Here is a 47184-nt window from a genome sequence, read left to right on the forward strand (position 1 = left end):
CACCTGGGCAACATGGTGGGGTCCATGCTCCCGGCGGACGTGTACGCCAGGTACCTCCGCCAGACCGGTCGCGAGACGCTCTACATCTGCGCCACCGACGAGCACGGGACCCCGGCCGAGCTGGGCGCCAAGGAGCTCGGTCTGCCCGTGGACGAGTTCTGCACGAAGCAGCACGACGCGCAGAAGGCGATCTACGACGGCTTCGGCCTGTCCTTCGACTACTTCGGCCGCAGCTCCTCCCCGGAGAACCGGGAGATCACCCAGCACTTCGCGCGGCAGCTGCAGAAGAACGGGTTCATCGAGGAGCGCTCGATCCGCCAGGTCTACAGCCTCGCCGACGGCCGCTTCCTGCCCGACCGCTACATCGTCGGCACCTGCCCGCACTGCGGCTACGACAAGGCCCGCGGCGACCAGTGCGAGAACTGCACGCGCGTCCTGGACCCGACGGACCTGATCGACGCCCGTTCGGCGATCAGCGGCAGCAGCGAGCTGGAGGTCCGCGAGACCAAGCACCTCTTCCTCCTCCAGTCGAAGCTCCAGGGCGAGGTCGAGGCGTGGATCGACGAGCACGGCAAGGACTGGCCGGTCCTGGCGTCCTCGATCGCCCGCAAGTGGCTGACCGAGGGGCTGAACGACCGCGCGATCACCCGTGACCTGGACTGGGGCGTGCCGGTCCCGGCGGACACGTGGCCGGAGCTGGCGGCCGAGGGCAAGGTCTTCTACGTCTGGTTCGACGCCCCGATCGAGTACATCGGCGCCACCAAGGAGTGGGCGGCCCAGGACCCGGAGAACCGGGACTGGAAGTCCTGGTGGTACGAGGCGACGGACGTCCGCTACACCCAGTTCATGGGCAAGGACAACGTCCCGTTCCACACGGTGATGTTCCCGGCCACCCAGCTCGGCGTCCGCGAGCCGTGGAAGAAGGTCGACTACGTCAAGGCCTTCAACTGGCTCAACTACTACGGCGGCAAGTTCTCCACGTCCCAGAAGCGCGGTGTGTTCACGCACGACGCCCTGGAGCTGCTGCCCGCCGACTACTGGCGCTACTTCATGATGGCGAACGCCCCCGAGTCGGACGACACGTCGTTCACCTGGGAGCTGTTCTCGGCCACCGTGAACAAGGACCTCGCCGACGTCCTGGGCAACTTCGTGAACCGCGTCCTGTCGTTCTCCAAGAAGCGCTTCGGCGACGAGGTCCCGGCCGGCGCCGAGGCGGGCGAGGCCGAGGCCGCCCTGGGCCGCGAGATCGCCCAGCTGCTCCAGGAGTACGAGGAGCACATGGAGGCCATGCAGTTCCGCAAGGCCGCCCAGGCCCTGCGCGCGCTGTGGAGCGCGGGCAACTCGTACCTGGAGACCAAGGCCCCCTGGCTGGAGATCAAGACCGACCCGGAGGCGGCCGCGCTGACGCTCCGTACGGCCATGAACCTCATCCACCTCTACTCCGTCGTGTCGGAGCCGTTCATCCCGGCGTCGGCGGCGGCCATGCGCCTCGCCTTCGAGCTCGGCGACGACACGAAGACGTGGGTCACGGCCGACGAGGCCCGCTCGCTGTCCTTCCTCCCGGCCGGTACGCCGTTCAGCGTCCCGCCGGTGCTCTTCGCGAAGATCACCGAGGACGACCTGGCGGCCTACCGCGAGCGCTTCGGCGGCGGCGAGGAGACGGCGGCCTAGTCTCCCCGCCACAGCAGCCGCAGAGGGCCCGGAACCGTACGGTTCCGGGCCCTCGCCCGTACCCGTTGATGGATCGGTAATCGTCCGTTGAGGCCGGCCGAGCAGGCTGAGCATCGCAGACGTACGGGGGAAGCACGGAGACGAGGAAGAGCAGTGTTCAAGAAGCCGATCACCATCAGCGTGCACGCCACCGACGAGCTGGGGCGGGCCCGGTTCGCCCGCGAGGTACGGGCGATGCTGCCCGAGGTGCGGGTGGTCCGGCGGGACGAGGAGGGGGACGTCGGCTTCGTCCTCATGGGGGCCGACGACCCGGCCGCTGCGGCCACGATGCGGCGGCTGACGCGCACGGGGGCATCGGTGGTGCTGGTCGCGGACGAGCTCGGGGAGAGCGAGCTCATGGCCGTGGCCGAGTACGGCGTGCGGTCCGTGCTGTGGCGCCCCGCGATCACGCGGCGGCAGCTGTCGCGGGCCGTGCACAGCGCGGCGGGATGCTGCCCAAAGCTGCCCATGCTGACCGCGCTCATGTGACACTGCCGTCATGGTGACGACAGAGCGTGCCATCCCACCCCTGACGGCCGATGAGCGCACCACACTGGAGAGTTGGCTGGACTTCCAGCGCGCCACCCTCGCGCGCAAGGTCGCCGGCCTGACCGACGAACAAGCGAGGGACGCGGCAGCACCCCCGTCCACGCTGAGCCTGCTGGGCCTCGTGCAGCACATGGGCGAGGTGGAGCGGCAGTGGTTCCGCAGAGTGCTCCGGAACGAGACGGCGCCGCCGCTGTACGGGCCGGGCGCGGGCAGCGAGGCGAGATCCGCCGAGGATCTGGGCGACGCCAACGCGGGCCTGTCCGTCGCGCCGGACGCGAATCTCGCGGAGGCGGTGGCCGTGTGGCAGGAGGAGATCGCGCGGGCCCGCGCCACGTGCGCGCCCCTGTCGCTGGACGCCGTGGGAAAGGTGAAGGGACAGGAGGTGTCCCTGCGGTGGATCTTCCTGCACATGATCGAGGAGTACGCGCGGCACAACGGCCATGCTGACCTGCTGCGGGAGCGGACGGACGGCGCGACGGGCTACTGAAGCCCTTCACCGGACCTGATCTTGACCTCAAGTCAGGTCGAGCTCTTAGCGTTTTCGTCATGACGACGGAACGCGAAACCCTCGACGGCCCCGACACCGCCCCCGCCACCGACACCCCGCTCGACGTTCCCGCGCTGGCGGCCCAGCCCGTCGCCTACTGGACCTGGGCCGCCACGCAGGCGCTGCTCGACCACATCCGCGGCGCGATGGCCCGCGAGGACATCACCCAGCAGCAGTGGTGGACGCTCAACCACGTCGACGGCGCGGAGAACGGACTCACCCGCGCCGAGGTCTGCGAGCGGCTGGAGCCCTACCTCAACGGCGTGACGCCCGGCTCGATGGGCCACGCCGTCGACAGCCTCCTGCACCGCGGATGGCTCGTCGCCGGCGACGCCGGACGCCTGACCCTCACCGGCACCGGGCGGGACGCCAAGGCCAGGATCAAGAAGCTCGTCACGCGGCTGCGCGCGGAGATCCACGAGGGCATCACGGACGAGGAGTACGCGGCCGCGCTCTCCGTCCTCCAGCGGATGATCAGCAACGTGGGCGGCACGGCCACGCCGCGTTGAAGCCGGGCACCTGGCACTTCGGCCGGCACGCACACGTGAGCCCCCGCGCCGAGAACGGCGCGGGGGCTCAGCACGTAAAGGTGCGTAAAGGCGCGTACTACTTGACGACCGGCTTGCGGATCGACAGGTGGAGCTCCTTCAGGCGGGCCTCGTCGACCTCGCTCGGGGCGCCCATCAGCAGGTCCTGCGCGTTGCCGTTGAGCGGGAAGGCGATCGTCTCGCGGATGTTCGGCTCGTCGGCCAGGAGCATCACGATGCGGTCGACGCCCGGGGCGATGCCACCGTGCGGCGGGGCGCCGAACTTGAAGGCGCGCAGCATGCCGCCGAACTCGCGCTCCACGTCCTCGTTGGAGTAGCCCGCGATCTCGAACGCGCGGTACATGACCTCGGGCTCGTGGTTGCGGATGGCGCCGGAGGACAGCTCGATGCCGTTGCAGACGATGTCGTACTGCCAGGCCAGGATGTCCAGCGGGTCCATCGTGTTCAGCGCCTCCAGGCCGCCCTGCGGCATGGAGAACGGGTTGTGCGAGAACTCGATCTGGCCGGTGTCCTCGTTCTTCTCGAACATCGGGAAGTCGACGATCCAGCAGAAGCGGAAGACGTCCTCGACGAACTGGCCGGCGCGCTTGGCGGCCTCGACGCGCACGGCGCCCATGATCTTGGAGACCTCGTCGAACTCGCCCGCGCCGAAGAAGATCGCGTGGCCGGGCTCCAGGCCGAGGCGCTCCACGAGCGCCTTGACGTTCTCCTCGGTGAGGAACTTGGCGATCGGGCCGGTCAGCGCGTTCTCCTCGCCGACACGCACCCAGGCAAGGCCCTTCGCGCCCTGCTCGACCGCGTAGTCGCCGAGGCCGTCGAAGAACTTGCGCGGCTGGTCACCGGTGTCCGGGACGGCCAGCGCGCGGACGTGCTTGCCGGCGAAGGCCTTGAACTCCGAGCCCTCGAAGACGTCGGAGACGTCGACGAGCTCCAGCTCGGCGCGCAGGTCCGGCTTGTCGGAGCCGTACTTGAGCATGGCCTCGCGGAAGGGGATCCGCAGGAACGGCGAGGTGACGTGGCGGCCGTTGCCGAACTCCTCGAAGAGGTCGGTCATGACCTTCTCGATGACCTGGAAGACGTCCTCCTGCTCGACGAAGGACATCTCCACGTCGAGCTGGTAGAACTCGCCCGGCGAGCGGTCGGCGCGGGCGTCCTCGTCGCGGAAGCAGGGCGCGATCTGGAAGTAGCGGTCGAAGCCCGCGATCATCAGCAGCTGCTTGAACTGCTGCGGGGCCTGCGGCAGGGCGTAGAACTTGCCGGCGTGCAGACGGGACGGCACCAGGAAGTCGCGCGCGCCCTCGGGGGAGGTGGCGGACAGGATCGGGGTGGCCATCTCGTTGAAGCCGAGGGCGGTCATCTTCTCGCGCATGGAGGCGATGACGGCGGAGCGCAGCATGATGTTGCTGTGCATGCGCTCGCGGCGCAGGTCGAGGAAGCGGTACTCCAGGCGGCGCTCCTCGTTCACCCCGTCCTCGGTGTTGATGGTGAAGGGCAGCGGCTCGGCGGCGCCCAGCACCTCGACCGCGTTGACCTCGACCTCGATCTCACCGGTGGGGAGCTCGGGGTTGATGTTGTCGGCGCCGCGGCTGACGACCTTGCCGTCGACGCGGACGACGGTCTCCTTGGTGAGGTGGCTCAGGGCCTCGTTCGCGGGGGTGCCGGGACGGGCCACGAGCTGCACCAGGCCGTGGTGGTCGCGGAGGTCGATGAAGAGGATGCCGCCCAGGTCACGCCGATTGTGCAGCCAGCCGCTCAGTCGCACGTCGGTGTCGACGTCAGCCGCACGGAGCTCGCCGCAGGTGTGGGACCGGTACCGATGCATCGTTCATCCAAGTCGTGATCGAGGGCGTGGGCCAGCCCGCCTGCGGCACAGGGCTCGTACCGCGGCACAGGGCTAGCGTGCATACAACACGGGAGCAAGCGTACTGCGCGCTTGTGAAGATCCGCCCACCGTACCTTCGGTGGTACCCCTTGCGCAGACCTGCATAAAGTAGGGCAATGCGCACCGAGGACGTACTGGCCGCCACGGCGACCGGCCTGTGGCACTGGGACAACGCCACGCGCATCGCCACCTTCGACGCCGAGGCCTCCCGGCTGCTGGGCCTCCCCGCCACCCGTACGGAGCTGACCGAATCCGCGACGAGGGCGCGCTTCCACGCCGTGGACTGGGTGGAGGTCCAGGGGGTGATCAGCCTGGCCGTGGCCGAGGGCACGCTCACCGAGGCGCGGCTGCGGGTCGTCGACGAGAAGGGCCGGGCACTGCGGACGGTGCGCTGCCGGATGCGGCCGCAGCTGCGGGCCGCGGCCAAGGGCCGGGTGGACTTCGTGCTCGTCGGCACGCTGCAGGAGGTGCCGGAGCCGCAGCCGGGCACGTCCACGGCCCGTGCGCCGATGGTCACGGGCGACTGGCGGCGCAACAGGGAAGCGTTTCTGCTGGATGCGGGGCGGGCGCTCGCGGAGGCCCGCTCCACGGCCGAGGTGCTGCGGGTGGCGGCCGGGCTGTCGATGCCCGGCTTCGAGCCGTCCGGGCTCGCGGTCTTCAGCTCCGAGGGCGGCCGGGTGCGCGTGATCGGGCACCACGGCTACACCCCCGGAAGCGCGGACCCGTTCCTCGACCTGCCCATGGACGCGGCCTACCCGGCGGCCGAGGTCATCCGCACCGGCCGGGGCATCTACCTGCCGTCGCCCGCCGACTACGAGCGCCGCTTCCCCGCCGCCTGGCAGGACGTCGCCCACTTCGGGCGGCAGTCGTGGGCGTTCCTGCCGCTGATCAACGCGGGGCAGGTCATCGGGGCGTGGATGGCCGGATTCAGCGTGCCGGTGTCCTTCACGCCCGACGAACGGTCCGTGCTCACGACGGTGGCCCGCATGCTCGCGCAGGCCCTGGGCCGGGCCAGCGTGCACGAGTCCGAGCGGGAACTCACCGTGGGCCTGCAGCGCTCCATGATGCCCACGCTGCAGCAGGACATCCCCGGCATGGCCGTCGCCGCGCGCTACGTGCCGACCGGCGGCGGGCTGGAGGTCGGCGGCGACTGGTACGACATGATCCCCCTCCCCCTCGGCCGGATCGCCCTCGTCATCGGCGACGTGCAGGGCCACGACGTACGGGCCGCCGGGCTCATGGGCCAGCTGCGGATCGCCCTGCGCGCGTACGCCTCCGAAGGCCACCACCCCGACGCCGTCCTCTCCCGCGCCTCCCACTTCCTCGCCGGCATCAACGCCTCCGAGACCGAGGGCGAGGAGGGCGAACCGCGCTTCGCGACGTGCCTGTACATCGAGGTCGACCCGGAGAGCGGGCGGCTCGTCATCGCCCGGGCCGGCCACCCGAACCCGGCGATCCGGCTGAGCGACGGCACCATGCTCGTCCGCAACACCGCCGGCGGCCTGCCGCTCGGCATCGACCCCGACACCGACTACCCCACCACGCGGCTCGTCCTCGAACCCGGCGAGACGATGCTCGTCTGCACGGACGGGCTGATCGAGACCGGCGGACACGACCTCGACAGCGGCTGGAACCGGCTGCGCGAAGTGATCGAGGGACAGCCGCTCGACCTCGGCGGGAGCTGCGGCGGGCCCGACGGCAGCGACCTGGAAGCGCTCGCGGACGCCCTCGTCCGGGCCGTCCACGGCCCCTCCTCCCACTACACGACCGGGCCGCTGCTGGACCGGCGCGAGGACGACATCGCCGTCCTGCTGCTCGCCCGCGAGGACGGCGCGGCGGGCGCGGGGCCGGCGGCCGTGCCGCGTCCCGTACGGCGCACCGTCCTCAGCATCGCCCAGGCCGAACCGGAACGGATCGCCGAAGCGCGGCAGCAAGTGCGCGACCTGATGCACGACTGGCCCGACGCCGACCAGACCGACTCCGCCGCCCTGATGGTCTCCGAAATGGTCACCAACGTCCTCGTCCACACGGACGGGGACGCGGTGCTGATCGCCCGCATCAGCGGCGAGCCGGGGGATCGGTGCGTCCGCGTCGACGTCTCGGACAGCAGCGACGAACTGCCGCACCGGCGGCATCCCGGCGAGATGGCCTCCTCGGGGCGGGGGCTCGTCCTGATGGAGATCCTGGCCGGGGCGTGGGGGGTGGACCCGCGGGGCGAGGGCAAGAACATCTGGTTCGAGCTGTACGAGAAGGACGGGGGACCTGCGGTCCGCTAGCTGCGACGCCGCGGGCCCCTCTCGAGGGGCGGCAACCTGCTTCCGCCGCGGATCCCCTTCCGGGGCCCGGCAGCCCACTTCCGCCGCGGATCCCCTCTCGGGGCCCGGCAGCCTCCTTCCGCCGCAACGGCGGGCAACCACAGGCGAGGTGACCGGCGGTGCCGAGCCGGCCTGAGGCGCGTACGGCACCGCCGGAAACCGCCGCGGGGGCTGAGCGCCACCGCGGCGGATTCATGGGTGCGCGGCACCCATGAGCCCGGGCACGACCGGTGCGTACGGCACCGCCGAAACCCCCGCGAGGGGCTGAGCACCGCCGCGGCGGATTCATGGGGGGCGGGCCCCCATGAACCCCGGCCCGCCCCCCCCGCAGGGGCTACGCAGGGGCCTACGCGGTCGGGATGACTCCCAGCCGCCCCGCCTGGTAGTCGTCGAACGCCTGGGCCAGTTCGGCGTGGGTGTTCATGACGAACGGCCCGTAGTGCTGCATGGGCTCACGGATCGGCCGCCCGCCCAGCAGCACGACCTCGAACCGCTCGCTGCGCGAGTCCTGCTTCTCCGCGGCCGCGGCCCGGATCGTCAGGGAGTCCCCGTCGCCGAAGACGACCGTCTGCCCGGTACCGAAGGGACGCCCCTCCGCACCGGCCGCGCCGTACCCGGCGAGCCCGTACGCCAGCGCGTTGAAGTCGGACCGCCACGGCAGCGTGACCTCCGCCCCCGGGCTCACGGAGGCGTGGATCATCGTGATCGGGGTGTGCGTCGCGCCGGGCCCGGCGTGGCCCGCCACGTCGCCCGCGATGAGCCGCAGCAGCGCGCCGCCGTCCTGCGACGCCAGCAGCTTCACGCTGCCGCCGCGGATGTCCTGGTACTTCGGCGCGATCATCTTGTCCTCGGCCGGCAGGTTCACCCACAGCTGCAGGCCGTGGAAGAGGCCGCCGCTCATGACGAGCTCCTCCGGCGGGGTCTCGATGTGCAGCAGGCCGGAGCCGGCCGTCATCCACTGCGTGTCGCCGTCGGTGATGACACCGCCGCCGCCGTGCGAGTCGCGGTGCACGAACGTGCCGTCGATGATGTAGGTCACCGTCTCGAACCCGCGGTGCGGGTGCCAGGGGGTCCCCTTGGGCTCGCCGGCCGCGTAGTCCACCTCGCCCATCTGGTCCATCATGATGAACGGGTCCAGGTACTTGTAATTGATCCCCGCGAAGGCCCTGCGCACGGGGAATCCCTCGCCCTCGAACCCGGACGGGGCCGTGCCGACGTACAGCACCGGCCGCTGCGGGGCACCCGCCGCGGCGGTGACGCGCGGCAGGGTCAACGGGTTCTCGACGGTCACTGCTGGCATGACGACCTCCTCGGTTCGTTCACGTTTCAATTTAGTTGAAGGATGAACAACCCGCAAGGACCCCGCATTCCCCGGCACCGGAACCGCGACCCGGATCATGGACACTGGATCAATGCGCCAGAACGCCAGCGGGCCCCGCCCGGCCGCCGTCACCGCCCTCGTCGCCGCGGTCCTGGCGCTGGCCGCCGCCGGTCTGGTCGTGGCGCACCAGGGCCTGGCCACGGACTCCCCCGTGGCCGACGGCGACGCCTCGGGGCACTACGCGCAGCCGAAGGCGCAGGGGGACGAGACGGCGGAGGCGATGCGCGCGGCCGTCCGCAGCGAGAACGGCACGGCGCCCCTCAAGCCCGCGAGCAGCGGCAGGACCGACCCGCTCCCCACCTCGGAGCCCCTGCGCGCCACCGAATCCGCGCCCTCGCCGGCCGTCGGACCGCTGTTCTACACGGGCCAGGGCGCGCCGGGGCACGGCTGCAGCGCGAGCGTCGTGCACAGCCCGAAGGGCGATCTGATCGTCACCGCGGCGCACTGCGTGTATCAGGACGGCTTCCGCACGGACATCGCGTTCGTCCCGGGCTATCACGACGGCGTCGCGCCGTACGGGGTGTGGGTGCCGGCGTCGGTGGACATCGACCCGGAGTGGGCGGCCGACCGCGACCCGGACCACGACGTGGCGTTCCTGCGGGTGCGCCGCCCGGGCGCGGACACGAGGGCGATCGAGCAGGTCACCGGCGCGGAGCGGATCCGCTTCCGGCCGCCGGTGGGGCGGCAGGCGCGGGTGACGGGCTATCCGGTGACCGAGGAGCGCCCGGTCTCCTGCCAGAACGCCACGAAGTCCTTCAGCCCCACCCAGCTGCGGTTCGACTGCGCCAACCTCCCCAACGGCACGAGCGGCGGCCCGTTCCTGACGGACGTCGACCCCGCGACCGGCCTGGGCACGGTCAACGGGGTCGTGGGCGGCCATGACGAGGGCGGCGACGAGGAGACGTCGTACAGCTCGTACTTCGGCGAGGAGGCCGAGGCCCTCTACCGGCGCGCGACGACGGCGGGCTGACCGCCCGCACGCGCCGGCCGGGGTCAGCCGTACAGCCGCCGCATCGTGAAGTCCACCATCTGCTCGACGGCCTTGGCGTCGAACACCATGCGGTGGTCCCCCTCGATGTCGAGCACGAAGCCGTACCCCGTCGGCAGGAGGTCGATCACCTCCGCGCCCGTGATGACGAAGTACTTCGACTCCTTGCCCGCGTACCGCCGCAGCTCCTTCAGCGACGTGAACATGGGGATCACCGGCTGCTGGGTGTTGTGCAGCGCGAGGAAGCCGGGGTTGTCGCCGCGGGGGCAGTAGACCTTCGACGTGGAGAACACCGTCTGGAAGTCCTCCGCGGACATCGAGCCCGTGGTGAAGGCCCGCACCGCGTCCGCAAGCGACGGAGGGGACGGCTCCGGGTAGAGCGGCTGTTCGCCGTAGACACCGGGGCCGCCGTGCTGCTGAGGCGGCGGTGGCGGCGGCGCGTAACCCTGCGTGCCCGCGTTCTGGTCGTAGCCGTACATGCGCCAAAGCGTAAAGGGTCACAGTGGGCCGAACAGGGGTTGCGTCTTATTACCGGTGGGTAGCATCATGCAGATTACTGCCCGGTACGTATTTGAGGGTTCATCCTCCCAGTCCTACGGAGCCGTTGTCATGGGCCACTACAAGTCGAATCTCCGCGACATCGAGTTCAACCTCTTCGAGGTCCTCGGCCGCGACAAGCTGTACGGCACCGGCCCGTTCGCGGAGATGGACGTCGAGACCGCCAAGGACATCCTGTCGGAGATCACGCGCCTCTCGGAGAACGAGCTGGCCGACTCCTTCGCCGACACGGACCGCAACCCGCCGGTCTTCGACCCGGACACCAACACCGCCCCGGTTCCGGACACCTTCAAGAAGAGCTACCAGGCCTACATGGACGCCGAGTGGTGGCGTCTCGGCATCCCGGAGGAGATCGGCGGCACCACCGCGCCCCGCTCGCTGATCTGGGCCTACGCCGAGTCGATCCTGGGCTCCAACCCGGCCATCTGGATGTACTCCTCGGGCCCGGCGTTCGCCGGCATCCTCTTCGAGGAGGGCACCGAGCAGCAGAAGCACATCGCGAAGATCGCGGTGGAGAAGCAGTGGGGCTCCACCATGGTCCTGACCGAGCCGGACGCCGGCTCGGACGTGGGCGCCGGCCGCACCAAGGCCGTGCAGCAGGAGGACGGCTCCTGGCACATCGAGGGCGTGAAGCGCTTCATCACCTCCGGTGAGCACGACATGGCGGAGAACATCCTCCACTACGTCCTCGCCCGCCCCGAGGGTGCCGGCCCCGGCACCAAGGGCCTCTCCCTCTTCCTCGTGCCGAAGTACGAGTTCGACTTCGAGACCGGCGAGCTGGGCGAGCGCAACGGCGTCTACGCGACCAACGTCGAGCACAAGATGGGCCTCAAGGCCTCCAACACCTGCGAGATGACCTTCGGCGACAAGCACCCCGCCAAGGGCTGGCTCATCGGCGAGAAGCACGACGGCATCCGCCAGATGTTCATGATCATCGAGTTCGCCCGGATGATGGTCGGCACGAAGGCCATCGCCACCCTCTCCACCGGCTACCTCAACGCGCTGGAGTACGCCAAGGAGCGCGTGCAGGGCCCGGACCTGGCCAACTTCATGGACAAGACCGCGCCCAAGGTCACCATCACCCACCACCCCGACGTGCGCCGCTCGCTGATGACGCAGAAGGCGTACGCCGAGGGCATGCGCGCCCTCGTCCTCTACACCGCCTCCGTCCAGGACGAGATCATGGTCAAGGAGGCCGCCGGCGAGGACGCCAAGGCGCTGCACGGCCTCAACGACCTGCTCCTGCCGATCGTCAAGGGCTACGGCTCCGAGAAGTCCTACGAGCAGCTCGCCCAGTCCCTGCAGACCTTCGGCGGCTCCGGCTACCTGCAGGAGTACCCGATCGAGCAGTACATCCGCGACTCGAAGATCGACACCCTCTACGAGGGCACCACGGCGATCCAGGGCCAGGACTTCTTCTTCCGGAAGATCGTCCGTGACCAGGGCCAGGCCCTGAACACCCTCTCCGAGGAGATCAAGAAGTTCCTGGCCTCCGAGGCCGGCGGCGAGGACCTGGCCGCCGCCCGCGGCGCGCTCGCCAAGGCCGCCGTGGACCTGGAGGCGATCGTCGGCAAGATGATCACCGACCTCACCGCGACCGGCGAGGACGTCAAGAACATCTACAAGGTCGGCCTGAACACCACCCGCCTGCTGCTCGCCTCCGGCGACGTCGTCATCTCCTACCTGCTCCTCAAGGGTGCGGCCGTGGCCGCCGAGAAGCTGGACGGCGCCTCCGCCAAGGACAAGGCGTTCTACACCGGCAAGATCGCGGCGGCGAAGTTCTTCACCTCCGACGTCCTGCCGCGCGTCTCCGTCGAGCGCGCGCTCGCCGAGGCCGTCGACAACTCCCTCATGGAGCTGGACGAGGCCGCCTTCTAAGGCTGTTGAGGTTCGTGTGACACACGGGGCAAGAGCCCGGGCGTAAACCCCCGCCCGGCTCTTGCCCTGATCCTTATCCTGAGCGCATGAGCTCTGCGCACCGCTTCGACCGCGGCCACACCGACGACCTGATGACGTTCCTCGCCGCCAGCCCCTCGCCCTACCACGCGGTGGCCAACACCGCCGAGCGGCTGGAGAAGGCGGGCTTCCGCCAGGTCGCGGAGACCGACGCGTGGGACGCCACGACCGGCGGCAAGTACGTGACGCGCGGCGGCGCGATCATCGCCTGGTACGTGCCGGAGGGCGCGACGCCCGCCAGCCCCTTCCGGATCGTCGGCGCGCACACCGACTCCCCCAACCTGCGGGTCAAGCCGCTGCCGGACACCGGTTCCGCGGGCTGGCGCCAGGTCGCCGTGGAGCTGTACGGCGGCACGCTCCTGAACACCTGGCTGGACCGCGACCTCGGCCTCTCCGGCCGGGTCACCCTCCGGGACGGCAGCCACCGCCTCGTCAACGTCGACCGCCCGCTGCTGCGCGTCCCCCAGCTGGCGATCCACCTCGACAGAGGCGTCAACCAGGACGGCCTCAAGCTCGACAAGCAGAAGCACATGACCCCGATCTGGGGCCTGGGCAAGCCGGACGAGGGCGACCTGATCCGCTTCGTGGCGGAGGAGATCGAGGTCCCCGCGGAGGAGATCGCCGGCTGGGACCTGATGGTCCACAGCGTGGAGCCGCCCGCCTACCTGGGCCGCGACCAGGAGCTCCTCGCCGGCCCCCGCATGGACAACCTGCTGTCCGTCCACGCCGGCGTGGCCGCCCTGATCGCCGCCACCTCCTCCGAGGGCCTCCCGTACATCCCGGTCCTCGCCGCGTTCGACCACGAGGAGAACGGCAGCCAGTCCGACACGGGCGCGGAGGGCCCCCTCCTGGGCACCGTGCTGGAACGATCCGTCTTCGCCCGCGGCGGCACCTACGAGGACAAGGCCCGCGCCTTCGCCGGCACGATCTGCCTGTCCTCGGACACGGGCCACGCGGTCCACCCCAACTACACGGAGCGCCACGAGCCGGGCCACCACCCGCTGCCGAACGGCGGCCCCATCCTCAAGGTCAACGTCAACCAGCGCTACGCCACGGACGGCAGCGGCCGGGCCGTGTTCGCCGCGGCGTGCGAGCGGGCGGGCGTGCCGTGGCAGCACTTCGTGTCCAACAACTCCATGCCCTGCGGGACGACGATCGGCCCGATCACGGCGGCGCGGCACGGCATCGCCACGGTCGACATCGGCGTGGCCTGCCTGTCGATGCACTCGGCGCGGGAGCTGTGCGGGGCGGACGACCCGTACCTGCTGGCGGCGGCGCTCACGGCGTTCCTGGAAGGCTGAGCACGTTGAGCACGGTGAAGCACCGCATCTGGGCCGCGGCGGCCCTGGCCGTCACGGCGGCCCTCACGCTGACCGCGTGCGGAAGCAAGAACGACGACAAGGCCGGCGCGAAGGACGAGCCGTCGGCCGTGGCCCCCTCGGCCGACGAGGGGGAACCAGGTGAGGAGGAGGCGGACGACAAGCCGCAGGACAAGGGCGACGCCTGCGCACCGTCGGACATGAAGGTCGAGGCCGGGTCGCGGTCCGGCAAGGTCCTGCTCGTGGCGACGAATACCAGCAAGAAGCCGTGCACGGCCTACGGCTTCCCGTACGTCCGCTTCGACCAGGACCAGGCGACGGCGGCCGCGGGCGAGGAGACCAAGCCGAAGGCGCCGGTCAAGGTGGCGCCGGGCAAATCCGCCTATGCGGCCGTCACACCGACGGCACCCGACGGTTCGGGCGGCCCGGGCCGCGACGCGCACAAGCTGTCCCTGACCTTCCAGAGCCCGAACGGCGACCCCTTGCAGGGCGACCCGTCGACGCCGGCCCTCCCCACCGGCACGCTCCACGTGGACGACCAGGCGAAGGCCACGTACTGGCTGCCGGACGAGGCCGCCGCGCTCAAGGGCTGACGTCTTCCCTCCGATTGGCCGTTCCGGTCCGGGGTACGCGATGCGTGCCGGCACCGGAACAGCCAATCGGATACGGAGGCTTCAGCCATGGGCATGGGATGGTGCATCGGTCTGATCGGGATCGGGGCGATCCTCACCTTCGCGGTCGACTGGCACGTCGACGGCATGAACGTCCCGCTGGTGGGACTGATCCTGATGGCGGTCGGCTTCATCGGCACCGCCGCGTACGTCAGCATCTACAAGCGCCGCAGGACGCAGCCCCCGCCGCCGGCAGCGCCGGTGGTGGAGGAGGACCACCGCTTCATCCGCTGAGTCCTCACGGGCCGCGGCCGCCGAAGGGCAGGAGGGCCGGGGGGCTGCCGCCGGCCCGGCCCGCCCGGCCGCGTCAGCCGTCCAGCCCCGCAAGGACCAGCGGCAACCGCTCCGCACCGCCGGCCACGACCCGCACCGGCACCCCCCAGTCGTTCTGGTGCATGTGACACGCGGGGTACTCGTTGGCCGGATCGTCGTCGCACGACGCCGCCATCGCCGAGACGTGCAGGATGCCCTCGGTCACGCCCTCCGCCAGCACCAGATCGCGCCCGAGGTCCGTACCCGTCCCCGCGCCCTCCGCCAGGAGCTCCGGCGGCGTGGAGCTGACGATCAGCCGCGTCGACGGCCCGTACCGCGTGTCGAGCTTCTGCCCCGCCGGCGCGGAGAAGACGACGTCGACCCGCAGCCGGCCGGGCGCCACGTCCGTCGCGGCCCGCTGGGTCCGGTGGGCGACGGCCTCCACCCGTACCGCGGACTCCGGCAGCCGCAGCCGCGTGAGCCGGTGCCGGGCGGACTCGACCACGACGACGTCGTCCCCGGCGAGCACCGCGTCGGACGGCTCCCGCAGGTCCGTGGCGAGCGTCGTCACCTCGCCGCTCGCGGGGTCGTAGCGCCGCAGCGCGTGGTTGTACGTGTCGGCGACGGCGACGGACCCGTCGGGGAGGGCGGTGACGCCGAGGGGGTGCTGGAGCAGCGCCTGCGACGCGTCGCCGTCCCGGTGCCCGAAGTCGAACAGGCCCTTGCCGACGGCCGTGTGCACGAACCCGTCACGGTCGACCCACCGCACGGCGGATCCCTCGGAGTCGGCGACCCACAGCCGCTCTCCGTCGGCCGACGCGGCGAGCCCGGAGGGCTGGGCGAACCAGGCCTCGCGCAGCGGCCCGTCGACGATGCCCTCGTTGGTCGTACCGGCGGTGGCTTCGACGGTCCCGCTCCCGGGGTCGTACGTCCACAGCTGGTGCACTCCGGCCATGGCGATCCACAGCCGCCCGTCGAACCAGGCGACGTCCCAGGGGGAGGACAGCGAGATCTCAAGGGCGGGCCCGGACGTGGGCTGACCCTGCATCCACTGCCGGCCGGTACCGGCGATGGTGGTCACCTCACCGCTCGCCGGGTCGTAGGCCCGCAGCGCGTGGTTGACGGTGTCGGCGACGACGACCTTGCCGTCGGGCAGCAGGGCGAGCCCCTGCGGCTCGTTGAACGAGTCCGCTCCGAAGCCCCGCTCGCCGCTGCCGATCCGCCGCACCACCGTCTCGCCGTCGGCCGCCATCTCCACCAGCTGGTGCCGCGTGGAGTCGGAGACGAGGAACCCGCCGCCGGGCAGCACGAGCGCCTTCCCCGGGAACCGGAGGTCCGTGGCCACGGGCTCGGGCGCCACGTACGGCCCGTCCCCGCGCCGCAGCGTCCCCTTCGCGCCGTGCTCGGCCTCCAGCTCGGCGACGAGGGCCTCCAGGGCGTGGGCGTGGCCCTCGCCGGAGTGCTGGGCGACGACGTATCCCTCGGGGTCGATCACCACGAGCGTGGGCCAGGCCCGCACGGCGTACTGCTTCCACGTGGCGAGCTCGGGGTCGTCGAGCACGGGATGGTGCACGCCGTACCGCTCGACGGCGTCGACGACGGCCTGGTGCTCGGCTTCGTGGACGAACTTCGGCGAGTGCACACCGATGATCACCACGGTGTCGCGGTGCTTCTCCTCCAGCTCGCGCAGCTCGTCGAGGACGTGCAGGCAGTTCACACAGCAGAACGTCCAGAAGTCGAGGATGACGATGCGTCCTCGCAGGTCAGCGAGGGAAAGGTCGACATTGCCGGTGTTCAGCCAGCCGCCCTTGCCGATGAGTTCGGGGGCGCGGACGCGTACTCGTGGGGCCATACAGCCATCAAACAACATCCGCCACAGCGGGCATTCCCCCGTCCGGGGAATGACACACGGCGTTAATCTCCGCGGACGCCGAGGACCCGGTCCTTGAGCGCGGGGAAGTCCTCGCGGATCCGGTCGACCCGAGCGAGGTCGAGCTCCACCGAGAGAACCTCCTCCCCGCCCCCGGCCTCCCCGACCACGTCCCCCCAGGGGTCGACCACGACGCTGTGCCCGGCCTGCTCCACCCCCGCGTGCGTGCCGGCCGTACCGCAGGCCAGCACGTACGCCTGGTTCTCGACGGCTCGCGCGCGGGCGAGCAGCGACCAGTGGGCGCGCCGCCGCTCGGGCCATCCGGCCGGTACGACGAACATCCGGGCGCCGCGGTCGACGAGGTCGCGGAAGAGCTCGGGGAACCGCAGGTCGTAGCAGGTGGCGAGGCCCGCCACGGCGCCCGGCAGGGCCACCGTGACCGGCTCCGTGCCCGCGGCCATGGTCACGGCCTCGCCCTTGTCGAAGCCGAAGCGGTGGATCTTCCGGTACGTGCGCACGAGTTCGCCACCGGGGGAGAACACCAGGGAGGTGTTGTACAAGGCCCCGCCTGCCCTGCCCACCCCGCTTACCCCGCCTGTCCCCTCGGCCTCGTCGGCCCCGTCGGCGTCCCGCTCGACGATCGATCCGGCGTGCAGCCAGACGCCCGCGTCGAGCGCGGCGGCAGACATCGCGCGGACCGTGGGACCGTCCAGCGGTTCCGCCTCGACTGCGAACGATTCGAAGGCGAAAGCACCGACGTGCCACAGCTCGGGCAGGACGACCAGATCGCTGCCGGCCTGCTCGCGCACCAGCGCCGCCGCGCGGTCCCGCCGCTCGGCGACCGGCTCGGCCGGATCGACGTTTATCTGAATCAGGGAAGCACGCACAGTACCCACCACTCTCAGCACACGAAACCTCTGCCGGGTCGCCCGCGCGCAGCGTAACTTAACTAACGCACCCGCATCAGGAACGCCCACGCCCCAACGCACCCGCAACGCACTCACATCAGGAACGCCCACGCACCCGCCGCACCGCCCGAGGGATCACGTGACCGTCCACCCGAATCTTCAGCCGGCCATCGACGCCTGGACCCACTCCATCGAAGCGATCAACGACTTGGTGAAACCGCTCGCCGAGAGCGACTGGAACCGGGCCACCGAGTGTCCCGGGTGGTCGGTGCGCGACGTCGTCTCGCACGTCATCGGCGTGGAGACCGAAATGCTGGGTGAGCCGCGGCCGATCCACACGCTGCCGCGCGACCTCTTCCACGTCACCGACGAGTTCTCCCGCTACAACGAGGTGCAGGTGGACGTGCGGCGCTGCCACACCGCACTGGAGATGACGTCGGAGCTGGAGCTCGTCGTCATCCGCCGCTCCCGCCAGCTGCGCAACGAGACGCGCGGCCCGCAGACGGCGGTCCGCTGGCCGCTCGGCTCCGGCAACGAGCAGCCGCTCGAACGCGCCCTGGTGGTACGCGCCTTCGACGTGTGGACGCACGAGCAGGACCTGCGCCGCGCGCTCGGCATGCCCGGCAACCTGGACTCGCCCGCCGCGGTCATCTGCCGGGACTTCCTGCTCGGCGCGCTGCCGAAGGTCGTGGCCAGGGACGCGGGCGCGCCGCCGGGGTCGGCGGTCGTCTTCGACGTGCACGGGCCGCTGGAGTTCCTGCGGACCGTGCGCGTCGACCAGCAGGGGCGGGGGACGATCGACAGCAGCGTGACGCTGGGCCCGACGGTCACGCTGGGGATGGACTGGGAGACGTACGCCCGGCTGGCGTGCGGCCGGGTGCAGCCGGAGGCGGCGCTGGGGCGGATCAAGGTGGAGGGGGAGCCGGGCCTGGCGGAGGCGATCCTCCGGGAGTTCGCGATCACGCCGTAGAGCCCGAGCTCACACCGCAGTACGAGTGGGCCGGCGATCACGCCGTGGACCCCGGCGAAACCGCCGGCACGTGCACCGTCTCCACCCGCGAGGCCACCACCCGCTCCTGCTCCCGCCGCTGCGCGCGCGTCCGCAGCCGCAGGATCTGGGACAGGCCGAGCGCTTCCAGGACGAAGACGGAGCAGAAGGCGAGGCGGTAGTCGTCCCCGGTGGCGTCGAGCAGGACGCCCACGGCCAGCAGCGTGGTGATGGAGGCGACGAAGCCGCCCATGTTGACGATGCCGGAGGCGGTGCCCTGGCGCTCGGGCGGGTTCGCGGGGCGGGCGAAGTCGAAGCCGATCATCGAGGCGGGGCCGCACGCGCCGAGCACGACGCATTCGGTCACGAGCAGCCACATGGGGGCGTGGGCGCCGGGCCAGCCGGCCACGGCGGCCCACAGCAGCGCGGTCGCGCCGACCGTGCCGAGCGCGAGCGGCAGCCGGGCCGCGTGGTGGCGGGCGATGATCTGCCCGTAGACGAGCCCGACGGCCATGTTGGAGAGCACGATCACGGTGAGCAGCAGGCCCGCGGTCTCCCGTGCGAGGTCCTCCGCCTCGACCAGGAACGGCATGCCCCACAGCAGCAGGAAGACCATGGCCGGGAACTGGGTCGTGAAGTGCACCCACATGCCGAGCCGGGTGCCGGGTTCGCGCCACGCCCGCGTGATCTGCTGCCGGACGGAGCCCCTGCCGCCTGCGTGCGCGGCCGGCGGCGGTTCGTGGCCCGCCGGGTGGTCCTTCAGGAACAGCAGCGTCAGGAGCAGGACGAGGACGCCCGCCGCCGCGCTGCCGCCGAACGTGGCGGTCCAGCCGGCGCCGTGCAGCAGCCGGGCGAGGACCGTCGTGGAGACGAGGTTGCCCGCCATCCCGAACAGCGCCGCCACTTGCGCGATCATCGGGCCGCGGCGGGCGGGGAACCAGCGCGCGCCGAGCCGCAGCACGCTGATGAACGTCATCGCGTCGCCGCAGCCGAGGAGGGCGCGGCTGGCGAGGGCCGTGCCGTACGTGTGGGAGAGGGCGAAGGCGAGCTGCCCGGCGGTGAACAGGACGGCGCCGAGCGCCAGCACCTTCTTCGTGCCCAGCCGGTCGACCATCAGGCCGACGGGTATCTGCATGCCCGCGTAGACGAGCAGCTGGAGTATGGAGAACGTCGACAGCGCGGACGCGTTGATGTGGAAGCGCTCGGCGGCGTCGATGCCGGCGACGCCGAGGCTCGTACGGAAGATGATGGCGACGAAGTAGACCCCGACGCCCAGCCCCCAGACGGCGACCGCGCGCCGTCCGCCGGGTGGGTCGCCGGGCAGCGCTGCGGCCCCCTGGCTCATCGGTGCTCCCCCACTCGTTGATCCCGCTCGTTCATCGGGTCCCGCCTCGGACGCTCATCGGGTCCCGCCTCGGACGCTCATCGGATCTCGCCCTGGGCGAGGTTGCGCACCCAGCTCACGTGCTGGTCGATGACGGCGACGGCGGCCTCGGCGTCACCGGCGCGCAGCGCTTCGAGGATCTCGGTGTGCTCGCTGTGGTTCTTGGCGATGCGGTCGGGGTGGGCGTGCATCACGGCCACCCCCATCCGCAGCTGGCGGTCGCGCAGCTGGTCGTAGAGCCGGGAGAGGATCTCGTTGCCGGCGCTGCGCACGATCTCGGCGTGAAAGGCGCGGTCGCTGACCGAAACCGCCGCCAGGTCGCCGGCGACGGCCTGGCGTCCCATGTCGTCGAGCAGCTCTTCCAGGCGGGCGATGAGCAGCGGGGAGGCGGGTACGGCCTTGGCCGCCGCGTACTTCTCGACGAGCAGCCGGGTCTCGACGACGTCGGCGATCTCCTGTGCGGAGACGGGCAGGACGAGGGCGCCCTTCTTCGGATAGAGCTTGATCAGCCCTTCGGCCTCCAGCCGGAGCAGGGCCTCGCGCACGGGGGTGCGGGACACCCCGACGGCCTCGGCCAGATCCCCCTCGGTGAGCAGCGTGCCGCCTTCGTAACGGCGGTGCAGGACGGCTTCCTTGATGTGCGTGTAGACACGCTCGGTGGCGGGAGGCTGCTTGGTCCGCTGGAGCGGCACGGGCGGGGCGATTGGCATGAACGCAGCTTAGATACAAGATATATACGCAGAAAGAGGGGGTCCGCGATCCGGACAACGGGCGTCCCGGGTTACGGCCCCGTCCAGCCGCCCACCCGGCAGGACTTAAGGCGCCGTCCAGCCGTCCGCGGGCGTGATGAAGACGAACCGCAGGTCAGGACGCTGTATGGGCAACAGCACATGACTCGTCACCCGTATCTCCCGCCCACCGTGGAAGGGCAGTTGCAGCCGGAACACGTCGCCGTCGCGGTGCTCGACCACATCGTGCTCCTCGGCCCAGATGCGCCGGCAGTCGGCGTCCGCGTCGAGGATGTCGCGGACGAGCGCGCGCAGTTCGGTGTGGGCGGGGTCGCTGTTGGCGGCGACGCGCAGCATGGCGAGGTACGTGCGGGCGCAGGCGTCCTCCCAGTCGAGCATCTGCTCGCGGGCCTCGGGGTCGAGCAGCGCCCAGCGCATCAGATTGGCGCCGGGCCGCCGCACCCAGGGAAACCACTCGGCCATGAGGGAATTCGCCGCGACGATATTCCAGGCCACATCGGAGAGATAGGCGGGATAGGACGTCTGCTGTTCGAGCAGGGCTTTGACGCCGTTCGGGAGATCGCCCCGTCCGGCGCCGGCTTCCCGGGACAGTTCACCGGGCGGGCGGCGGCCGCTCACCGCGAGAAAGAGCGTGAGCGTCTCGGCGTCGCTCAGCCGCAGTGCGCGGGCGACGCGGAGGAGGAATTGCTCGGAGAAGTCCTGCCGGCGGCCGGCTTCCAGCGCGCGGTACCAGCCCTCGCTGACCCCGGTCATCCGGGCCACGTGGGCCTGGGAGAGACGGCGTCCGGGGCGGGGGAAGACGCCGCGCAGCTCGGGGACGGCGCGTGCGTCGACGCGGGCCCGCCAGGCGCGGAGAAGGCGGCTGATGGATTCCCCATCCACGTGGTCGGCGCCGTCCACGCGTCCTCCAATTCCGACAGTGCAAGTGTCGGTCAATCTTAAGTAAATTGCCCCGCACGGGCTATTCCTGCAGCTGACCCGGCAGGGATTCCCGAGGCCGCTCCGCATCACGACGGGGGCCCGGACGCCATGCTCTCTCCTCGCTGGAGGGGGGTGAGGAGGGAAGCGTCCGGGCCTTTTGTCGTTTCTAGTTCAACTATTGGTTACGGCACTGGTTTCATTGCCAGGTGATCAGCCGCTGCGGGTCCTCCAGCACGGCCGCCGTGTCGGCCAGCACCTTCGAACCCAGCTCGCCGTCGACCAGGCGGTGGTCGAAGGACAGCGCCAGCGTCGTCACGTGCCGCGGCTTGACCTTGCCCTTGTGGACCCACGGCTGCAGCTTGACCGCGCCGAAGGCCAGGATCGCCGACTCGCCCGGGTTGAGGATGGGCGTGCCGGTGTCGACGCCGAAGACGCCCACGTTGGTGATGGTCACCGTGCCGCCGGACATGTCCGCCGGGCTGGTCTTCCCCTCGCGGGCGGTCGCCACCAGCTCGGACAGCGCCGTGGACAGCTCGGGGAGCGTCTTGGCACCGGCGTCCTTGATGTTCGGCACGATCAGCCCGCGCGGCGTGGCCGCGGCGATGCCCAGGTTCACGTAGCCCTTGCGGACGATCTCCTGGTTCTCCTCGTCCCACGACGCGTTGACGTCCGGGTTCCGCTTGATCGCGACGAGGAAGGCCTTCATCACGAGCAGGAGCGGGTTGACGCGCAGGCCCGCCATGCCGGGGTCGTCCTTGAGCTTCTGGACGAGCTTCATCGTGCGGGTCACGTCGACGGTGACGAACTCCGTGACGTGCGGCGCGGTGAAGGCGCTCGCGACCATCGCCTGGGCGGTGGCCTTGCGGACCCCCTTGACCGGAATCCGGGTCTCGCGCGCGGCCAGGTCCGCACCGGCCGCGGGAGCGCCCGCGACGGCCACCGGCTCCTCCGCGACCGGGGCAGTCGCGGCCGAGGCGGCGGCGTGGACGTCCTCGCGCGTCACGATGCCGTCGGCACCGGACGGGATGACGGAGGCGAGATCGACGCCGAGATCCTTGGCGAGCTTGCGGACGGGAGGTTTGGCGAGCGGACGAGCACCAACGGAGGCCGCCGGGGCCGGAGCGGCCGGCGCGGCCTTCTCGGCCGGAGCGGCGGCCGGCGCCGCAACCGCACTCCCGTTGAGCTCCGCCTGTATGGCGGCGGACACCGGGGCGGCCGCCTGCTGCGCGGGCTGCTTGCGCGCGCGCCGCTTCGTGGAAGACGGCGCCGCCCCGTAACCCACCAGCACGGCCTGCCGCCCCTGCGGCTCCTCCTCCTCGGGAGCGGCCGTCTGCGCGCTCTCCGCCGGCGCCGCGGGACCGGCTCCGGGGTCCGTGTCGACAGAGATGATCACCTGGCCGACGTCGACCGTCGTCCCCTCGGGGAACCGCAGCTCGTGCACGACCCCGTCGAAGGGGATCGGCAGCTCCACCGCCGCCTTGGCCGTCTCGACCTCGCACACCACCTGGCCGTCGGTGACGGTGTCGCCGGCGGCCACGTACCACTTGAGGATCTCCGCCTCGGTGAGCCCCTCGCCCACGTCGGGCATCTTGAACTCGCGGAAGCGCTGGTCGTTCGCGGTCCTTGCAGTCATGGTCACGACTCTCCTCAAACCCCTCAGTACGCCAGCGCGCGGTCGACGGCGTCGAGCACCCGGTCCAGACCCGGAAGGTACTCGTCCTCCAGCCGGGACGGCGGGTAGGGCGCGTGATATCCGCCGACCCGCAGGACCGGGGCCTCCAGGTGGTAGAAGCAGCGCTCGGTGATCCGGGCGGCGATCTCCGCACCGGTGCCCAGGAAGACCGGGGCCTCGTGGACGACGACCAGCCGGCGGGTGCGCTCGACGGACGCCTGGATGCCGTCGAAGTCGATGGGCGACATCGAGCGGAGGTCGAGGACCTCCAGGGACTTGCCCTCCTCCTCGGCCGCCGCGGCGGCCTCCAGACAGGTCTTCACCATCGGGCCGTACGCGGCGAGGGTGAGGTCCGTGCCCGGGCGGGCCACGCGCGCGGCGTGCAGCGGGCCGGGGATGGCCTCCGTGTCGAGCTCGGACTTGTCGTGGTAGCGGCGCTTGGGCTCGAAGTAGATGACCGGGTCGTCGCTCTGGATGGCCTGCTGGAGCATCCAGTAGGCGTCCGAGGCGTTCGACGGGGAGACCACCTTCAGGCCCGCGACGTGCGCGAACAGCGTCTCGGGCGACTCGCTGTGGTGCTCGACGGCGCCGATGGCACCGCCGTAGGGGATGCGGATGACGACCGGCAGCTTGATCTTGCCGAGCGCGCGGGCGTGCATCTTGGCGAGCTGGGTGACGATCTGGTCGTACGCGGGGAAGACGAAGCCGTCGAACTGGATCTCGACGACGGGGCGGTAGCCGCGCAGGGCCAGGCCGATCGCGGTGCCAACGATGCCGGACTCGGCGAGCGGGGTGTCGATGACCCGCTCCTCGCCGAAGTCCTTCTGCAGGCCGTCGGTGACGCGGAAGACGCCGCCGAGCTTGCCGACGTCCTCGCCCATGACGAGGACCTTGGGGTCGTTCTCCAGCGCGGTGCGCAGCGAGGCGTTGATCGCCTTGACGATGGAGAGCTTCTGGGCGGTCATCAGTGGCTCTCCTCGGCGAACGAAGCCTGGTAGGCGGCGAACTGGGCGCGCTCCTCGTCGACGAGGGCGTGGCCGTCGGCGTAGATGTTGTCGAAGATCGCCATGTCCTCGGGGTCCGGCATGGTGCGGACGCGGTCGCGCACGTGCTTGGCGAGCTCGTCGGCCTCGGTCTCCAGGGCGGCGAAGAAGGCCTCGTCGGCGTGGCCCTCGCGCTCCAGGTAGGCGCGCAGGCGCGCGATCGGGTCCTTGGCCTCCCACAGCTCGCGCTCCTCGTCGCGGCGGTAGCGCGTCGGGTCGTCGGAGGTGGTGTGGGCGCCCATGCGGTACGTGAAGGCCTCGATCAGCATCGGGCCCTGGCCGGTGCGGGCCCGGTCGAGGGCGGCCTTGGTGACGGCGAGGCAGGCGAGGACGTCGTTGCCGTCGACGCGGACGCCGGGGAAGCCGTAGCCCTGCGCGCGCTGGTAGAGCGGGACGCGGGTCTGCTTCTCGGTGGGCTCGGAGATGGCCCACTGGTTGTTCTGGCAGAAGAAGACGACCGGGGCGTTGTAGACGGCCGCGAAGGTGAACGCCTCGGCCACGTCGCCCTGGCTGGAGGCGCCGTCGCCGAAGTAGGCGATGACGGCGGAGTCGGCGCCGTCCTTGGTGATCCCCATGGCGTAACCGGTCGCGTGCAGGGCCTGCGAGCCGATGACGATGGTGTAGAGGTGGAAGTTGTTCTCGTTGGGGTCCCAGCCGCCGTTGTTCACACCCCGGAACATGCCCAGCAGGTTGGTGGGGTCGACCCCGCGGCACCAGGCCACGCCGTGCTCGCGGTAGGTCGGGAAGACGTAGTCGTCCGGGCGCGTCGCCCGGCCGGAGCCGATCTGGGCGGCCTCCTGGCCCAGCAGGGAGGCCCACAGACCCAGCTCGCCCTGGCGCTGCAGGGTGGTGGCCTCCGCGTCGAACCGGCGGGTCAGCACCATGTCCCGGTACAGGCCGCGCAGTTCCTCGGCGGAGAGGTCGATGGAGTAGTCGGGGTGCTCGACCCGCTCGCCCTCCGGCGTCAGCAGCTGTACGAGCTCGGGCTCGCCCGCCGCCTTGGCGGTCTTGGCGCCGGCGCGCTTGCTGCCGCCGCGGCGCGGCTTGCGCGCGGCAGTGCTGTCCACAGTCACGTGTGCTCCTCCGTCAGTCCGGCCCCCGGGGTCGCCGGCGGCCAGAGGGGGTTCCTCCGCCGTGAGGCAGGGGAATGCTCGCTCGATCCCCGACGGCACACGGGGTGGGTGTGCCGAGGCCGGAACCGGGCGTGACAGGCGCCCCGGCGAAAGGCCTGCAATAAGCACGTTACCCAGAAGGCCGCATTCCTGCGAAACCCCGCCTGACCTGCAATTTTGCTTGGATTTCCAAGTAAATCGAGAAAGCGGGGCGACGCTCCTGGTCACGACCTTGTGAGCACAGCCCGTGCGGGCTGCCGGAACGACGGCACGTTATCCCGGAGGACAAGAGCAGGGGAAGACTCGGTGTGTGAGACTGGCACTGTGCCCGAACAAGGAAAAATCACGGTATTTCTGCTCGACGACCACGAGGTCGTCCGGCGCGGGGTGCACGAGATGCTGGCCGGAGAGGCCGACATCGAGGTCGTCGGGGAGGCCGGGACGGCCGCGGACGCCCTGGTGCGCATTCCCGCCACGCGGCCTGACGTGGCTGTTCTGGACGTTCGCCTTCCGGATGGCAGCGGCGTAGAAGTCTGCCGGGAAATCCGTTCACAGGACGAGCAGATCAAATGCCTGATGCTCACCTCCTTCGCCGATGACGAGGCACTCTTCGACGCGATCATGGCGGGCGCCTCCGGCTACGTACTGAAAGCAATTCGTGGCAATGAGTTGCTCGCCGCCGTACGGGACGTGGCGGCCGGGAAATCCCTGCTCGACCCGGTGGCGACGGCGCGGGTGCTGGAGCGGCTGCGCGACGGCAGGGCGCCCAAGGGCGACGACCGGCTGGCGAGCCTGACCGACCAGGAGCGCCGGATCCTGGACCTGATCGGCGAGGGCCTGACCAACCGCGTGATCGGCGAGCGGCTGCACCTGGCCGAGAAGACGATCAAGAACTACGTCTCCAGCCTCCTCTCCAAGCTGGGCATGGAGCGGCGCTCCCAGGCGGCGGCGTACGTGGCGCGGCTGCAGGCCGAGAAGCGGTGAATCTACGGTAAACCGGTGATTCGGGACCAATGTCCTGCGCCATAGGGGCGGGTGCCCCTATGGACGGGTGGGACAGGCGTGCACAGTGGTGCCATGCTCTCCGCGCATCCCGACCGACACCGAGCCCTCGAACTGCTCGACCGCACCCCCTACGGCCGTCTCTCAGTCAGCATGCGCGCACTCCCCTTCGTCACCGTCGCCCGCCACATCGTCTCCGGTCGGAGCGTCCTGCTCCGCCTCCACGGCGACTTCGGGTACGCACAGGCCTGCGACGGCAACGTCGTCGCGTACGGCGCGGACAACCTCAACGACCGCCGCGAGGGCGACGAGGACGTGTGGACCGTCCAATTCGTCGGCACGGCACGCCTCTTCCTCCCCTCCGGGGAGGACCTGGAGCGCTTCGGGCGGCCGCCCCGCACGGCGGACACGGCCCCCTTCCGTCCCGAATACCTGTGCATCGAACCGCAGTTCACCACCGTGCATCACCTCGAAGGGGTCCCCGCGCGACAGGCCGCGCACTCAGCGTGATTTAACATTTGGGACGTGCCACGCTCACTTGTCACCGATGCCCCGCCCGACACCGGACCCGACATCGGCCCCGACACCGGCACCCTGCACACACTGCTGCGCCGCTACGACCGGGCCGGCGAGCCCGTCTCGTGCGTCCCCCTGACCCAGGGCCTGCTCAACCGCGGCTACCGCCTCACCACCACCCGCGGCGCCTTCTTCCTCAAGCACCACCTCGACGGCGACCAGGCCGCCATCGCCCGCCAGCACGGCGTCACCCTGCGCCTGGCCGCCCTCGGCCTGCCCGTCGCCCCGCCCGTGGCCCGCGCCGACGGCACCACCGTCACCGTCCTCGGCGGCCGCTGCTACGCCCTGCACCCCTGGGTCGACGGCCGCCACCGCGACGGGGGAGAGCTGACCCTCGCACAGTCCCGCAAGCTCGGCGCGCTGCTCGGCCACGTCCACACGTGCCTGGCGAAGGTCTGCCGGGAGGAGACCCCCGACGGCCCGCTCACGCCCCTCGCCCCCGCAGAAGGCCCTGAAGGGGCCTCTGAGGGCCCGGGAGGGCCCGGGAGGCCCGAAGACGCGTCCGCCGACCCCCAGGACACGTACGCCCTCATCGAGGAGCTTCTCGGGCTCGTCCGCCGGGGCGGGGGCAGCCGCCCGCGCGACTCCTTCGACGAACTCGCCGAGCACCGCCTGATCGAGCGCCGCGCCCTGCTGGAGCGCCACGCCCACCGCCGCCCCGCCGACGGCACCGCGCCCGGCTGGGTGCACGGCGACTTCCACCCGCTCAACCTGCTCTACCGCGGCGGCGAACCCGCCGCGATCGTCGACTGGGACCGGCTCGGCGTGCGGCCCCGCGCCGAGGAGGCCGTCCGCGCCGCCGTCATCTTCTTCCTCCGGCCCGACGGCACGCTCGACCTCGCGAAGATACGCCCCTACGCGCGGGCGTACCGGCGGGCGAGCGGCGCCGGCCCCGCCGAACTCGGCGCCGCCGTCCACCGCGTGTGGTGGGAACGGCTGAACGACTTCTGGATGCTGCGCTGGCGCTACCAGCGGGGCGACCACCGCGCGGACCCCGGCTTCCCGGCGTCGGCGGCTCTGACGGTGTGGTGGACGCGGTCGTACGAGGCGGTGCGGGACGCGTTCACGGACTGATCCGACTGATCCGACTGATCCGGTCCCGGAAAGCCTGAGGGCACCCGATGCGGAATCGGGTGCCCTCAAATGCGTGCGTGCTACCGGTTGCTTCCGGCCCGTGAGCCGGATCAGCCGCCCGTGACCGGGCCGGGACCGCTCTGACCGGTGGTGGTGCCGGTAGCACCGGTCTGACCGGTCGTGCTGCCCGCGGTGGTGCCGGTGCTGCCCGACTGACCGGCGGTGGTACCGGGCTTGTCGTCGCCGCCGGTGGACGGCTTCGTCGACGGGTCGGGCTTCGTCGACGGGTCGGGCTTGGTCGACGCGTCGCCGGACGGCGGGGCGGACGGCGGACGCGACTGGCGGTGCCGCCCGGTGCCCTCGTCCGTGTCCGTGGTGTCGTCCTCGCTGTCCGAGCCGCGCTGACGGCCCGTGTCGCCCGTGGTGCCGTTGCGGCCCGGGGAGGGGGACTTCTGGGCGTCGGGGCTCTCGGAGCCGGAGGGGCCGGGGGTGGACGGGCCGGTGGACGTCTTGTCCTTCGTCGTCTTGCCGCCCTGGCCGCCGCTCTTCTGGAACGACTGCAGCGCGTAGACGACGCCCGCCACCAGCACGATCGCCACCACGGCGGCGATGAGCAGCATCTTGCCCTTGCCGCCGCCCTGGCCGCGGCCGCCGTTGCCGCCGTAGCCGTCGAACCCGCCGTCGTCGCCGTGGCGCGGCGGCAGGATCGGCTGCTGCGAGGTGTTGCCGTGCGGCGCGTGCTGCATGGCGGTGGTGTGCTGGCCGCCGACGGCACCCATCACCTGCGTGGCGCCACCGGCGAGGTGGTCGATGGGGCCGGTGTCCCAGGCGCCGGTGTGGGCGCCCGCGTCGTGCAGCATCTGCAGCGCGTACTGCACCAGCCCGCGCATCTCCTCGGCGCTCTGGAACCGGTCGTCCGGGTCCTTCGCGAGGGAGCGCATGACGAGCCCGTCGAGCTCCGGCGGCACGCTGCTGAGGACCTGCGACGGCGCCACCGGCATGTCCTGGACGTGCTGGTAGACGACCGAGAGCGGGGTCTCGCCGGTGAACGGCGGACGCAGCGCCAGCAGTTCGTAGAGGAGGCAGCCGGTGGCGTAGAGGTCCGACCGGGCGTCGACGGTCTTGCCGAGGGCCTGCTCCGGGGAGAGGTACTGCGGCGTGCCCATGACCATGCCGGTCTGGGTCATGGTGGACGCCGCGCCGTGCAGGGCGCGGGCGATGCCGAAGTCCATGACCTTCACGGCGCCGCTGTTCGTGATGATCACGTTGGCGGGCTTGATGTCACGGTGGACGATGCCGTGCTGGTGGCTGTAGGCCAGCGCTTCCAGCACGCCCGAGACGATGATGAGCGCCTGCTCGGGCGGCGGGGCCTCGGCGTTGAGCAACAGGTCGCGAATGGTGCGGCCTTCAACCAGCTCCATGACGATGTACGGCACGACGTTGCGGCCGACGGTGTCCTCGCCGGAGTCGTAAACGGCGACGACCGCGTGGTGGTTGAGGCCGGCGACCGACTGTGCCTCGCGGGTGAAGCGGGCCTTGGAGACCGGGTCCTCGGCGAGGTCGGCGCGGAGCAGCTTCACCGCGACCGTACGGCCGAGGCGCACGTCCTCGGCGGCGAAGACCTCGGCCATGCCGCCGCGGCCCAGCCTGTGCGTGAGACGGTAGCGGCCGTCACCTACCAGCCCGCCATTACCCCACATTTCCGGCACATCGGGCATTCCGCCCTCGTTGGCGTCAGGGTCGGACGGACCCTGGGCGCTCTGCGTCTGTGCCATCAGTCCTCGCCGTCGTGTCTGGCCGCGTCGCGCGGAAGGCGCTGCGGTGGGAAAACGGTCTTCCGCTAAGGCACGCTACAGGTTCCGCGGCGCGCGCCGGTCCGGGATGGACGCGCTATCAAACCCGTACGGCCCTCGGCAAGGCAAATCTCGTGACGGCTTGTCGCGCATCCCGTCACGGAACGGGCACGCGGCTTGACGTGCCCGCGGCCTGGGGCAGACTTGGCCGAGATATATCGACAGAGTCGAAACGTATGCCACTGCCGGCGCGGTGGCACCTCGTAGCCGGGCAGTGCGCCCAAGGGGGAAGTAGAACGATGAGCCAGGACGGCGCACAGGGCCGCTACGCGGGCCGCTCTGTCGGTGGCGGCCGCTACCAGCTCCGGGACCTGCTGGGCGAGGGCGGGATGGCCTCCGTCCACCTCGCCTACGACTCCGTCCTGGACCGTCAGGTCGCAATCAAGACGCTCCACACGGAGCTCGGCCGGGAAGCGTCCTTCCGCGAGCGGTTCCGGCGCGAGGCCCAGGCCGTCGCCAAGCTCACACACACCAACATCGTCTCGGTGTTCGATACGGGCGAGGACGACCTGGACGGGTCGACCATGCCGTACATCGTCATGGAGTACATCGAGGGCCAGCCGCTGCGCTCCGTCCTCGACGCGGACGTGGCGCAGTTCGGCGCGATGCCGACCGACAAGGCGCTGAAGATCACCGCCGACGTGCTGGCGGCGCTCGAGGTCAGCCACGAGATGGGCCTGGTCCACCGCGACATCAAGCCCGGCAACGTCATGATGACCAAGCGCGGCGTGGTCAAGGTGATGGACTTCGGCATCGCCCGCGCCATGCAGTCCGGCGTCACGTCGATGACGCAGACCGGCATGGTCGTCGGCACCCCGCAGTACCTCTCCCCCGAACAGGCCCTCGGGCGCGGCGTGGACGCCCGCTCGGACCTGTACTCGGTCGGCATCATGCTCTTCGAGCTGCTGACCGGGCGGCTGCCGTTCGACGCGGACTCACCGCTGGCCATCGCCTACGCGCACGTCCAGGAGGAGCCGGTCGCTCCCTCCTCGATCAACCGCTCGATCCCGCCGGCGGTCGACGCGCTCGTCGCCCGGGCTCTGAAGAAGAACCCGAACGAGCGCTTCCCGAGCGCCGAGTCCATGCGCGACGAGTGCGCGCGGGTCGCGGGCACGGCACAGGCCGCGCCCTCGCCGATCATCATCGCGGGCGGTCCGCCGGCGCGCAGCGGCGCGGGCGTCGGCTCGGCGGTCTTCCCGCCCGTCGACCAGCAGGCCCCCGCGCCGGGCCCTGGGGGCGTCCAGACGCCCTACCAGCCCCCGGCGGCCCCCGGGCCCTACAACGGCGGCTACGGGCCCTCCTCGGGCGCTCAGCAGGCCGCTGGGGGGTACCCGACGCCGGTGCAGTCCTTCCAGGCCGGCCCGGGCGGCCCCAGCACGCCCCCGCCGTACTCGACCGGCGCGTCCACCTCGGTCGGTTCGCCCTCGGGCGGCGGCAAGAGCAACAAGGGCGTCATCATCGGCTCGGCGGTCGTGGCCGTCCTCGCGGTCATCGGCGTCATCGCCGCGATCACGCTGACCGGCGGCGACAAGGACAACGAGGCGGGCAGCGGCGGCACCACCGGCGGGCAGAGCCAGGCCCCGGCCACCGGCGCCCCGGCCCCCGGCGGCGGCACGACGTCCGGCGGCACCACCACGAGCGGTGGCGGCACGACGGCGGGCGGCAGCACCGGCGGCACGCAGAGCAAGCACAAAGAGGGCGACAAGTCCAAGACCATCGACCCGGCGAAGTGCACCAAGGCCTACGAGTACTACAGCGACAAGTCGAAGAAGTCGGCCCCCGACTTCCGCTACATGTACATCGACTCCGTGAAGTCGTGCCTCCAGGCCGCCGGCTGGAAGTACCGGATCGACGTGTCGTCGGAGAACACGTGGGGCAAGGGCACGGTGCTCAACCAGGTGCCGGCCGCGGGTGACCCGTTCGACCCGAAGTCGCCGTCGGACCAGTTCGTGCTGACGGTTTCGACGGGCGACCCGGCTTCGTAAGGCTGTTGTTGTGCGTGTGGGCGGTACGGCCAGTCCCGACCTACCGGCCACCCCCCCCCCCGGGCGGCCCCGGAGTGCGCACATGTCACTCCGGAGCCGCCCATGTCAGCCCCTTACGGGTTGAGGCACGACGTCAGTCGTTGACGCAGGTGTTGCCGAACGTGGGGTTCAGCAGGCCCACGACGTTGATCGAGTTGCCGCAGACGTTGACCGGCACGTGGACCGGGACCTGGATGACGTTGCCGGAGACCACGCCGGGCGAGTTGACGGCAGCCCCCTGGGCCTGACCGTCCGCAGCGGCAAGGCCAGCACCCGCGAGCACGAGACCACCGGTAACGGCCGCGGAAGCGACGACCTTCTTGATCATGGATTCCTCCTTGTTGGCAATGCGGTCCCAGCCGCGGACCGCACACCTGTAACGACGAGGAGGTAATCGGGCTACGCAACCCTAGAATCATTCACTCGTTACGGTTAACTCGGCACAAATTTACGGAGTTTAGCCCCCGGTTCAGCACTGATCGAGGAAGCGATCGAGAACCCGTGCGCCGAACTTCAGCCCCTCCAGGGGCACTCGTTCGTCAACGCCGTGGAACATGCCCGCGAAGTCCAGCTCCGGCGGCAGCTGCAGCGGCGCGAAACCGAAGCACCGGATGCCCAGGTCGTCGAACGACTTCGCGTCCGTACCGCCCGAGAGCATGTACGGCACGGCGCGCGCGATCGGGTCCTCCGCCTTCAGCGCCGACTGCATCGCGTCGACCAGCTTGCCGTCGAAGCTCGTCTCCAGCGCCTTGTCCGCGTGCACGTCCTCGCGCTTGACCCGCGGCCCGAGGATGCGGTCGAGGTCGGCGAGGAACTCCTCCTCGTACCCCGGCAGGAACCTTCCGTCCACGTGCGCCGTGGCCTGCCCGGGGATCACGTTGACCTTGTACCCGGCGCCGAGCATCGTCGGGGCCGCGGTGTTGCGCAGCGTGGTGCCGATCATCTTGGCGATGCCGCCGAGCTTGGCGAGCGTCGTCTCCATGTCCTCGGGGTCGAGCGGGGTGCCGAGCGCGTCGGAGAGCTCGTCGAGGAAGGACCGCACGGTCTTGGTCATCCGGACCGGGAACTCGTGCCGCCCGAGCCGGCCGACCGCCTCGCACAGCTCGGTGATCGCGTTGTCCTTGTTCGTCATCGAACCGTGGCCCGCGGTGCCCTCGACCGTGAGCCGCATCCAGTGCATGCCCTTCTGGGCGGTCTCGATCAGATAGAGGCGCAGGTTCTCGTTGACCGTGAAGGAGAAGCCGCCGACCTCGCCGATCGCCTCCGTCACGCCCTCGAAGAGCCCGGGGTGCTCGTCGACCAGGTGCCGCGCGCCGTAGACGCCGCCGGCCTCCTCGTCGGCCAGGAAGGCGAGCACCACGTCCCGCGGGGGCTTGCGGCCCGTGCGCATGCGGTCGCGGACGACCGCGAGGGTCATCGCGTCCATGTCCTTCATGTCCACGGCGCCGCGGCCCCACAGGCACCCGTCCGCGATCTCGCCCGCGAAGGGGTGGTGGGTCCAGTCGGCGGCGTTGGCCGGCACGACGTCGGTGTGGCCGTGGATGAGCAGGGCCGGCCGGGAGGGGTCCTCGCCCTCGATCCGCGCCACGGTCGACGCGCGGCCCTTGTGGGACTCGAAGATCTGCGGTTCGAGCCCGACCTCGGCGAGCTTCTCCGCCACGTACTCGGCGGCGGCGCGCTCGCCGGGCCCGGAGTGGTCGCCGTAGTTGCTGGTGTCGATCCGGATCAGATCGCGGCAGAGGTCGACGACCTCGTCCTCGCCGCCCCTGCCGCCGCTGCCCGCCCCGGCCGGCTTCGACTCGCTCACGCTGCCTCCTCCTGGTTCGCTGCCGCGGCCCGCCCGGCTGGGGCGGTCCGCGGCGTGGGTCCTCGGCCATCCTCTCTCTCCGCCCGCCCCGGCCCAAGGCCGCAATGCGCCCGACATGCGCCCTTCACACTCCCCCGGGCCGCCCCCACCGGGCACGTGATCGAGCACCCCCGGATCTTTGGTATTGTTTTCCTCGTCGGAAGGGCAGCGGCCCGGAAGGCAAAACACCTGGTCCGGGTGGCGGAATGGCAGACGCGCTAGCTTGAGGTGCTAGTGCCCTTTATCGGGCGTGGGGGTTCAAGTCCCCCCTCGGACACCAGCTGAGACCCCACTTCACGTGGGGTTTTCTGCTTTTCTGGGGCGCGGCGTGACCAACCACGTGACCAACGGCCCAGAGAGTTGCCTGGTCAGACCAGGGATGAGAGGCCGAGCCTGTTGGCTCCGGAGGCGGCGAGCTTCCGGGCTCCGTTCTTCCTGCTGTGGCCATAGCGGGCCATCGTGTAGCCCGGCGAGTGGTGCCGGACGTTGGCGGAGACCTCTACGGGGTTCTCCCCGGCCTCCAGATCGTTCGTGACCTTGCTGTGCCTCCAGTCGTGAATGCGGAACTCTTCGGGGAGCTTCAACCGGGTGCGCAGGGTGCGCCACCGCGCCGAGACCTTCTCGGGGTCCTGCGGTCCTCCGGCTTCGCCTCGGTAGAGCTTGAAGCCGTCGCGTGCGAACACCAGGTCATGGTCCGTCCACGCGGAGCCGAGGCGTTCGCGCTCCGCCTCTTGGCGCTCCTTCTGCCACTTGAGGACGTTCATGACGGACTGATCGACATGGATCTGGGCGTTGGCGTTGCCGTCTTTGGTGAGCTTGCGGAGCCGGTACGTGTTGCCCTCCTCGACCACGACCCAGCCCAGTTCGATGGAGCCCTCTGCCCAGTTGATGAGGGACCACTTCATCCCCAGGGCTTCACTGCGCCGCACTCCGGTGGCGGCGTAGACGGTCCACAGCGGAGCATCCCTCAGGCAGTGATGGGTCAGGCCGCCGTCGCAGGCCCGGTTACCGCAGGGCTCCCACACCGAGGACAGGAACCGGGCGGTTCCGTCGTCGTCCAGGGTGGGGAAGTCGCGTTCCTGTGCTCGGATTTCCCGGCCTGTGGGCGGGTTGGCCGTGGCGGCCGGGTTGGTCGGTATCAGCTTGGGCACGGCTGCGCCGAGGGCGCCGGAGAGGATGTTGTGCACGTGCCGGACGCTCTTGGCGCCGAGCGGCTTGCCCTTGTTGGTGGGGCAGGGTGCGGTTTCCAGCATCCGGTACAGGTCGTCCAACGTGTCGTCGGTGACCTCGGTCAGCTTCATGCCGCCGATGTGCGGTTTGACGTGCAGCCGGATCTTGGTTTCGTACCCGGCCACGGTCGTCCCCTCCTTCCTTAGATTGCTGTGCCAGCGGTCGAGCCATGCCCCCAGCGTCATGTCCGAGCGAGGTGCGACCTTCCCCGCCTCATAGTCGGTGTGCCAGTCGCGAAGCGCCTTCTCCGCTGCGGTCTTGGTCTTGTAGTCCCTGCCGATCCAATAGCGCTCCTGCTTTCCGGTTGCCTTGTTGAAGTGGAGGGGTGTGCGCACGCCCCAGGTGTTCGGCCGCCCCGTCCGCTTGATCTCCACGGGGGTGCCGCCGAGTCCGTTTCCACGCTTTGCCACGGGTAGTGGTGCTCTCTCTGTCGGGTCCGCCGGTCGGCGCGTGCCATACCGGGCCGGTGCGTCGCTCCGGCGCCCTCAGTTTGATCACGATCCACCACCTTTAGTCAACTGATGGTGGTCCACCATCCGTGGTACGGTTCTGGCATGGAAGCAGATGAGAGCGGGTTCGAGATCACCCAGCACCAGGGCGCGTGGGACATCCGCATGTGGTGGCCGAGCGGGCCGGTGACGGGCGGCCCGCAGCGCATCACCATCGAGAAGGCCGAGGAAGCGCCAGCGCGCGACGTGGCGCGCGGGATCTCCACTACCGTGCTCCGCAGACTCGACCTCGCGGGCGCGGTCAAAACGGCACACGACGCCGCCCCCAACCTTGAAGGCAAGGCTCGGGAGATCACGGAGACGATTGAGGAAGCAGGGAAGACGGCCGGGCGGCTGCTCGCCCTCGAAGGGGTCTCAGCTCCCTATCTGGTCATGCTGTCGGCCGTGTACGTCCAGATGGCGAGCATCGGCGCGCGTCGTCCCGTCGATTGGCTGGCGCAGTTGATTGAGCGACGACCAGAGACCGTCCGGGACCACCTCAAGAAGGCTCGCAGGGACGGGTACTTGAGTTCGCTCGCGGGCAAGGCCGGCGGGGAGCTGACCGACAAGGCCACGGCCGTACTCGACTCCATGCCGGACATGGGGGAGCCCCAGTAGCCCCGTTCCTGCGTACCCATATCACCACGCCCCCGAGGCCATCGGGGGTTTTCTTTTCCCAGAAGGAGTTCAGAGCATGAGCATCAAGCAGATTCAGCGGGAGATCGCCGCCCTCGTAGGCCACGTGATCCCGGCAGACGATCAGATCACTCTTGCCCAGCACGCTCAGTTCATTGATGGGGAGCTGTGCTTTGACCGGGAGGGTGTACGCATTGTCGCCAAGTACGCCCCTGACCGTGAGGCCGCTACTGCCCTGATGCGGGACATCGAATCTCGCTGAACTCATCGCGCATCGAAGGCCGGGGTACCTGCCGCCCCGGCCTTTTCCATACCCGAAGGTATCTGAGGAGTCTCGCTCTTGCCGAAGCTGATGACCGTTAACGACGTTGCCGAATACCTGGATGTCCCCAAGTCGTGGGTCTACAACAACCACAAGCGGGAGGGCATCCCCTTCAAGAAGGTAGGGAAGTCGCTTCGGTGTCGCCCGAACGACCTTAACCGCTGGCTGGATGCACAGGAGGTTAGGTGAGCTACCGCTTCGCCAAGGTCTATCGGCCGGAACACTCCAACCCTGCAATCGGCAGCGCCGGTCTCCATCTGGAAACACGTATGTGGTTGCTCGCGCTGGATCGGATGCAGCGCGGCGGACACTCGCCGCTGGGTTCCGGTGAGTTGGAGCTGATCCTGACCAAGGAGAACGGAGAGACCTACTACCCGAGCCGCTATCGGCAAGCCCGATGCAACCTGATTAACGCGGGATTGCTCGCGCCGTCTGCCTCGGCGCGTTGCTTGCTGATCCCGTCCACGGTGGCCGCGATGGACGCCCCCTCGAAGAAGAAGCGGGAGGAGTGCGCGACGCATGGGCACAACATCCCTTGGGATGGCGTCCACGGAGACTGGATGTTTGCGACGCCGGAGCAGGCGAGGCGCTGGGAAACCGAGTGCGACAACATCGCCAAGGGTGGCGCCGCGTTCCCCTCGGGCGAGTGGGCGCAGGGCGTCAGGTTCCGGGCCGAGGGGAGCGTTAACGAACTGACGGCCTCGGCCGCTTGATACCAAGGGCGATCCCTACGCCTCTTCTTAAATAGGAGGTTGAGGCCGGGGCGGGTTGAAGGAGCCCCGGAATGATATCCACTCAGACAGGCCGCCCCTTTTATGGGGGCGGCTTGCTTAGTTTGAAGTAGACCATCCCCGAGGCGGGTTGAGCCTCGGGAGTCACAGTGTTCTGGAACAGGCGGGCCCTCTCAGGGGGCCCGCTTGGCCATATCCAGACGCTGAACTCTCCGCCTGTCGGCGGTATTCGGATCTCCGGCCGGGGCCGTCGATGTGGTGGTCTTGCCTCAGCCTTGCTCCGCCGCTGCGTATTTCCCTCCCGGGCCGGGGGTGAGGGAGGGAAATTCCTCGCGTCAGAGCGCGGCTGCGGCCAGCGCGGCGAGCCCCTCTCCTCATGTCACGTGACCCCTTGCTGAGGAGAACAACCATGACCGACCAGAAGCCTATGAGTGTCCAGGAAGCCGTTAAGTCCGAGAACAGCTTTGCCATCTCGCAGATCGTTGCGTCAACAGCCCTTGACATGCTGGTGGGGTTCAAGGGCCTGGCCCACACCGTCCATCGAGACGCGGAGGAGGATTTCCGGGGCGGTGTCGGCACCAAGGTCCGTATCCGCCGCCCCGAGGTACTGAAGGCCGCCAACTTCAACGGCTCGGTAAATTCAATGGTCCAGCCGGTCAAGGAGACCACCATCGAGCTGGAGATCACCGACCATGCCCTGTCGGCGGTGGAGATCACCGACAAGGAAATGCGCTTCGACCTCTACACCTTCGAGCAGCAGATCACGCTTCCCCAGTCCGCGGGAGTCGGTGACTACCTGGAACAGAACATCGCCAACACGATGAATCAGCGGACCACCGAGGACGCGTCGGGCCTGATCACCATGAAGGCCACTCAGCCCCGGCACGCGATCATCGACGCGGGCACGGTCCTGGACAAGAGCCGTACAGCGGGCCGCCGTTGGCTGGCCGTCTCCCCGGACGTGAAGAACGTTCTGCTGAAGGACGACAACTTCTCTCAGGTGGCCCAGGCCGGAACGGATGAGACGCTGCGCGGCGGCATCATCGGCGAGGCGTACGGCTTCACCGTCGTCTACTCGCCCTACCTGGCCGACAAGACCGCCGTTGCCTACATCGGCTCGGCGTTCGCCATGGCCGTCTGCTCCCCGCCCTTGGTGCGAAGTGAGTTCTCCGCTACGGCTGGACATCAGGGCTACTCGATGCGCTGGCTGATGACCTTCAACGACGACAGCCTGAACCAGCGCTCCATCATGGACGCCTACGTAGGCTCGACCATCCTGGACGAGCGGCGCTCGGTCGGCATCAAGCTCACCTAACCCTGGATTAGTTCGGGCCCCTGCCGATAGGTGGGGGCCCGCTTCTGTTCACACTCCGTCGAGCAGCCGGCGCGCTGCTCGGTCACTCTCCGCCGATATAAACCGGAGGGCACCTCTATGCCCAAGATGCGTAACCCCAATTCCCCGCACTCCCGCTATCGGGAAGCGCAGAAGATTACCGCCCTGCCGCTCGAACATGATTTGCCCGTTCCTGACCTGCCGGAGGGCCGGGACTGGTCGGATCATGAGCGGGCGTACTGGAAAGAGCTGTGGGAGACCTCGCAGGCTTCACAATGGGATGACTCGACGGTCGGAATTGTTGCCGCCGCGGTCGTCTATTGGTCCGCCATTCTCGCCGGTACGGCGTCGAACACACAGCACATGGAATACCGGCATCTGACCAAGGGTCTTGGGCTCACTCCGGAAGGAATGCGCGCCCTTGGGTGGGTGATGGGAGATGAGTAAGAAGCTCGCTCGGCGTCGGGCCCAGTTGAATGTCAGTGCACCGCCTGAGCCTACTGGGCAGCAGGAGCACAGGGCGGGCGTTGAGTGTCGTCACGCCTGCTCAGAGTGCTGGTTGACCTGGTGCCTTCACGTCGCCTGGCTGGCCACAGGCGGGGCCGATGAGCCGTGGAGCGACGGCCGCCGCCACGATCCGGAATCGTGCTTCGAGTGCTGAAAATTGATTGGCAAGCATTCGATGGAAGGATGGCACCCCTGGTGGGTCCTATTCGATTAACCCAAAGCATTACCCCCACTCTTGAATTGAAATGGAAATGCGCGCTTGTGATATAGGTCACGCGCAATAGGGCTTGTTTCCGGGTGCTCGTGGTGCAGGATGGAATCAGTTCCGCAAGATTGAATGCGGCGGCCGTCAGAGACTCGCTCCGGCCACTTCTGAGACTTACTCGCTCCGCTCTCATCTAAGGATTCCGTGCCATGCGAAAGACCGTTCTCGTGCCTGTCGAGTACACGTACTGCGATGCTCATATTGCTCGTGACGGCTCAGAGGTGGAGGCGACCAAGACACTGGCTCTCGGGGACTCCACATGGCACCTCTGTCTTGAGCACAACGTCACCTTCGGCCGCTACCTCGTGGACGCTCTTGGGACACCGGAGGACGCTTCCGGCGAGCCTGCCTCCACGACCCCCGAGCCTGAGCCCGTGGCAGTCGTTGAGCCCGTGCCCGTGGCTGAGCCGTCGCCCGTCGTGGCGGAGCGCGATGCGGAGGGCGTGAGCGAGGAAGCGGCGAAGTCTGAGCCCATGCCTTCCGTGATGTTGGCGGGGGAAGTGCCGGGGTACGACTGGGAGTCGGCGCGTGATGCTGTGCGGAACGCTGGCTACGCGGTGGTGGGCCGGGCGGACGACTCCACCGTGTTGCTCATCCTGGGTGAGGGCGGCGAGCGCAACGGCCACAAGCTGGGGGACGCTCGGGAGCAAGGCATTCCGTGCATGGATGTGCGGAAGCCGGGACGGTTCAAGTCGGCTGTTCTCTCTGGTGAGTTCGTTGGTGGCGACCCGCTTCCCGAGCCTGCCAAGGTGGACCGCTCAGGGATGAGCGATCGGGAGCGTAACCGTGTGATCCGGGCATGGGCCCGCGAGAACGGTTGGCCCAGCCTCCCCGTGCAGGGGCGTGTCCCGATGCAGGTACGCCACGCGTACGAACTGGCCCACCGGGACGCATCCGAGGGAAAAGCGGCAGCGGCCTGAGCACCGCCCCCACCGTGCCGGGCGCTGAGTGCGCCCGGCCTCTCCGGCCAGAGGCCACCCAAGCAACCCTTTTCGAGATAGAGGCAGCATGAACACCCCCGTTCTGTACGGTCCCATCGGCCGCGCGGTCCGCAAGATCTCCCCGTTCCTGGAAGCGGACGCCCTGGGGGTGTACGTAGCCGCCCTGTCGATGTGGTCAGCCGCCATCGGCGGAACCGTCAAGGTCTCCTCCCGTGGCTCCGCCCGGCCCGTGCTCCTGTGGAGTGCGTTGGTCGCTGGCACAGGCAGGGGGAAGGGAACCGCGCTGCGCGCCGCGCTTCACGTCCTGGACGCTTCCCTAGGCCGCTTCCTGGCTACCCACACCACCTCCGGCATCACCTCCGGGGCGAGCATGGTCAACCACCTGTGGGAGCAACAGGAAGCCACGGTCGAGACCGAACACGGCCGTGACGTGCGCACGTTGGTGGTCGAAGAGGAATGGTCGGAAGTGCTCCGCAGGGTCAAGCGTGACGCTTCCTTCACGACCAAACTCCGCGCAGCCTGGGACGGCGCGACTTTGAGGAACACCACCAAGGAAGAGGCGCAGGAAGTCCGCGACCCCGGCATGGTCCTCCACGCTCACGTGACGCCCTCCGACTGGTCCAAGTACGTAGGCCAGTCCGAAGCGGCAGGCGGCTCGTACAACCGCATCCTGCCCTTTCTGCTCGGCTCCGTGCCCATGCTCGATGACGACCGCGTGAGCCTGCCGAAGGTGGACGGCTCCGAACTGTCCGACGCTTACGGGTGGGCCACCGCCCGCCCCCGCGTGATCACTCTCTCCGGGGACGCCCGGCCGCTTTGGCGGACCGTTCGCCGGTACGCCCGCATCCTGGGCGAGAGCTTGCCGGAGGCGCAGGCCGTGTTCATCGAGCGGACCGCAGAGCAGACGCTCAGGGTGGCCGCCTGCCTCGCGGCCTCCGAGTGCTCCGAGACCATCACGGAAGAGATCTTGTCGGCCGCCTTCACCCTGGTACGCCGCTCCGTTCAGGACGCCGTGAGCATCACAGCAGGTCAGCGCGTAAATGGCGGCGCCGCCGCTTACGTGAAGCGGCAGCCACTCAGCCTCGCGGACAAGGTCCGCGCCCGGATTGAACTGCACGGCGGTCGGGCCACGTCGTCTCAGGTGCTCCCGTACGTGGGGGCAACGGCCGCAGAGGTCAAGGCGCTGCCTGATGTGGTGGTGACCGTAGACCGCTCCGGGAAGACTGGCCGTCCCGCCACCGTATTCACGCTGCGCGGTGACACTCCCGTTCACGGAGAGCAGCCAGGTCCGACTCCTCAGCCGATGCCGGCCGCTCCAGAGCGTGAGCAGAACCGGGCCACGGTTGTGCAGATAGACGCCTACCGCCCGGCGCCCAAGCAGGCCCCGAAGCCGCAGCCGGTGAAGCGGTCGGAACCGCTCGCCGACTCCAATCCCTTCCTTGCCCTGCTCTAATCAACCAACGGAACGCCCCGGCTCAAATAGGCCGGGGCGTTCTTGCTTTGCTTTGGCTCAGCTCACCACAGCGCGAGCGATCAAAGTTCCGATGTGGTCGGGCTCGGGAGCGTCGAGCACCCGCGCTTCCGCTTCCTTGAATCCGGCTTTGAGCAGGAGGGTTTCCCACTTCCGGGGCGTGTAGCTGTAGCGGTACGTGTACATGGCCTTGCCCGCGAAACCGCCCTTGTACATGCCCTGCGGGCCGTAGGCGCCGGGGATGGCCGGGGGGTGGGAGAACGTGAGCACACCGCCAGGGTTCAACCGCTCAGCAATCAAAGGAAGCAGCTTGGCCGGATCGGTGAACCACACGGCCCCGAAGATCGAGTACACGGCGTCGTACGTCTCTGTCGTGCTGCTCAAGTGGTCCAGCACCTCAGCGCAGACGAACCGCGCTCCCAACGGGCCCCACCGTTCGGTGGTGTTCGCGACCATGACGGGCGAGAGGTCCACACCGGTTGTCTTCACGCCCTTCTGCGCGAGGTAGGCGAGCGCTCGCCCCGTGCCGCATCCGATTTCCAGTGCGGTTGCCGGATCTCCCAGCAGTTCGGGGCCCGGCCCATGCCCGCTGTACTGCGTCCAGCAGAAGACGGGATCGGATTCGAACACCTTGTCCTTGGTGCTCTCCGCGAAGGTGTCCCAGAGTTCGCGTTCGCTGTCGATGTCGTGTCGTGCGGGCAACGGGGCTTCCTCTGTGTCGGGGCGGGCAAGAGGGTGCCCCCGCCCCTCGTGCGGAGTTGGGGGCGAGGGCACTCTAGTCCCGCGTCAGTGGCTGTCGGGGACCTTGTTGTCACACGGCGAGCAGTCGGACGCGTCCACCTCCCACAGCTCGTCATCGACGGTGAATCCGTTCTTGCGCAGCAGTTCGGCCGTGCGCATCACGGTGCCGTCCCGGCGGCGCTCGATCAGCGGGGCGTGGTGCTTGTACCGCCCGCCGTTGTACTCCTCGCACAGCGCGAAGTAGAGCGGCGTGTCGAGGATGAGCTGATGGACGCCTACATCCACGGTCTTGCCGACGCCCATGTCCACGCCGGGGCATTCCATGGCGGTGATCAGGTACGCGATGCCCTGGCCGAGGATGCGCTCGGCCAGGCTGCGAACGGCCACGCTGTCACGCAGCAGAAGCGCGACTTCTCGCTCCCACAGGTCGGCCACGTCCACGTCTGCGACCAGATGCGGCACGCGTTCCTGTACCGCGTTGAGGATGATGCGCGGATCACGGGTCCGCGTCTGAACTGCTGTGCTCATCGTGCGTCTCCTCCTGCTGTGGAGTGGTGCACTGCACTTGCTGACCCGACCGGTCGACTCCGCTTCACGGTGGCGTGCGACCGGTCGGGCGTTGTGCCCCGCTCCCCACTGGGGAGCCTCACTGACCAGTGGGGAACGGGAACTCATGGATGCGCTGAGGCGAGCTTCCCGGCAGCCGCCATGACCAATAGCGCCACGGCTGTTCCCCACGTCAGCAGGGCCAGGATTCCGCCCCAGAACGACCCGTCGCGGCTGACCTTCCAGCCCCGTAATCGGCTCACCGACTGACACCGAGCGAGGCGAGGCTGCGCACATGACGGTTGTGCTTGACCAGGGCTCTGAGCTGAATCAACTCCCGGTCATTGGCGGCACGGACGGCCACGGTGCGGGTGTGCCAGCGAAGCCCTGAAGGACGCGTGAGGGTCAACTTCGTGCCGTGCTGCGCGTGGACCACGCCCACCAACTGGCTTCCCCGATCGAACACCGCCGCGCCCCGTTTCCAGTCCGCTACGGGGGCCGTCCTGGGCCTAGGTGAGTTCGTCATCCTCAATGCCTCCGGTCCGCTTCATCTCTTGCGGATACGGTGCAACCGGACGCTATCTCAGCCCAGGGACAGGGTGTGCGAGTGCTCAAATCAGGTAGGACGTAGCGTCCTAGTTACCTCTCGATCTCCAAGCGAACTGCTAGATCCCTGATGGGGGAACTACGGCGACGTTCGCGTTCCCGCAACTCCGCTACGAGGTGCCGGGACGTGGAGTGGTAGCGCATCCACTCAGGGGCTGTCTGTTCAGCGGCGAGCAGGGCCCTTGTCGCTTCGGTGTCGCGGTTCATCTCCGCGTATGCCAGGGCCCGGTCCAGATGATGCCGGGCAAGCCAAGTGGGAGGCAGGCTGGCCGCGTTGGTAATGCGCTTAGCGTGGCGCAGGGCCTTGTCCGGTTTCCCCATGTCCACGTACGCGTTCACCGCAGCGACTCCGGCATTCGTCGGGCCGAAGGGTGTTGCGTAGTCGAGTCGGTCAACACCGATGCGCGCGGCCGCTGCTGTGGCCAGCGAGAGCAACTCTTCGGCGCTGTCAGTGCGTTCCGCCCGGACTGCGGCAGTGGCGCCACGAAGCAAGAGAATCCCCCACAGAGACAAATCGATGGGGGCCGACCTGAAACCAGGCTCGATGCGCTCCGCCATCCGAACCGCGACCTCTTCGGCGTCCGCCACTCGACCTTGCTTGGAGAAGATCCAAGAGAGCGAGGAGACGCCGATGATCTCCAAGCGCGGATCGTCGGACTGCTGCGCCGCAGCCATGGACCGCTCCAGAGCCGTGTAGGCCGCATCCTCCTTGCCGAACGCGGTGAGCGTCGTAGCCGCTACCTGATACGCCTCAGCGAGCACTGCGTAGGCCGCCGTGCGGTCGGCACCCGTGTACTCATGGACGGCAGCACGGGCATCCGCCAGCAAGGTTGGCAGTAGGGCAGTGATCTTTGTTAACTCGCCCTGACGGCGGATGCGTTCGGTACTGCGGATGCTGTCGCGCAGTTGAGGGATCGTCGGAGCTGGCGCGCCCTCCGGGTCGCCTAGCCCGGGGAATCCTGAGAGAGGCGTAACCGCTTGTCGCAGCGTCAGGAGGCTCGGCGGCTCTGCTCCATTGCTTGGCTCCAGCACCCGGGGCGCCCCGAGGAGCACGGAGGTCTCCACGTCCAGTGCCCGCGCGAACTTGTTGAGTGTGGTCATGCGCGCGGTCATCCGCTGGTTCTGCTCCAGCTTCCGCACCGTGTCCACGCTGAGAAGCGCCTTCTCGGCAAGCTGCTCCTGAGTCAGGCCACGCCGCATGCGCAGCTCGACCAGCCGTTCCCCAAGTGTTGTCGCCATGGCCCTGCCTGTCGGGAGAGTGAGCGCCTAGAGCTACGGTACGCCCGCGCCGCTGAGGCGGTTGGAGATCTCCGGGCGGCAGGCGTTGGCCACGTGACCAACGCATGACCAACAGCAGTCCGAAACAGCCCGAAACAGGGGGAATGCATGACCAACGACAGCCGTCAACTCTGCGGCGTGTCGCCTACGTTCCCACAGGTCAGCTAGCTAATATGCTGGTGCCCGAGTGGAGAGTTCAAGTCCCCCCTCGGACACCGGCGAGGAGCCCCAGCGATTGCTGGGGCTCCTTCGTTTTTCCGTGCACGTGCGTTTTCCCGTGCGCGTGCTTTCCCGTGCCCGACGACGGCCGGGCCCGGGCGGCCCGTGCGTATCATCTGGCGGATGATCACGAACCAGTCCCGGCGCACGGCGCCGGCGGTCTCCTCCGCCCCCTGCCGGATCACCGTCTGCCGCGGCTGCTGCTGCGGGGACGCCCGGAAGGTGCCGGGGGTCGATCACGCGGGGCAGATCCCGCGGCTGCGGGCCGCGTTGGGCGATGCCGCGCAGGTGCGGGCGTCCGAGTGCCTGGACGTGTGCGACCAGGCGAACGTGGTGGTCGTCCAGCCGTCGGCCGCCGGTCGGGCGGCCGGGGGCAGGCCCGTGTGGCTGGGGCTGGTCAACGACGACGACGCGCTCGCGGACATAGCCGCCTGGGTCCGGGCCGGCGGGCCCGGGCTGGCGGAGCCGCCGGGGGTGCTGGACCTCTACGCGTTCACGGTGTCCCGGCGGGTGGGGAAGGCCGTGGAGGGGTAATCCGCGTCCTTCCCCGCCGCCCCGCTAGCCGCGCTCGGCCGCCGCGGCCGCCTTCTCCAGCTGGAACGCCTCGTTCCCCAGGCCGATGCTGCCGTGCACCCCGGGCCGCACGTATTTGAGGACGATGCCGTAGCCGATGCCGGCGACGACGGCCGCGCCGATGGTGCCGGGCAGGATCCAGCGCAGGGGCGACCCCGGGTCGGCGCCGAGGAGGACGTCGAAGTCCTTGACCGCGTACGCGGCGATGACGAGGAGGGCGGCGCCGGCGACGCCGGAGGCGATGAGGCGGGGCGCCTGGGTCCGCGCGGCGCCGCGCCGTACGAAGAAGGCGATGACGGCGGCGGACGCGGCGGCCATCAGCACGATGACGCCGAGGGCGCCGACGTTGCCGCTCCAGGTGAACAGGCGCAGGACGGGCGCGGTGGGGTCGCCGTGCGGGCGGCCGTCGGTCAGCGCGAAGAGGAGCACGGCGAGGAGCGACACGCCGCTCTGCAGCAGGGATCCGTGGGCCGGGGCGCCGCTCGCCCGGGAGGTGCGGCCGACGGCGGCGGGCAGCAGGCCCTCGCGGCCCATGGCGAAGGCGTAGCGGGCGACGACGTTGTGGAAGCTGAGCATGGCGGCGAACATGCCGGTCACGTAGAAGAGGTGCATGACGTCGGTGAAGGTGCCGCCGAGCCGGTCCTCGGTGAGGCCGAAGAGGAGGTCCGGTCCCTGTTCCTGGGCGAGGCCGACGATGTGCCCGGGCCCGGCGGCGACGCTGAGGGCCCACGAGCTGAGGGCGAAGAAGAGGGCGACGAAGCCGACGGCGAGGAAGGTGACGCGGGCGACGACGACGTTCGGGCGGCTGGTCTCCTCGGCGTAGACGGCGGCCTGCTCGAAGCCGACGAAGGCGGCGATGGTGAAGCAGAGGGCGGTGCCGAGCCCGCCGCCGCCGAGGGTGGCGGGGTCGAAGGCGTGGAGGGAGACGCCCTCCGGGCCGGGGCTCGCGACGCCCGCGACGTCGAACGCGACGACCATCACGCACTCGATGAGCAGCAGCACGCCGAGGACCTTGGCGCTGAGGTCTATCTTCAGCCAGCCGAGGACGCCGACGACGAGGACGGCGGCCAGGGCGGGGACCCACCAGGCGACGGCGATGCCGAGGTGTTTGCCGAGCAGGCCGGAGAGTTCGTAGCCGAAGATGCCGTAGATGCCGAACTGCATGGGGCTGTAGGCGACGAGGGCGACGACGGAGGCGGCCGCGCCGGCGGTGCCGCCGAGGCCGCGGGCGATGTAGGCGTAGAAGGCGCCGGCGTTGTGGACGTGGCGGCTCATCTCGGCGTAGCCGAAGCTGAAGAGCGTCAGCACGACGCCGAGGATGACGAAGAGCAGGGGCTGCCCGACGATGGCCATCGTGCCGTACGTGGTGGGCATGACCCCGGCCGTCACCATGAGGGGCGCGCTGGCGGCGACCACGGACAGGAGCAGGCCGGGGAGCCCTATGCGGTCGGCGCGCAGGCGTCTCTCCTGGCCCTTGAACGTGCTGATCTCGCTCGTCGTGCCCGTCGTCATGGCGGGGTGGTCCTTCCCGTGGGGAGAGCGGGGACAGTGGTGCGGGGGGGGGGGGGGGCCGCGGGCTGCCGGGGGGGGGTCAGGCGG

Annotated in this window: 43 protein-coding genes and 1 tRNA gene (1 of these 44 only partly in view); 25 read left to right on the forward strand and 19 right to left on the reverse strand. The window is 69.7% G+C overall.

Translation table 11 applies throughout. The features are described 5' to 3' along the window. The 4 genes from metG to ACOTKD_RS34680 form a co-directional block, all read left to right on the forward strand. Positions 1 to 1671, forward strand: partial view of a methionine--tRNA ligase gene (gene metG, locus ACOTKD_RS34665; RefSeq protein ID WP_424892968.1) — the 3' portion only. 51 nt of this gene lie to the left of the window's left edge; 1671 of the gene's 1722 nt are visible here — the last part of the coding sequence; its start codon lies beyond the left edge, outside the window; it ends in the stop codon at positions 1669 to 1671. 153 nt (positions 1672 to 1824) lie between these two features. Further along, positions 1825 to 2199: a DNA-binding response regulator gene (locus ACOTKD_RS34670; RefSeq protein WP_424892969.1), complete on the forward strand. Its 375-nt coding sequence runs from the start codon at positions 1825 to 1827 to the stop codon at positions 2197 to 2199. A 10-nt stretch (positions 2200 to 2209) separates the two neighbouring features. Beyond that, positions 2210 to 2746 (forward strand): DinB family protein, encoded by a 537-nt coding sequence (locus ACOTKD_RS34675; RefSeq protein WP_424892970.1) that lies wholly within the window; start codon positions 2210 to 2212, stop codon positions 2744 to 2746. A gap of 59 nt (positions 2747 to 2805) precedes the next feature. After that, positions 2806 to 3315, forward strand: a complete 510-nt coding sequence (locus ACOTKD_RS34680) for a MarR family winged helix-turn-helix transcriptional regulator (RefSeq protein WP_424892971.1) — start codon at positions 2806 to 2808, stop codon at positions 3313 to 3315. Positions 3316 to 3412: 97 nt separating this feature from the next. Here the strand turns inward: ACOTKD_RS34680 and aspS are convergent, their stop codons facing one another. Then, positions 3413 to 5176, reverse strand: a complete 1764-nt coding sequence (gene aspS / locus ACOTKD_RS34685; protein ID WP_424892972.1) for an aspartate--tRNA ligase — start codon at positions 5174 to 5176, stop codon at positions 3413 to 3415. Between the two features lie 176 nt (positions 5177 to 5352). On the opposite strand from aspS, the gene ACOTKD_RS34690 reads away from it, so the two are divergent. Beyond that, the gene (locus tag ACOTKD_RS34690; protein WP_424892973.1) at positions 5353 to 7512 is read left to right on the forward strand and encodes an ATP-binding SpoIIE family protein phosphatase; all 2160 of its coding nucleotides are present in this window, start codon (positions 5353 to 5355) and stop codon (positions 7510 to 7512) included. Between the two features lie 385 nt (positions 7513 to 7897). Here ACOTKD_RS34690 and ACOTKD_RS34695 read toward each other — a convergent pair whose 3' ends face one another. Then, positions 7898 to 8851, reverse strand: coding sequence for a pirin family protein (locus tag ACOTKD_RS34695; protein ID WP_424892974.1), 954 nt, complete (start codon positions 8849 to 8851; stop codon positions 7898 to 7900). A 112-nt stretch (positions 8852 to 8963) separates the two neighbouring features. Here ACOTKD_RS34695 and ACOTKD_RS34700 point away from each other — a divergent pair, with 112 nt between their 5' ends. After that, positions 8964 to 9902: a trypsin-like serine peptidase gene (locus tag ACOTKD_RS34700; RefSeq protein WP_424892975.1), complete on the forward strand. Its 939-nt coding sequence runs from the start codon at positions 8964 to 8966 to the stop codon at positions 9900 to 9902. Positions 9903 to 9925: 23 nt separating this feature from the next. Here ACOTKD_RS34700 and ACOTKD_RS34705 read toward each other — a convergent pair whose 3' ends face one another. Beyond that, positions 9926 to 10399: an SseB family protein gene (locus ACOTKD_RS34705; RefSeq protein ID WP_106675595.1), complete on the reverse strand. Its 474-nt coding sequence runs from the start codon at positions 10397 to 10399 to the stop codon at positions 9926 to 9928. 130 nt (positions 10400 to 10529) lie between these two features. Between ACOTKD_RS34705 and ACOTKD_RS34710 the strand changes: the two genes are divergently transcribed. From ACOTKD_RS34710 to ACOTKD_RS34725, 4 genes are all read left to right on the forward strand, one after another. Beyond that, positions 10530 to 12356: an acyl-CoA dehydrogenase gene (locus ACOTKD_RS34710; protein ID WP_424892976.1), complete on the forward strand. Its 1827-nt coding sequence runs from the start codon at positions 10530 to 10532 to the stop codon at positions 12354 to 12356. 86 nt (positions 12357 to 12442) lie between these two features. Continuing rightward, positions 12443 to 13735, forward strand: coding sequence for a M18 family aminopeptidase (locus ACOTKD_RS34715; RefSeq protein ID WP_424892977.1), 1293 nt, complete (start codon positions 12443 to 12445; stop codon positions 13733 to 13735). Between the two features lie 14 nt (positions 13736 to 13749). After that, entirely contained in the window at positions 13750 to 14346 is a 597-nt protein-coding gene (locus tag ACOTKD_RS34720; RefSeq protein ID WP_424893008.1) for a DUF4232 domain-containing protein, read from the forward strand. 87 nt (positions 14347 to 14433) lie between these two features. Beyond that, positions 14434 to 14658 carry a hypothetical protein gene (locus ACOTKD_RS34725; protein ID WP_030366913.1) on the forward strand — a complete coding sequence of 75 codons (225 nt, stop codon included), beginning with the start codon at positions 14434 to 14436 and terminating at the stop codon, positions 14656 to 14658. Positions 14659 to 14731: 73 nt separating this feature from the next. Here ACOTKD_RS34725 and ACOTKD_RS34730 read toward each other — a convergent pair whose 3' ends face one another. After that, positions 14732 to 16528, reverse strand: coding sequence for an NHL domain-containing thioredoxin family protein (locus ACOTKD_RS34730; protein WP_424892978.1), 1797 nt, complete (start codon positions 16526 to 16528; stop codon positions 14732 to 14734). Between the two features lie 62 nt (positions 16529 to 16590). Next, on the reverse strand, positions 16591 to 17433 hold the full coding sequence (locus tag ACOTKD_RS34735; RefSeq protein WP_424892979.1) for a carbon-nitrogen family hydrolase: 843 nt from the start codon (positions 17431 to 17433) through the stop codon (positions 16591 to 16593). A 160-nt stretch (positions 17434 to 17593) separates the two neighbouring features. On the opposite strand from ACOTKD_RS34735, the gene ACOTKD_RS34740 reads away from it, so the two are divergent. Then, positions 17594 to 18424 (forward strand): maleylpyruvate isomerase family mycothiol-dependent enzyme, encoded by an 831-nt coding sequence (locus ACOTKD_RS34740; protein ID WP_424892980.1) that lies wholly within the window; start codon positions 17594 to 17596, stop codon positions 18422 to 18424. A 37-nt stretch (positions 18425 to 18461) separates the two neighbouring features. On the opposite strand, the gene ACOTKD_RS34745 is transcribed toward ACOTKD_RS34740, so the two are convergent. The 6 genes from ACOTKD_RS34745 to pdhA form a co-directional block, all read right to left on the reverse strand. Further along, positions 18462 to 19787, reverse strand: coding sequence for an MFS transporter (locus ACOTKD_RS34745; RefSeq protein ID WP_424892981.1), 1326 nt, complete (start codon positions 19785 to 19787; stop codon positions 18462 to 18464). 77 nt (positions 19788 to 19864) lie between these two features. Next, entirely contained in the window at positions 19865 to 20536 is a 672-nt protein-coding gene (locus ACOTKD_RS34750) for a GntR family transcriptional regulator (RefSeq protein ID WP_424892983.1), read from the reverse strand. Between the two features lie 105 nt (positions 20537 to 20641). Beyond that, entirely contained in the window at positions 20642 to 21475 is an 834-nt protein-coding gene (locus tag ACOTKD_RS34755) for a helix-turn-helix transcriptional regulator (RefSeq protein WP_424892984.1), read from the reverse strand. A 217-nt stretch (positions 21476 to 21692) separates the two neighbouring features. Next, positions 21693 to 23129: a dihydrolipoamide acetyltransferase family protein gene (locus ACOTKD_RS34760; RefSeq protein WP_424892985.1), complete on the reverse strand. Its 1437-nt coding sequence runs from the start codon at positions 23127 to 23129 to the stop codon at positions 21693 to 21695. Between the two features lie 23 nt (positions 23130 to 23152). Further along, entirely contained in the window at positions 23153 to 24133 is a 981-nt protein-coding gene (locus tag ACOTKD_RS34765; protein ID WP_364892622.1) for an alpha-ketoacid dehydrogenase subunit beta, read from the reverse strand. Then, positions 24133 to 25284: a pyruvate dehydrogenase (acetyl-transferring) E1 component subunit alpha gene (pdhA, locus tag ACOTKD_RS34770; RefSeq protein ID WP_424892986.1), complete on the reverse strand. Its 1152-nt coding sequence runs from the start codon at positions 25282 to 25284 to the stop codon at positions 24133 to 24135. Before pdhA ends, ACOTKD_RS34765 begins: the two co-directional genes overlap by 1 nt. A 363-nt stretch (positions 25285 to 25647) precedes the next feature. On the opposite strand from pdhA, the gene ACOTKD_RS34775 reads away from it, so the two are divergent. From ACOTKD_RS34775 to ACOTKD_RS34785, 3 genes are all read left to right on the forward strand, one after another. After that, on the forward strand, positions 25648 to 26307 hold the full coding sequence (locus ACOTKD_RS34775; protein WP_106675582.1) for a response regulator: 660 nt from the start codon (positions 25648 to 25650) through the stop codon (positions 26305 to 26307). A 93-nt stretch (positions 26308 to 26400) separates the two neighbouring features. Next, positions 26401 to 26835, forward strand: a complete 435-nt coding sequence (locus ACOTKD_RS34780) for a pyridoxamine 5'-phosphate oxidase family protein (protein WP_424892987.1) — start codon at positions 26401 to 26403, stop codon at positions 26833 to 26835. A gap of 15 nt (positions 26836 to 26850) precedes the next feature. Beyond that, complete coding sequence (locus tag ACOTKD_RS34785) at positions 26851 to 27975, forward strand: phosphotransferase (RefSeq protein WP_424892988.1); 1125 nt, start codon at positions 26851 to 26853, stop codon at positions 27973 to 27975. Between the two features lie 110 nt (positions 27976 to 28085). Here ACOTKD_RS34785 and ACOTKD_RS34790 read toward each other — a convergent pair whose 3' ends face one another. After that, positions 28086 to 29750: a protein kinase domain-containing protein gene (locus ACOTKD_RS34790; protein WP_424892989.1), complete on the reverse strand. Its 1665-nt coding sequence runs from the start codon at positions 29748 to 29750 to the stop codon at positions 28086 to 28088. Positions 29751 to 30067: 317 nt separating this feature from the next. Between ACOTKD_RS34790 and ACOTKD_RS34795 the strand changes: the two genes are divergently transcribed. Beyond that, positions 30068 to 31813, forward strand: a complete 1746-nt coding sequence (locus tag ACOTKD_RS34795) for a protein kinase domain-containing protein (protein WP_424892990.1) — start codon at positions 30068 to 30070, stop codon at positions 31811 to 31813. A gap of 133 nt (positions 31814 to 31946) precedes the next feature. On the opposite strand, the gene ACOTKD_RS34800 is transcribed toward ACOTKD_RS34795, so the two are convergent. Together ACOTKD_RS34800 and ACOTKD_RS34805 are read right to left on the reverse strand one after the other, a co-directional pair. Continuing rightward, entirely contained in the window at positions 31947 to 32180 is a 234-nt protein-coding gene (locus tag ACOTKD_RS34800) for a chaplin (protein ID WP_366088952.1), read from the reverse strand. Positions 32181 to 32321: 141 nt separating this feature from the next. Beyond that, a complete protein-coding gene (locus ACOTKD_RS34805; RefSeq protein ID WP_424892991.1) occupies positions 32322 to 33659 on the reverse strand; it encodes a M20/M25/M40 family metallo-hydrolase in 1338 nt (445 codons plus the stop codon). A 231-nt stretch (positions 33660 to 33890) separates the two neighbouring features. Between ACOTKD_RS34805 and ACOTKD_RS34810 the strand changes: the two genes are divergently transcribed. Further along, positions 33891 to 33978: transfer RNA gene (locus ACOTKD_RS34810), tRNA-Leu, on the forward strand. Between the two features lie 88 nt (positions 33979 to 34066). On the opposite strand, the gene ACOTKD_RS34815 is transcribed toward ACOTKD_RS34810, so the two are convergent. Next, positions 34067 to 35338: a site-specific integrase gene (locus ACOTKD_RS34815; protein WP_424892992.1), complete on the reverse strand. Its 1272-nt coding sequence runs from the start codon at positions 35336 to 35338 to the stop codon at positions 34067 to 34069. Between the two features lie 144 nt (positions 35339 to 35482). On the opposite strand from ACOTKD_RS34815, the gene ACOTKD_RS34820 reads away from it, so the two are divergent. From ACOTKD_RS34820 to ACOTKD_RS34855, 8 genes are all read left to right on the forward strand, one after another. Continuing rightward, the gene (locus ACOTKD_RS34820) at positions 35483 to 36034 is read left to right on the forward strand and encodes a hypothetical protein (RefSeq protein WP_424892993.1); all 552 of its coding nucleotides are present in this window, start codon (positions 35483 to 35485) and stop codon (positions 36032 to 36034) included. Between the two features lie 76 nt (positions 36035 to 36110). Continuing rightward, on the forward strand, positions 36111 to 36314 hold the full coding sequence (locus ACOTKD_RS34825; protein WP_424892994.1) for a hypothetical protein: 204 nt from the start codon (positions 36111 to 36113) through the stop codon (positions 36312 to 36314). 78 nt (positions 36315 to 36392) lie between these two features. Next, positions 36393 to 36563, forward strand: a complete 171-nt coding sequence (locus ACOTKD_RS34830) for a helix-turn-helix domain-containing protein (RefSeq protein WP_424892995.1) — start codon at positions 36393 to 36395, stop codon at positions 36561 to 36563. Next, complete coding sequence (locus ACOTKD_RS34835; protein WP_424892996.1) at positions 36560 to 37087, forward strand: hypothetical protein; 528 nt, start codon at positions 36560 to 36562, stop codon at positions 37085 to 37087. The genes ACOTKD_RS34830 and ACOTKD_RS34835 overlap by 4 nt, the downstream gene beginning before the upstream one ends. Positions 37088 to 37514: 427 nt before the next feature. Further along, positions 37515 to 38420: a P22 phage major capsid protein family protein gene (locus ACOTKD_RS34840; protein WP_424892997.1), complete on the forward strand. Its 906-nt coding sequence runs from the start codon at positions 37515 to 37517 to the stop codon at positions 38418 to 38420. Between the two features lie 117 nt (positions 38421 to 38537). Continuing rightward, complete coding sequence (locus ACOTKD_RS34845; RefSeq protein WP_424892998.1) at positions 38538 to 38885, forward strand: hypothetical protein; 348 nt, start codon at positions 38538 to 38540, stop codon at positions 38883 to 38885. Between the two features lie 474 nt (positions 38886 to 39359). Beyond that, entirely contained in the window at positions 39360 to 40130 is a 771-nt protein-coding gene (locus ACOTKD_RS34850) for an Lsr2 family DNA-binding protein (RefSeq protein WP_424892999.1), read from the forward strand. A gap of 88 nt (positions 40131 to 40218) precedes the next feature. Continuing rightward, positions 40219 to 41604: a DUF3987 domain-containing protein gene (locus tag ACOTKD_RS34855; RefSeq protein ID WP_424893000.1), complete on the forward strand. Its 1386-nt coding sequence runs from the start codon at positions 40219 to 40221 to the stop codon at positions 41602 to 41604. Positions 41605 to 41661: 57 nt separating this feature from the next. Here the strand turns inward: ACOTKD_RS34855 and ACOTKD_RS34860 are convergent, their stop codons facing one another. The 3 genes from ACOTKD_RS34860 to ACOTKD_RS34870 form a co-directional block, all read right to left on the reverse strand. After that, entirely contained in the window at positions 41662 to 42324 is a 663-nt protein-coding gene (locus ACOTKD_RS34860; RefSeq protein WP_424893001.1) for a class I SAM-dependent methyltransferase, read from the reverse strand. 84 nt (positions 42325 to 42408) lie between these two features. Further along, positions 42409 to 42891 carry a hypothetical protein gene (locus tag ACOTKD_RS34865; protein WP_424893003.1) on the reverse strand — a complete coding sequence of 161 codons (483 nt, stop codon included), beginning with the start codon at positions 42889 to 42891 and terminating at the stop codon, positions 42409 to 42411. Between the two features lie 657 nt (positions 42892 to 43548). Further along, complete coding sequence (locus ACOTKD_RS34870) at positions 43549 to 44754, reverse strand: helix-turn-helix domain-containing protein (protein ID WP_424893004.1); 1206 nt, start codon at positions 44752 to 44754, stop codon at positions 43549 to 43551. Between the two features lie 381 nt (positions 44755 to 45135). Between ACOTKD_RS34870 and ACOTKD_RS34875 the strand changes: the two genes are divergently transcribed. Next, positions 45136 to 45546, forward strand: a complete 411-nt coding sequence (locus ACOTKD_RS34875) for a hypothetical protein (RefSeq protein WP_030367603.1) — start codon at positions 45136 to 45138, stop codon at positions 45544 to 45546. 24 nt (positions 45547 to 45570) lie between these two features. Here ACOTKD_RS34875 and ACOTKD_RS34880 read toward each other — a convergent pair whose 3' ends face one another. Next, on the reverse strand, positions 45571 to 47097 hold the full coding sequence (locus ACOTKD_RS34880; RefSeq protein WP_424893005.1) for an APC family permease: 1527 nt from the start codon (positions 47095 to 47097) through the stop codon (positions 45571 to 45573). Between the last annotated feature and the right edge of the window lie 87 nt (positions 47098 to 47184).

Origin of the sequence: Streptomyces sp. XH2, assembly GCF_049725035.1 — a bacterium.
Taxonomy (GTDB): Bacteria; Actinomycetota; Actinomycetes; order Streptomycetales; family Streptomycetaceae; genus Streptomyces; species Streptomyces roseoverticillatus.

Coding starts and splice junctions, on each gene's coding strand:
- ACOTKD_RS34675 (WP_424892970.1), top strand. CDS start 2,210: ATGGTGACGACAGAGCGTGCCATCCCACCCCTGACGGCCGATGAGCGC.
- ACOTKD_RS34725 (WP_030366913.1), top strand. CDS start 14,434: ATGGGCATGGGATGGTGCATCGGTCTGATCGGGATCGGGGCGATCCTC.
- ACOTKD_RS34790 (WP_424892989.1), bottom strand. CDS start 29,750: ATGGCACAGACGCAGAGCGCCCAGGGTCCGTCCGACCCTGACGCCAAC.
- ACOTKD_RS34760 (WP_424892985.1), bottom strand. CDS start 23,129: ATGACTGCAAGGACCGCGAACGACCAGCGCTTCCGCGAGTTCAAGATG.
- ACOTKD_RS34730 (WP_424892978.1), bottom strand. CDS start 16,528: ATGGCCCCACGAGTACGCGTCCGCGCCCCCGAACTCATCGGCAAGGGC.
- ACOTKD_RS34700 (WP_424892975.1), top strand. CDS start 8,964: ATGCGCCAGAACGCCAGCGGGCCCCGCCCGGCCGCCGTCACCGCCCTC.
- ACOTKD_RS34800 (WP_366088952.1), bottom strand. CDS start 32,180: ATGATCAAGAAGGTCGTCGCTTCCGCGGCCGTTACCGGTGGTCTCGTG.
- ACOTKD_RS34745 (WP_424892981.1), bottom strand. CDS start 19,787: ATGAGCCAGGGGGCCGCAGCGCTGCCCGGCGACCCACCCGGCGGACGG.
- ACOTKD_RS34705 (WP_106675595.1), bottom strand. CDS start 10,399: ATGTACGGCTACGACCAGAACGCGGGCACGCAGGGTTACGCGCCGCCG.
- ACOTKD_RS34875 (WP_030367603.1), top strand. CDS start 45,136: ATGATCACGAACCAGTCCCGGCGCACGGCGCCGGCGGTCTCCTCCGCC.
- aspS (WP_424892972.1), bottom strand. CDS start 5,176: ATGCATCGGTACCGGTCCCACACCTGCGGCGAGCTCCGTGCGGCTGAC.
- ACOTKD_RS34795 (WP_424892990.1), top strand. CDS start 30,068: ATGAGCCAGGACGGCGCACAGGGCCGCTACGCGGGCCGCTCTGTCGGT.
- ACOTKD_RS34695 (WP_424892974.1), bottom strand. CDS start 8,851: ATGCCAGCAGTGACCGTCGAGAACCCGTTGACCCTGCCGCGCGTCACC.
- ACOTKD_RS34870 (WP_424893004.1), bottom strand. CDS start 44,754: ATGGCGACAACACTTGGGGAACGGCTGGTCGAGCTGCGCATGCGGCGT.
- ACOTKD_RS34820 (WP_424892993.1), top strand. CDS start 35,483: ATGGAAGCAGATGAGAGCGGGTTCGAGATCACCCAGCACCAGGGCGCG.
- ACOTKD_RS34855 (WP_424893000.1), top strand. CDS start 40,219: ATGAACACCCCCGTTCTGTACGGTCCCATCGGCCGCGCGGTCCGCAAG.
- ACOTKD_RS34845 (WP_424892998.1), top strand. CDS start 38,538: ATGCCCAAGATGCGTAACCCCAATTCCCCGCACTCCCGCTATCGGGAA.
- ACOTKD_RS34750 (WP_424892983.1), bottom strand. CDS start 20,536: ATGCCAATCGCCCCGCCCGTGCCGCTCCAGCGGACCAAGCAGCCTCCC.
- ACOTKD_RS34690 (WP_424892973.1), top strand. CDS start 5,353: ATGCGCACCGAGGACGTACTGGCCGCCACGGCGACCGGCCTGTGGCAC.
- ACOTKD_RS34850 (WP_424892999.1), top strand. CDS start 39,360: ATGCGAAAGACCGTTCTCGTGCCTGTCGAGTACACGTACTGCGATGCT.
- ACOTKD_RS34710 (WP_424892976.1), top strand. CDS start 10,530: ATGGGCCACTACAAGTCGAATCTCCGCGACATCGAGTTCAACCTCTTC.
- ACOTKD_RS34840 (WP_424892997.1), top strand. CDS start 37,515: ATGACCGACCAGAAGCCTATGAGTGTCCAGGAAGCCGTTAAGTCCGAG.
- ACOTKD_RS34825 (WP_424892994.1), top strand. CDS start 36,111: ATGAGCATCAAGCAGATTCAGCGGGAGATCGCCGCCCTCGTAGGCCAC.
- ACOTKD_RS34680 (WP_424892971.1), top strand. CDS start 2,806: ATGACGACGGAACGCGAAACCCTCGACGGCCCCGACACCGCCCCCGCC.
- ACOTKD_RS34880 (WP_424893005.1), bottom strand. CDS start 47,097: ATGACGACGGGCACGACGAGCGAGATCAGCACGTTCAAGGGCCAGGAG.
- ACOTKD_RS34765 (WP_364892622.1), bottom strand. CDS start 24,133: ATGACCGCCCAGAAGCTCTCCATCGTCAAGGCGATCAACGCCTCGCTG.
- ACOTKD_RS34715 (WP_424892977.1), top strand. CDS start 12,443: ATGAGCTCTGCGCACCGCTTCGACCGCGGCCACACCGACGACCTGATG.
- ACOTKD_RS34780 (WP_424892987.1), top strand. CDS start 26,401: ATGCTCTCCGCGCATCCCGACCGACACCGAGCCCTCGAACTGCTCGAC.
- ACOTKD_RS34865 (WP_424893003.1), bottom strand. CDS start 42,891: ATGAGCACAGCAGTTCAGACGCGGACCCGTGATCCGCGCATCATCCTC.